55 protein-coding genes and 1 tRNA gene (1 of these 56 running past the window's edge) are annotated in these 56,951 nt (G+C 62.6%); 31 read left to right on the plus strand and 25 right to left on the minus strand.

Annotated features, from left to right (window positions below):
• On the minus strand, positions 1-431 hold a 431-nt coding region (locus VKS22_03795; GenBank protein HLW69725.1), incomplete at its 3' end, for a glutathione S-transferase family protein.
• A 139-nt stretch (positions 432-570) separates the two neighbouring features.
• Here VKS22_03795 and VKS22_03800 point away from each other — a divergent pair.
• Positions 571-1,569, plus strand: a complete 999-nt coding sequence (locus tag VKS22_03800; GenBank protein HLW69726.1) for a glutathione S-transferase family protein — start codon at positions 571-573, stop codon at positions 1,567-1,569.
• A gap of 97 nt (positions 1,570-1,666) precedes the next feature.
• Here the strand turns inward: VKS22_03800 and VKS22_03805 are convergent, their stop codons facing one another.
• From VKS22_03805 to VKS22_03815, 3 genes are read right to left on the minus strand one after another with little or no spacing between them, the layout of a single operon-like run.
• Positions 1,667-1,957 (minus strand): NIPSNAP family protein, encoded by a 291-nt coding sequence (locus VKS22_03805; protein ID HLW69727.1) that lies wholly within the window; start codon positions 1,955-1,957, stop codon positions 1,667-1,669.
• Positions 1,958-2,013: 56 nt separating this feature from the next.
• Positions 2,014-4,767: an MMPL family transporter gene (locus VKS22_03810; protein HLW69728.1), complete on the minus strand. Its 2,754-nt coding sequence runs from the start codon at positions 4,765-4,767 to the stop codon at positions 2,014-2,016.
• A gap of 54 nt (positions 4,768-4,821) precedes the next feature.
• A complete protein-coding gene (locus tag VKS22_03815) occupies positions 4,822-8,106 on the minus strand; it encodes an adenylate/guanylate cyclase domain-containing protein (protein HLW69729.1) in 3,285 nt (1,094 codons plus the stop codon).
• Positions 8,107-8,335: 229 nt separating this feature from the next.
• Between VKS22_03815 and VKS22_03820 the strand changes: the two genes are divergently transcribed.
• Genes VKS22_03820 through VKS22_03835 form a run of 4 tightly spaced genes read left to right on the plus strand, consistent with a single transcriptional unit; the run spans position 8,336 to position 11,249 of the window.
• Complete coding sequence (locus VKS22_03820) at positions 8,336-8,728, plus strand: hypothetical protein (protein HLW69730.1); 393 nt, start codon at positions 8,336-8,338, stop codon at positions 8,726-8,728.
• The gene (locus tag VKS22_03825) at positions 8,725-9,807 is read left to right on the plus strand and encodes an alpha/beta fold hydrolase (protein HLW69731.1); all 1,083 of its coding nucleotides are present in this window, start codon (positions 8,725-8,727) and stop codon (positions 9,805-9,807) included. Before VKS22_03820 ends, VKS22_03825 begins: the two co-directional genes overlap by 4 nt.
• Positions 9,804-10,415: a GNAT family N-acetyltransferase gene (locus tag VKS22_03830; GenBank protein ID HLW69732.1), complete on the plus strand. Its 612-nt coding sequence runs from the start codon at positions 9,804-9,806 to the stop codon at positions 10,413-10,415. The genes VKS22_03825 and VKS22_03830 overlap by 4 nt, the downstream gene beginning before the upstream one ends.
• Positions 10,416-10,424: 9 nt before the next feature.
• Complete coding sequence (locus VKS22_03835) at positions 10,425-11,249, plus strand: HAD hydrolase family protein (protein HLW69733.1); 825 nt, start codon at positions 10,425-10,427, stop codon at positions 11,247-11,249.
• On the opposite strand, the gene VKS22_03840 is transcribed toward VKS22_03835, so the two are convergent.
• From VKS22_03840 to VKS22_03850, 3 genes are all read right to left on the minus strand, one after another.
• Entirely contained in the window at positions 11,235-12,080 is an 846-nt protein-coding gene (locus VKS22_03840) for an alpha/beta hydrolase (GenBank protein ID HLW69734.1), read from the minus strand. The genes VKS22_03835 and VKS22_03840 overlap by 15 nt on opposite strands.
• Positions 12,081-12,119: 39 nt before the next feature.
• Positions 12,120-13,175, minus strand: a complete 1,056-nt coding sequence (locus VKS22_03845; protein HLW69735.1) for a 1-acyl-sn-glycerol-3-phosphate acyltransferase — start codon at positions 13,173-13,175, stop codon at positions 12,120-12,122.
• 81 nt (positions 13,176-13,256) lie between these two features.
• The gene (locus VKS22_03850) at positions 13,257-13,559 is read right to left on the minus strand and encodes a GYD domain-containing protein (protein HLW69736.1); all 303 of its coding nucleotides are present in this window, start codon (positions 13,557-13,559) and stop codon (positions 13,257-13,259) included.
• Between the two features lie 81 nt (positions 13,560-13,640).
• Here VKS22_03850 and VKS22_03855 point away from each other — a divergent pair, with 81 nt between their 5' ends.
• Complete coding sequence (locus VKS22_03855; GenBank protein HLW69737.1) at positions 13,641-14,657, plus strand: alcohol dehydrogenase catalytic domain-containing protein; 1,017 nt, start codon at positions 13,641-13,643, stop codon at positions 14,655-14,657.
• Positions 14,658-14,699: 42 nt separating this feature from the next.
• Here the strand turns inward: VKS22_03855 and VKS22_03860 are convergent, their stop codons facing one another.
• Together VKS22_03860 and VKS22_03865 are read right to left on the minus strand one after the other, a co-directional pair.
• A complete protein-coding gene (locus VKS22_03860) occupies positions 14,700-15,464 on the minus strand; it encodes an alpha/beta hydrolase (GenBank protein ID HLW69738.1) in 765 nt (254 codons plus the stop codon).
• Between the two features lie 77 nt (positions 15,465-15,541).
• Positions 15,542-16,123: a GNAT family N-acetyltransferase gene (locus tag VKS22_03865; GenBank protein HLW69739.1), complete on the minus strand. Its 582-nt coding sequence runs from the start codon at positions 16,121-16,123 to the stop codon at positions 15,542-15,544.
• 222 nt (positions 16,124-16,345) lie between these two features.
• Between VKS22_03865 and VKS22_03870 the strand changes: the two genes are divergently transcribed.
• Both VKS22_03870 and VKS22_03875 read left to right on the plus strand, forming a co-directional pair.
• Positions 16,346-17,851, plus strand: a complete 1,506-nt coding sequence (locus VKS22_03870; GenBank protein HLW69740.1) for a wax ester/triacylglycerol synthase domain-containing protein — start codon at positions 16,346-16,348, stop codon at positions 17,849-17,851.
• Positions 17,852-18,033: 182 nt separating this feature from the next.
• Positions 18,034-18,933 (plus strand): ion channel, encoded by a 900-nt coding sequence (locus VKS22_03875; GenBank protein HLW69741.1) that lies wholly within the window; start codon positions 18,034-18,036, stop codon positions 18,931-18,933.
• A gap of 247 nt (positions 18,934-19,180) precedes the next feature.
• On the opposite strand, the gene VKS22_03880 is transcribed toward VKS22_03875, so the two are convergent.
• The gene (locus VKS22_03880) at positions 19,181-19,864 is read right to left on the minus strand and encodes a hypothetical protein (protein ID HLW69742.1); all 684 of its coding nucleotides are present in this window, start codon (positions 19,862-19,864) and stop codon (positions 19,181-19,183) included.
• A 110-nt stretch (positions 19,865-19,974) separates the two neighbouring features.
• On the opposite strand from VKS22_03880, the gene VKS22_03885 reads away from it, so the two are divergent.
• The 3 genes from VKS22_03885 to VKS22_03895 are packed head-to-tail and all read left to right on the plus strand — an operon-like array spanning position 19,975 to position 22,530.
• Entirely contained in the window at positions 19,975-20,319 is a 345-nt protein-coding gene (locus VKS22_03885) for a hypothetical protein (protein HLW69743.1), read from the plus strand.
• On the plus strand, positions 20,316-21,365 hold the full coding sequence (locus tag VKS22_03890) for a PHB depolymerase family esterase (GenBank protein HLW69744.1): 1,050 nt from the start codon (positions 20,316-20,318) through the stop codon (positions 21,363-21,365). Before VKS22_03885 ends, VKS22_03890 begins: the two co-directional genes overlap by 4 nt.
• A gap of 10 nt (positions 21,366-21,375) precedes the next feature.
• A complete protein-coding gene (locus VKS22_03895) occupies positions 21,376-22,530 on the plus strand; it encodes an acyl-CoA dehydrogenase family protein (GenBank protein ID HLW69745.1) in 1,155 nt (384 codons plus the stop codon).
• Positions 22,531-22,543: 13 nt separating this feature from the next.
• Here the strand turns inward: VKS22_03895 and VKS22_03900 are convergent, their stop codons facing one another.
• Complete coding sequence (locus VKS22_03900; protein ID HLW69746.1) at positions 22,544-23,311, minus strand: methyltransferase domain-containing protein; 768 nt, start codon at positions 23,309-23,311, stop codon at positions 22,544-22,546.
• Positions 23,312-23,488: 177 nt separating this feature from the next.
• Between VKS22_03900 and VKS22_03905 the strand changes: the two genes are divergently transcribed.
• The 5 genes from VKS22_03905 (at position 23,489) to ahcY (ending at position 28,256) form a co-directional block, all read left to right on the plus strand.
• Complete coding sequence (locus tag VKS22_03905) at positions 23,489-24,049, plus strand: sigma-70 family RNA polymerase sigma factor (GenBank protein ID HLW69747.1); 561 nt, start codon at positions 23,489-23,491, stop codon at positions 24,047-24,049.
• Between the two features lie 23 nt (positions 24,050-24,072).
• Complete coding sequence (locus VKS22_03910; protein ID HLW69748.1) at positions 24,073-24,981, plus strand: anti-sigma factor; 909 nt, start codon at positions 24,073-24,075, stop codon at positions 24,979-24,981.
• Positions 24,982-25,195: 214 nt separating this feature from the next.
• Complete coding sequence (locus tag VKS22_03915; GenBank protein HLW69749.1) at positions 25,196-25,468, plus strand: HPr family phosphocarrier protein; 273 nt, start codon at positions 25,196-25,198, stop codon at positions 25,466-25,468.
• Between the two features lie 284 nt (positions 25,469-25,752).
• Positions 25,753-26,931 carry a methionine adenosyltransferase gene (gene metK, locus VKS22_03920; GenBank protein HLW69750.1) on the plus strand — a complete coding sequence of 393 codons (1,179 nt, stop codon included), beginning with the start codon at positions 25,753-25,755 and terminating at the stop codon, positions 26,929-26,931.
• Between the two features lie 50 nt (positions 26,932-26,981).
• Positions 26,982-28,256 (plus strand): adenosylhomocysteinase, encoded by a 1,275-nt coding sequence (gene ahcY, locus VKS22_03925; GenBank protein HLW69751.1) that lies wholly within the window; start codon positions 26,982-26,984, stop codon positions 28,254-28,256.
• Between the two features lie 71 nt (positions 28,257-28,327).
• Here ahcY and VKS22_03930 read toward each other — a convergent pair whose 3' ends face one another.
• Positions 28,328-29,029 (minus strand): TVP38/TMEM64 family protein, encoded by a 702-nt coding sequence (locus VKS22_03930; GenBank protein HLW69752.1) that lies wholly within the window; start codon positions 29,027-29,029, stop codon positions 28,328-28,330.
• Positions 29,030-29,111: 82 nt separating this feature from the next.
• Entirely contained in the window at positions 29,112-30,338 is a 1,227-nt protein-coding gene (locus VKS22_03935; GenBank protein HLW69753.1) for a CoA transferase, read from the minus strand.
• A 574-nt stretch (positions 30,339-30,912) separates the two neighbouring features.
• On the opposite strand from VKS22_03935, the gene VKS22_03940 reads away from it, so the two are divergent.
• Both VKS22_03940 and VKS22_03945 read left to right on the plus strand, forming a co-directional pair.
• Positions 30,913-32,139, plus strand: coding sequence for an AAA family ATPase (locus VKS22_03940; protein HLW69754.1), 1,227 nt, complete (start codon positions 30,913-30,915; stop codon positions 32,137-32,139).
• Between the two features lie 188 nt (positions 32,140-32,327).
• Positions 32,328-33,404: a hypothetical protein gene (locus VKS22_03945; protein HLW69755.1), complete on the plus strand. Its 1,077-nt coding sequence runs from the start codon at positions 32,328-32,330 to the stop codon at positions 33,402-33,404.
• Positions 33,405-33,610: 206 nt separating this feature from the next.
• On the opposite strand, the gene VKS22_03950 is transcribed toward VKS22_03945, so the two are convergent.
• Positions 33,611-34,336 (minus strand): DUF1122 family protein, encoded by a 726-nt coding sequence (locus VKS22_03950; protein HLW69756.1) that lies wholly within the window; start codon positions 34,334-34,336, stop codon positions 33,611-33,613.
• A 111-nt stretch (positions 34,337-34,447) separates the two neighbouring features.
• Between VKS22_03950 and VKS22_03955 the strand changes: the two genes are divergently transcribed.
• From VKS22_03955 to VKS22_03965, 3 genes are all read left to right on the plus strand, one after another.
• Positions 34,448-34,714, plus strand: a complete 267-nt coding sequence (locus VKS22_03955; protein ID HLW69757.1) for a hypothetical protein — start codon at positions 34,448-34,450, stop codon at positions 34,712-34,714.
• Between the two features lie 60 nt (positions 34,715-34,774).
• Positions 34,775-35,929 carry a fructose-1,6-bisphosphate aldolase/phosphatase gene (gene fbp / locus VKS22_03960; protein HLW69758.1) on the plus strand — a complete coding sequence of 385 codons (1,155 nt, stop codon included), beginning with the start codon at positions 34,775-34,777 and terminating at the stop codon, positions 35,927-35,929.
• 197 nt (positions 35,930-36,126) lie between these two features.
• The gene (locus tag VKS22_03965) at positions 36,127-36,477 is read left to right on the plus strand and encodes a hypothetical protein (protein HLW69759.1); all 351 of its coding nucleotides are present in this window, start codon (positions 36,127-36,129) and stop codon (positions 36,475-36,477) included.
• A 72-nt stretch (positions 36,478-36,549) separates the two neighbouring features.
• Here VKS22_03965 and VKS22_03970 read toward each other — a convergent pair whose 3' ends face one another.
• Positions 36,550-37,206, minus strand: a complete 657-nt coding sequence (locus tag VKS22_03970; protein HLW69760.1) for a phage protein Gp27 family protein — start codon at positions 37,204-37,206, stop codon at positions 36,550-36,552.
• Positions 37,207-37,617: 411 nt separating this feature from the next.
• Here VKS22_03970 and VKS22_03975 point away from each other — a divergent pair, with 411 nt between their 5' ends.
• Both VKS22_03975 and VKS22_03980 read left to right on the plus strand, forming a co-directional pair.
• Entirely contained in the window at positions 37,618-39,048 is a 1,431-nt protein-coding gene (locus VKS22_03975; GenBank protein ID HLW69761.1) for an amidohydrolase family protein, read from the plus strand.
• 225 nt (positions 39,049-39,273) lie between these two features.
• On the plus strand, positions 39,274-41,802 hold the full coding sequence (locus VKS22_03980) for a hypothetical protein (protein HLW69762.1): 2,529 nt from the start codon (positions 39,274-39,276) through the stop codon (positions 41,800-41,802).
• Between the two features lie 29 nt (positions 41,803-41,831).
• On the opposite strand, the gene VKS22_03985 is transcribed toward VKS22_03980, so the two are convergent.
• Positions 41,832-42,065 (minus strand): hypothetical protein, encoded by a 234-nt coding sequence (locus VKS22_03985; protein HLW69763.1) that lies wholly within the window; start codon positions 42,063-42,065, stop codon positions 41,832-41,834.
• Positions 42,066-42,544: 479 nt separating this feature from the next.
• Here VKS22_03985 and VKS22_03990 point away from each other — a divergent pair, with 479 nt between their 5' ends.
• Together VKS22_03990 and VKS22_03995 are read left to right on the plus strand one after the other, a co-directional pair.
• Complete coding sequence (locus tag VKS22_03990) at positions 42,545-43,063, plus strand: response regulator (protein HLW69764.1); 519 nt, start codon at positions 42,545-42,547, stop codon at positions 43,061-43,063.
• A gap of 13 nt (positions 43,064-43,076) precedes the next feature.
• On the plus strand, positions 43,077-44,228 hold the full coding sequence (locus VKS22_03995) for a response regulator (protein HLW69765.1): 1,152 nt from the start codon (positions 43,077-43,079) through the stop codon (positions 44,226-44,228).
• A 27-nt stretch (positions 44,229-44,255) separates the two neighbouring features.
• On the opposite strand, the gene VKS22_04000 is transcribed toward VKS22_03995, so the two are convergent.
• Both VKS22_04000 and VKS22_04005 read right to left on the minus strand, forming a co-directional pair.
• Positions 44,256-44,332, minus strand: a tRNA-Met gene (locus VKS22_04000).
• Positions 44,333-44,408: 76 nt separating this feature from the next.
• On the minus strand, positions 44,409-44,588 hold the full coding sequence (locus tag VKS22_04005; protein ID HLW69766.1) for a hypothetical protein: 180 nt from the start codon (positions 44,586-44,588) through the stop codon (positions 44,409-44,411).
• Between the two features lie 82 nt (positions 44,589-44,670).
• On the opposite strand from VKS22_04005, the gene VKS22_04010 reads away from it, so the two are divergent.
• Together VKS22_04010 and VKS22_04015 are read left to right on the plus strand one after the other, a co-directional pair.
• Positions 44,671-45,831: a thiolase family protein gene (locus tag VKS22_04010; GenBank protein HLW69767.1), complete on the plus strand. Its 1,161-nt coding sequence runs from the start codon at positions 44,671-44,673 to the stop codon at positions 45,829-45,831.
• Positions 45,828-46,229: a Zn-ribbon domain-containing OB-fold protein gene (locus tag VKS22_04015; GenBank protein HLW69768.1), complete on the plus strand. Its 402-nt coding sequence runs from the start codon at positions 45,828-45,830 to the stop codon at positions 46,227-46,229. Before VKS22_04010 ends, VKS22_04015 begins: the two co-directional genes overlap by 4 nt.
• Before the next feature lie 3 nt (positions 46,230-46,232).
• On the opposite strand, the gene VKS22_04020 is transcribed toward VKS22_04015, so the two are convergent.
• The 7 genes from VKS22_04020 to VKS22_04050 form a co-directional block, all read right to left on the minus strand.
• Positions 46,233-47,105 (minus strand): hypothetical protein, encoded by an 873-nt coding sequence (locus tag VKS22_04020; protein ID HLW69769.1) that lies wholly within the window; start codon positions 47,103-47,105, stop codon positions 46,233-46,235.
• Between the two features lie 35 nt (positions 47,106-47,140).
• Positions 47,141-48,802 (minus strand): sulfite exporter TauE/SafE family protein, encoded by a 1,662-nt coding sequence (locus tag VKS22_04025; protein HLW69770.1) that lies wholly within the window; start codon positions 48,800-48,802, stop codon positions 47,141-47,143.
• Entirely contained in the window at positions 48,789-50,138 is a 1,350-nt protein-coding gene (locus VKS22_04030; GenBank protein HLW69771.1) for a tetratricopeptide repeat protein, read from the minus strand. The genes VKS22_04025 and VKS22_04030 overlap by 14 nt, the downstream gene beginning before the upstream one ends.
• 96 nt (positions 50,139-50,234) lie before the next feature.
• Positions 50,235-51,785 carry a DUF4331 domain-containing protein gene (locus tag VKS22_04035; GenBank protein ID HLW69772.1) on the minus strand — a complete coding sequence of 517 codons (1,551 nt, stop codon included), beginning with the start codon at positions 51,783-51,785 and terminating at the stop codon, positions 50,235-50,237.
• Positions 51,786-51,978: 193 nt separating this feature from the next.
• Positions 51,979-52,197: a twin-arginine translocase TatA/TatE family subunit gene (locus VKS22_04040; protein HLW69773.1), complete on the minus strand. Its 219-nt coding sequence runs from the start codon at positions 52,195-52,197 to the stop codon at positions 51,979-51,981.
• A 124-nt stretch (positions 52,198-52,321) separates the two neighbouring features.
• On the minus strand, positions 52,322-53,179 hold the full coding sequence (locus VKS22_04045; GenBank protein HLW69774.1) for an SDR family NAD(P)-dependent oxidoreductase: 858 nt from the start codon (positions 53,177-53,179) through the stop codon (positions 52,322-52,324).
• A gap of 24 nt (positions 53,180-53,203) precedes the next feature.
• The gene (locus VKS22_04050) at positions 53,204-53,794 is read right to left on the minus strand and encodes a GNAT family N-acetyltransferase (protein ID HLW69775.1); all 591 of its coding nucleotides are present in this window, start codon (positions 53,792-53,794) and stop codon (positions 53,204-53,206) included.
• A 130-nt stretch (positions 53,795-53,924) separates the two neighbouring features.
• Between VKS22_04050 and VKS22_04055 the strand changes: the two genes are divergently transcribed.
• The 4 genes from VKS22_04055 to VKS22_04070 form a co-directional block, all read left to right on the plus strand.
• A complete protein-coding gene (locus VKS22_04055; protein ID HLW69776.1) occupies positions 53,925-54,551 on the plus strand; it encodes an ABC transporter substrate-binding protein in 627 nt (208 codons plus the stop codon).
• Positions 54,552-54,824: 273 nt separating this feature from the next.
• A complete protein-coding gene (locus VKS22_04060; GenBank protein ID HLW69777.1) occupies positions 54,825-55,772 on the plus strand; it encodes a glycosyltransferase family 9 protein in 948 nt (315 codons plus the stop codon).
• Between the two features lie 102 nt (positions 55,773-55,874).
• The gene (gene htpX / locus VKS22_04065; GenBank protein ID HLW69778.1) at positions 55,875-56,729 is read left to right on the plus strand and encodes a zinc metalloprotease HtpX; all 855 of its coding nucleotides are present in this window, start codon (positions 55,875-55,877) and stop codon (positions 56,727-56,729) included.
• A gap of 182 nt (positions 56,730-56,911) precedes the next feature.
• Positions 56,912-56,951, plus strand: the start of a protein-coding gene (locus VKS22_04070) for a DUF1844 domain-containing protein (protein HLW69779.1). It continues 419 nt past the right edge of the window; only the first 40 of its 459 coding nucleotides appear in the window; the start codon lies at positions 56,912-56,914; the stop codon falls past the right edge of the window.

A 56,951-nucleotide genomic window follows, 5' to 3' on the forward strand; every position in this document is an offset into this window, starting at 1 on the left:
AACTCCCGCTCAAAGATTGCCATCAGCTCGCCGCATTCGCGCCGCGCCGCGTCCTGCATCGCGGCGGCTTCGGCAGCTTCCTTGCGCAGCAGCCCGAAGAAGTAGCCGAAACCGATCGCGTCGAAGGTGCGATCGCACAAATCCTCGATCATCCGCGTCCGCGCGCGCTCGTAAGCGTCCTTCGGATAGACCGGCGGATCAGGATAAACCTGTTCGAGAAATTCACAGATGATCGTCGAGTCCGACAGGGTCTGTCCATTATCGAGGATCAGCACCGGCACCTCGGCGCGGCGGCTCGCGGCGCGCAGATCCTCTTTGCGATCGAGCGAGTAGCATCGCTCGCACGGCTCGTAGGGCACGCCCTTGAAATCGAGCACGATCTGCACTTTGCGCGCGTACGGACTGGTGGCGAAGGTGAAGAGTTTGAGCATCGGATCATCCTCTCGCAGATACGCTTCTTTTAGCGCAAAGCTCAAACGATTGCACGGTCGCCGATGGCGCGAAAGGACGACGAAGTGTCAACATCACACAGGTCGTAGGGAATACAATCACGCCAAAGAGGGCGCAATCATGGGAATGCTGGTCAATGGTAAGTGGCACACCGATGAAACCTTCCCCACCAGCGCGCAAGGGCAGTTTGTCAGACGTGACGCCTCGCTGCGCAACTGGGTGACGCCCGACGGCGCGCCCGGCCCCTCGGGTGTTGGCGGCTTCGCGGCCGAACCTGGCCGCTATCATCTGTACGTTTCGCTCGCCTGTCCGTGGGCCCAGCGGACGCTGATTTTTCGCCAGCTCAAGCGGCTGGGCGACGTGATTTCGGTCTCGGTCGTCGATCCCCTCATGGGCGCCGACGGCTGGGCCTTCACCGCGCCCGAGGGTTCGCTCACGCGGAACTCGACGCCGGATCAGATCAATCATGCACAGTTTCTATATGAGCTGTACGTGAAGGCCGACGCGCAATACTCAGGCCGCGTCACGGTGCCAATCCTGTGGGACAAGCGCCAAGCGACGATCGTGAATAACGAGTCGTCGGAAATAATTCGAATGCTCAACAGCGCGTTTGACCGTTGGGGCGACTCGACGCTCGATCTCTATCCACTTGCGCTGCGCGCGCAGATTGATCAGGTCAACGCGCTCGTCTACGCCAACGTCAACAACGGGGTTTATCGATGCGGCTTTGCGACCACGCAGGCTGCATACGAAGAGGCCTTCGACATTCTGTTTTCGACGCTCGATGAACTGGAGGCTCGCCTCGCGCGTCAACGCTATCTGATCGGCGATCGCATCACGGAAGCTGATTGGCGGCTCTTCACCACGTTAGTGCGCTTCGACGCGGTTTATCATTACCACTTCAAGTGCAATCTGCGCCGGCTCTCGGACTATCCCAACCTATGGGGCTACGCGCGCGAGCTCTATCAATGGCCCGGCGTGGCGGCGACCGTGGATCTGGCGCAGATCAAGCGGCATTACTACTCGAGCCACTCGAGTATCAATCCAACCCGGATCGTCCCGAAGGGACCACCGGTCGATCTCAGCATGCCACACGATCGCGGGCGCCGGTACGCGTAACCAACACTATCCCGGTGACCGATCTCACGATCGGACTCTTGACGCAGCTCGCGGACTCGCCTGCTCGCTACGCGCGGCAGTCGCGCTCCGCTAGTGTTCAGCCGATCGGCAGCTTGGTCAGGACCGCGAGGGTCTCGTCCTCGACGATCTCCTTGATGCGCGGGATGAATTTCTGAAAATCCGGATCCGACAGCGCCTTTTCGACTGCGTTGGCGTCGGGCAACTCCCAGAGATCGACGACGGTGTTGAGCCGCCCAATGATGCCGGCGTAACTGCCGTGCAGCTTCCAGCCGTGCTTCCCGAGCATCGGGATGATGTCATTAAGCAGCGCGATGAAATCCTGCAGCTTACCGTGATGAAGCTTGACTGACGCGGTCATGTAAACCATGGAGCTATCCTCCAAGCGTCGGTTACCACGCCCTCGAAATCGCTGTCAAATGCGCCTTATGTGCGAATACTCTCCTGCTCCAGGCGATCGCTGAGGGTTTTCGCAATATTCAGGAAGATCTTCGCGCCGATGCGTGGGTAGCGTTTCTGCATGCGGCCGAGGAAACGCTCATTCACCACTAAGACTTCGACATCCTCAGTCGCGACGATGTCGGCCGTTCGCTCCTGATGGCGAAGCAGGCCCATCTCACCAAAGACATCTCCACGATTGACTTGCCGCACGACCCGCGACTGACCATTGGCGTTGACCCGCACCTCGGCCCGGCCGCCGATAAGCACGAACATCGCGTCGCCCGCTTCACCTTGGCGGACAATGGCCTGTCCGAGCGGAAAGGTTTTGAGCTCGCCCATCAGTGCAACAATTTTAGCCTGAGAAGCCCGCAGCCCATCGAAGAGCCCGATAGTCTTGTGAGGGTCTTTGCCCAACTTCAGGTAGAGAAGATCCCACAGAGTAATGATCCGTGTAGTAGCCAGCAGGGCCGGGAGCAGCACCAGATCATTCACGAGCGCAGTGAGCACTGTCAGGGCGGTAAGGAATCCAAAAGTCTGGATAGGCACGAAGTTCGAAAACAAGAACACCATGAAACCCAAGCCCAACGCTGTCGATGCGTAGATGATGGGCTTGCCGACCGTGGCGATCGTGCGCGCGATCGCCTTGTCCTGATCGTCGGTTGCGCGGGTTTCATCGCTGAGACGAGCGAGGTAGCGGATGGCGTCCTCGACCGCGATGCCGATCGCGATCGAGGCAATCACGCTGGTGCCAACGTTGAGCGGGATACCGGTAATGCCCATCACGCCAAAGAGCAGCAGGATCGCCAGAACATTGGGCAGTAGCGAAAGGAAGCCAACCTTGATCGATAGGAATAGGAGCCAAAGGACCACGAAAATCACGGCTATGGCAAAGGCGAGACTGATGATTTGGCCGCGCACAATGTCGTCGGTAGCGCCGTTGAGCAGAATCAGACTGCCGGTCGGGCGCACGCTCACTTCGGGGGGGAAATGCTCTTTGCCGTAACGCCTGATCGCCCGCGCGACCTGCATGATATCGCTCGAACTGTTGAGACGCGTGCGCACCAGAATCCGGGCGACTGTAGAATCCGGGCTGAGTACCGCGGCAAATGCACTCGCGGAGCCTTGCTGCTGGTTCAGGTACACCAACTGGGCGATTCCCGGGAACCGCTCGGGATGCTGCCAAAAGCCGGTCGATGGGTTGCCGATTGCGCCGCCGGCGGTCCCCGCTCCGGCCGCATTGTTTTGAATCGCCCGGTCGAGCAGTTCGCCGTAATCAACTATCGATAGCGTCTGGTCGACGCCCGGCATGACCGCCAAATAGTTTTGCAGCCCTTTGATCCGCTGAAAGAGCTCGAAAGTCATCGCGCCGCCCTTCTTGCCGCTCTCTACTATCACATCGAAATTCTGCGTGCCGCCGATTTTCTCGCCGATGATCTCATTCGCCTGCCGCACGGGTGAAGATTTTCTAAAATATTCGATGAAGTTCAAATCGGCGCGAATACGCGCTATCCCCCACAGGCAGGGAAAGACCAGCAACCCCGCCGCGATCATTATCGGAACGCGGTACTGACGATCAAAATTCCCAACCCGCACCAGCCAGGCGCTCAGCCGATTCGATTCCCTGAGGGCGATCGTGTGGCGTCGAAGAGGCAGGAGGACAAGGATCGCAGGCATCAGCGTGAGCATCACCGTAGTGAGACAGACGAAACCAATCGCGGCGTAGAGTCCGAGCGCCTGGATAGTCGCGATACGGCTGACGAGCAGGGTGGCGAAGCCGACGACGGTGGTAAAAGCGGCAACCGTGACCGGAACCGTGACGCGGGCCAGCGTCCGCAGGGCAATTTGCTCCGCACTTCCGCCCTTGTATACCTCGTCTTCATACTGCGCGATGACGTAAATCGAATAGGTACTGCCGATGACGATCAGCAGGGTCGGCAACACCAGGGTGCCGATCGTGATCGCGGCGCCGGTGAGCACCATGATGCCGAGCGTCCAGACGACTCCGCAGACGACTGACATCACGGGCAAAAGCACGCCGCGGAGGTTGCGGAAGCAGAGGCCCAGGATCACGATGATCACGGCCAGGCTGAGCGGGGTGAAAGTCCGCAGGTCCCGGCGCATCAGCCGCAATGAGTTGACCGTGATGTGCTCCGAGCCGGTGAGGTACAACCGCTCGGGGCCGCGTTCATGAGCAATGATCTCCTCGAGGCGGCCGTCCAACCGGCTCTGCGCGGCTTCATCGTTGCCGATCTCATCCTTGAAAAAGATCAGAATGGCTGCGCCTTTGCCGTCGCGTGAGACCACGTTCAAATAGATCGGCGTGCTTGCGACTTTACGTCGCAGCGCGTCAAGGGCGGCCGGGTCCGTTGGGATCTGTGGAATGAGCCGAGGAGGATTACCGAGATCAGCTATCGGATCGGGCACGTTGGTCAGACTTTGGACGCGTCCGACGCCGTCGAGTTGCTCGACCTCCGCGGTAATGCGTTTTATCTTTGCCAGCGTGGCGGGGGTGTAGACGTTATCGGCGACTAGCCCGATGACATCCATGTCTTCGCTGCCGAAACGCGCGCGCACTGCTTCGTAGTACTTCTTCTCAGGATCATTCCGGTCGTACAGATTATCGACGGAACTGTCGAAGCGGACATGCCGCGCGTGATAGCCGAGGAAGGCCGTGATCAGCAACGCCAGCAGCACGATAAGCCTGGGCCATTGCACGACCAGTTGATTAAATCGCGTCATACTTCATTCCTGATAGCTGGAGCGATCGCGGCACATATCGGCTCGGCGCCGCATTCAACTACCAAGCGCCTCGAGCAGGGCCTTGGCTTCTTTGAGATCGAGGGTGTCGAAGCCTTCGGTGAACCAGTTGTAGATCTCCGCGAGCATCGTGCGCGCTTCCTCGCGACGACCCTGACTCTCGAGCAGCCGCGCAAGGCTTGTCGCGGCGCGCAGCTCGAGTGATTTGGCGCTCTGGTTGCGCGCAACCTCAATCGCCCGCTGAAAGCAACCCTGAGCTTCCTCGGTGGTGGATTGGTCTCTTCTCAACAGCAGCTCGCCTTTCAGCCGATGAATCTCAGCCTCATGCTCGCGTTCTTCATTTTTGTTTGCGACAGCCTGCGCTTCCGTCAAAGCGTTGAACCCATCGTCGAGACGACCCGTTTCCACGAATGCCTCGGCCAACAAGCACAAAAAAGACGGCCGCCAGAGTTCAAACCTGGTCGCGCGAAGCGCGGCCAAGCCTTCCTGGATCTGCGCAATCCCTTCCTCGTAGCGCCCCTGTAAGGCGATAGCCCCGCCGCGCAGAGTGGTCGCCCGAGGTAACCACTCGCTGAACCCGCGTTCGGCAGCTAGGGCAATCAGGCTCTCCGCGCTCTCTTGAGCGGAGCTTGCCTCCCGCCGAAATAAGTGCACCTCACCGATAAAGCGTTCGGCAAGAACTAGACTCTGCGGATCGGACAGCCTTCGAGCCAACGCGAGCGCCTCGTTACCACTCCTGAGCGCATGGTCGGGGTAGCCGAGCTGCCACAGCGTCAGGGCCATGCCGGACAGGCAATACACTGCAGCGTCAAACCCGAGATAGCGGAGCGCGAGCGTCTGATGGTGCTCAGGATCATAGATCGCGATCGCACTTTCGAGATGCTCCCTGGCGGGAATGAAATCGCCCGTCCAAAGGAAGGTATGTCCTAGAGCAATCTGCGCGTAGAGGAGTAACTCGGGATCGTGAGCGCTCTGCGCCAGCCGCAGAAGCCCTTCGGCAACTTGATGCGCCCTGTGTAACTCGCCTCGCACCAAATACATGACCCACAATCCAAACAGGGCGGGAGAAAGCTCCAGGGAATCGCCCAGTCGCGTACAAAGCTCCCGTGCGCGAGTGTAAGCGCGCTCGGTTTCCGCCGCGGCAAAGCCTTTAACCGCGGTTAAGGCAGGGCCGATCGCCAACTGAAGCTCGAGCTCCCGGCGATGCCGCTCGACGTTCTCGGGCAATGCGCTAAGCAATTCGAGGGCGTGGAGGTAATGGCGCGCGGCTTCCACCGTCGCGCTGCGCTCGACTGCCCGCGCACCCGCAAGCTGAAAATATTTCACTGCCTTGTCGTTTTCACTCGCTTCTGCCCAGTGGCGCCCGAGTACTTCTGGATGTTCTTCCCGGAGCTCGGCAAATCGTTCATCGATCGTCTGTGCCACCAGCCGATGGAGCTCTTTGCGGCGGCTCTTGAGCAGCGCTTCGTAAGCGGCGTCGCGGATCAACGCGTGCTTAAACTGGTAGATCGAATCCGGTGCGATCCCGCGCACGTAGAGCAGTTCCGCGTCGGTCAGACTGCGCAACGCGCCTTGCAGGTCAGCTTCCGCCATCGGATGGACTGCATGTAACAACTCGTAGGAAAAGTCGCTCCCGATGACGGCTCCGACCTGGATGACTTCTTTGGCCGCGCCGAGTCGATCGAGTCGCGCCATCAGCGAGTCGTGCAGGGTTGCCGGGATCTGACGACTCGCGCTGTCGCCGCCGCTTTCGAGCACCGCCCGCGTCAGCTCCTCGACGAACAGCGGCACCCCGCCGGTGCGTTCGACTACCGTCGCGATGGTCGCGTCGGACAGGGCTTTTTGCGCCGCCACTTCACCGACCATCGTGCGCACATCGCCCGCGCCCAGCCGGTTGAGCGTGATCTGCGTATGATGCGCTCGCGGGGGCCAGGACGGCCGAAACTCAGGCCGTGCGGTGTACAGGAGCAGCAGCCGCGCGGTCGCACCCTGTTCGGCGAGGAGCTGGATCAACTCCAGCGTGGAAGGGTCGACCCAGTGCAAATCCTCAATCGCGATTACAAGTGGGTGAGCTTTGGCAAATCCGAAGGCCCAGCCGACGAGCGTCGCAAGGAGGCGTTTGCGCTGTTGATCTGGCGTCATCGACAGTGGCGGATACCTGTCGTTGATCGGCAGCTCTAGGAGCGGTGCGATCAGTGGCGCCGCTACTTGTGGGTCGAGTCCGGCCGCTGCGAGCGAACCTTCCAGGGCAGTGAGCCGCTGTTCCGCGCTCTGGCTGGTCTCCCAATGGAAGCTCGAACGTCCGAGCGCATAGAAGGGCGTATTCTGAAAAAACGGCGCGGTCGCGCATTCGAGCCAGGTATAGGACGTTGCGGCAAGCTCTTCGCGAAAGCGTCGCAACAGACGCGACTTGCCGATCCCGGCCTCGCCGACGATGCTGACGACTTGGCCCTCGCCCTCGCAGATCCGTTTCCAGCGGCTGAGCAGCAGGCGCAACTCTTCTTCGCGCCCCACGAAAGGAGTCAGTCCGCCCGCCGCTGCGGCAGCCTCGAAGCGTCCGCGCATCCCGCTCGGCCGGACCACGCGATAAAGCTGGACCGGCCGTGCGATGCCCTTGAGCTCCTGCGCGCCGCGCTCCTCGACCACGAAAAGCCCCGAAATCAGCCGATGGGTCTCGCCGGTCACGACCACGCTGTCGGGCGCGGCCGTCGCCTGCACGCGCGCCGCGATATTGGCGGTATCGCCGAAGGCGTCGACCGCCTGACCAGTGCCCACGCCGACCACCACGCGACCGGAATCGATACCGATCCTCACCGCCAACTTGACGTGAGCGGGCTGCTCATTGAGTTGCGCGATCGTGTCGAGGATCGTGAGGCCTGCTCGGGCCGCACGCTCAGCGTCATTCTCGTGCGCCGCCGGGTAGCCGAAGAAGGCCATGATGCCGTCGCCGACGTAGCGCACGACCTCGCCGCCAAAGCGCGTGATCGCCTCGGCCGCCGCGCGCTGATAGCCCGCCACGGTCGCGCGCCACTCCTCGGGGTCGAGCTGCGCTGTAAGCGTGACCGAGTCGACCAGGTCGCAGAACAGAATCGTCAGGTGCCGCCGCTCACCGGCGGCGTCGGGCGCTCTAGCTCTCGGTGTCTCAGCGGCTGAAGCGTTGCCCGCGTTCAGGGCAGCGCCGCACTCGCCGCAAAACTTTTCGGCTGGCTCGTTCTCGGAGTGACAGGAGGGGCATCGAACGCTCAAGGCTGTGCCGCATTGCGCACAGAACTTTCGTCTTTCACGATTTTCTGCCGCGCATTTCGAGCAGCGCATCCGCATGTTACCAACTCGTCGAGCCGAGCCCTGGGATTTTTCAAATCGGCGGTGTCGAGGCCCTCGGTGAACTAGTAGTAGATTTCGGCAAGCATAGCACGCGCTTCGTCACGGCGGCTCTGATTAGCGAGGCATCATAGTCCTGATGTAAGCACGGCGGATGGCGCTGCGGGTTTGACATCGTCGTGGAGCGCGACTAGCTCTCAGGTATACAGAAAGATCAGGAGAACGAACGTTGGCCAAAGAATCAGCCACTAGTTCCGATCCGTTTTCAGCGTGGCGTGAATGGGTGGAAAAGTCCGAGCGCCAGTTGAACAGTTTTTTCAACGAAATGATGGGTTCCGATCGTTACGGCCGCTTTCTCCGTCAGTTCAGCGATTTGCAAATCGACACGCAAAAAAATATGAACGACGCCATGACGCGCTTTTTCACGTCGCTCAATCTGCCGACGCGTGACGATGTGCTCGCATTGAACCAGCGTCTTGGCGCGATCGAAGAAAGGCTGCGCGTGATCGAGGCCGGGATCGGCGCGACGGCGCCCGCGGACGCCGCACCGCGAACTAACAGTTCCGGACCGCGGCCGCCGCGCACCAGGCGACCGCCTGGCCCTCGCGGAGACGCACGATGAGCGCAAGCGCGCCCGCCACGGCGCCCCCGATCGCCGAGGTCGTGCGCAACGAAGTCGAGCGCACCATCCAGCGTAGTATCAAAGGGCTTGAATTTCTCCGCTCCAGCGATATGCCCGTCGGCCTCACGCCGAAAGACGTCATCCATCGGCGCGGCACCCTGGAGCTGCATCACTACCGGCCGCTCGCCGACGAAATTTATCGCGTCCCGTTGGTGATGGTGATGTCGCTGGTCAGCCGCTCCTACATCTTTGATCTCGCGCCCGGGCAGAGCCTGATCGAGTTTCTGTTGAAGAAGGGCTACGACGTTTATTCGATCGACTGGGGCGTACCCCGACCCGAGGACAAGCGGCTGCGGCTCGAAGACTACTGCCTCGACTTTATCCCCGATTGCGTCCGGCAGATTGCCCGCGACAGCGGCGAACCCGACGTCTCAATGATCGGTTACTGCATGGGCGGGATGCTGGCGTTGATCTACGCGGCGCTGCATGCCGACGGCCCGCTCAAAAATCTGATCTGCGCCGCGACGCCGGTCAATTATGAGGGCATGGGACTATTTCGCACTTGGAGCGACCGGCGCTACTTCGACGTCGACAAGCTGGTCGATACTTTGGGCAACGTGCCCGGCGAGTTCATCTACAATTCGTTCCAGATGCTCAAGCCGATGCAGCGGATCGCCGGCCAGATCAAGCTGTGGGACAACATGTGGAACGACGAGTATGTGAAATCCTACCGGCTGATTGATCGCTGGGGCGCCGACCAGATCCCGTTCCCGGGCGAGTGCTTCCGTCAGACCACCAAGGAACTCTCGTGGGACAACAAACTCTACAAGAACGAGCTGATCCTCAACGGTCAGCGGGTCGATCTGCGCAATGTCCGCGTGCCTTGCCTGACGATCATGGCGCAACATGACGATATCGCGCCCTACGAGGCGACCCGCGTGCTGACCGAAGCGATCGGCAGCACCGACAAACAGGACCTGCTATTGAAGGGCGGCCATGTCAGCCTGATGGCGGGACGCAATGCCAGCGGCCGGCTCTGGCCCGCTTTGGATCGATGGCTGGCGGAGCGCTCGCTATGACCACGAAGGGGAAGGCCAAAGTTTCGCGCGACTACCCGCGCACGGTGAATCTCAAAGACGGCCCGGTGACGCTGCGTTATCTGACAGCGAACGATCGCGAGGCGGCGTTAACCTTTGCCCGCGCTCTGCCCGCGCATGATCTGCTGTTCTTGCGCCGCGACATCACCCGGCCCGAGGTAATTGACCTGTGGCTCGACGGTATCGCACGCGGGCGCATGGTCAGCGTCCTCGCCGAACGGGAGGGCGCCGTCCAAGGTTACGCTACGGTGGACCGCGGCGAGCTCTCGTGGTCGCCGCATGTGGCCGAATTGCGGGTGCTGGTGGGGGCCGCGATGCGCGGTAAGGGGCTCGGCCAGATTCTCACGCAGGAGGCCTTCGCGCTCGCGCTCAGCCTCGGCCTCGAAAAGATCATCGCGCAGATGACGGTGGATCAGCAGGGTGCGCGCCGGGTCTTCGAGGGCATGGGTTTCCAGCCCGAGGCGCTGCTGCGCGAGCACGTCAAGGATCGCGACGGCCGCAAGTATGATCTGTTGATCCTCTCGCACGATGTCGCGAAGTTCCAGGCCCAGATGGAAGCCTACGGCATCACGCGGGCCTTCGACAAATAGGCGCCGACAGTGGCATACAAGGCGCTCGCGGTCGATCTGGATGGCACGCTGCTCCATTCCGACGAGCGCCTGACGCCGCGCAGTGTCGCAGCGCTCAAGTCGGCGGAGGCGGCCGGGCTCCGGGTCATCATTGCAACCGCCCGCTGGTATCAGCTCGCCGAGCGCGTGGCGCGCGAAATCGCGACTCACGAGCCGCTCATCGCCTGCGCCGGCGCCCAGGTGCGGCGGCCCGACGCTGATCGCGATCTGCTCGATCTGCGGATGCCCGAGGAGTTCGCCCAGCAGCTTTACGCCATTCTGGATCCGCGCCGTTGCGTCGCCTGCATCGCGCTCGATCAGGACGTGCTGCTCAAGATGGAAGGCCAGCCCAGCCCGGGACTGTTTCCGCCCGAGGCGATCGTCGTGCCGCAACTCGCAGGACAGACCCGAGTCGCCCCGCGTATCGCATTGATTCAAGGCACCGAGGCGGCGGCGGAAGTGCTCGCGCAACTGCGCGAGCCGTGGCAAGATCGCGTGCGCTTCGTCGAGTCCTTTTCCAGCCGTCGCAAGAGCATGTTGACCCTGACAGCAGCCGGCGCCGACAAGGGCGCAGCGCTGGCGCTGGCTTGCGCGGAGATGGGAATTTCACCGGCGGAGGTGCTCGCCTTCGGCGACGCCGAAGCCGACCTCGAGATGTTTCGCGTCGCCGGCGGCTCAGTCGCGATGGGCCAGGCGAGCAATCACGTAAAGTCGTGCGCCACTGCGGTCACGCTCAGCAACGACGACGACGGCGTCGCGATCGCGATTGAACGGCTGCTCGCCTCCGGTGAATTGCCGGCATTAATTCTCGGTTAGATTGGCGGCGGTCTCTTCCGTCGTGCCGTTCTTCAGCCAGTCTGTAATGCGTTTGTGGATGCCGATCGGATCGACCGCGGCGAAGCTGTGGCCCGCATTCGGGACCATCACGACTTCGGCGTGCGGGATGCGCTCCTGGAAGATCGGAACGTTCTCGGGCAGCGTCAGCACGTCCTTATCACCGTGCACGATCAGCACGGGACACTTGATCTGGTTGAGGCGGTCAGAGGCGTCAAAATCCGTCACGCCGGCGCGCGTGCGTTCGAGCGTCGCGCGCGGAGTCGGCTCGCCCATCTTGAACCCGGCGGCCATGAAGCTGCGTAACTCCGGATGTTCGACGATGAAATCCTCCGGAAAGAGTAGCGGCATGATGAGGTCGAGCGCCGGATCGGGATTTTCCGCCGTGGCGAGGTCGAGACCCGCCATCAATTGATCGACCAGCGCGTCGGGCGGCCGCGCGGCGAGCGGACCGCCCGGCGTGGTGCATCCGAGCACCACTTTTTCGACCTGCTCCGGATGACGCAGCGTGAGTTCCTGCGCGATCATGCCGCCCATCGAGATGCCGAAGACCTTCGCTCGCGCGATGCCGAGCGCTGCGAGCAGATTGCTGGCGTCTTCGGCCATCTGCGCAATGGTGTAACCGTCGGCGGGCTGAGCGGATTTGCCGGTGCCGCGGTTATCGAAATAGATGCATTTGAAGCCTGCCAGTAGCGGTAGAATCGGCAGCCAAGCGGCCCCCGGCGCGCCGAAACCCATGATCAGCAGCAGCGGTTCGCCCTCCCCGTAGGTTTCGTAATTGAGCTCGATGGCGCCGGCTTGAATGATTGGCATGCTCAAAAGTTCTCCTTACTGAACTGACGCAAAAATAAATCAGGCGGCGCGATCCCCCGCCGTTTGAGTTTCGGTCACTGACTTTCGCGCTTCTTTGATCGGTTGCGACTTCGACGCACGCTGCTCGCGCTCGATGTCGTCGCGCATCTGCACCATTGTTTGATGCAGGGTGTGGGTTGCATCGGCGACCGTCGTGCCGGGCGCGAAACGAATCGGCTTGCCGATCCGCGCCAGCGCCGGGCCCGGGGTTATCTCCTTGGTGCCCTTCGGCCGCATCGCACGCAGCCCATCCATCCAGACCGGCACCACCGGCACGTCCTTGGCCAGCGCGAGGATCGAAACGCCGTGGCGGAACTTACCCATCTTGCCGGTCGTCGTGCGCGTGCCTTCGGGGAAAATTCCGAGCGACCAGCCGCGATCGAGCAACTCCTCCGCGTAGCTCAGCGCCGCGCGTCCGCCGCCGCGCTGCACCGGAAAAGCGTTCATGCTCAGCGCGAAATACCAAGGTTGCTTCTTAATTCCCTTGCGCCCCTTGATGAACCAGCGATCGGCCGCGCCGCCCCACGCGATGCGCCGCTGGTAACGCTTGGGCAGCGCACTGAAGAGGACGAACAGATCCATGTGGCTCGAATGGTTGCCGATGAAGATCGCCGGGCCGTTGAGTTCGCTCAGGTTTTCGCGCCCCTCAATGGTGAGCGGCTTGAGGTACTTCCGCACGGTGCTCGTGATCGTGTTGTAACGCAGCACGCGGCGCACCGCCCGGGCCCAGAGACTAGTCTGCCAGCGAAATGGCCCGGTCGTTTCAGTGGTCTGCGTGAGCAGCCGCGAAAACAGGTCGAGGTCCATCGCCGGATAGATGGTGGTGCTGACCCGGCCCGCGCTCACGCGCTCGACCGCCAGGCGAAAGGCTTCCAGATTGTTGCCGGCCTCGACCACGGTCAGAAAGCTCAGATTGCCCGGCAGCGCGTAGCGATGAATTATCTTGGCGTCGAGCGCTTCGATCTCACGCCGGACCTCATCGAGACGATCGGGATGTTGGTAAAGATTATGTAGGCCTTCCGCGTTGGGCCGGCTCAGCATGACGTACAGTGGCATGACGCTTACCCCTCCACTCCAGCAGCGAGTCACGAAAACGGCGATCACTACAAAATGACGGCTCTCGCTACTTTGAGATATTCACTTGCGGGCGCTGGTGTCTTTGACCATCTCCGCGAAGGCGTCGATCGTCATCGCGGGCAGCGTGGTCAACTGGATCGTGCCGCGCGAGCCGAGCTCCACCGAAATGCGGGCGATCACCTCGTTGCTCGGCGCCTCGACGATATTAATGAAATCGTACCCGCCGAGCACCGCGTACTGCGTGACCACGCGCGCGCCCATCTTCTCGATTTCCTGGTTGACTTCTTTGAGCCGTTCCGGGCGCTCCTTGAGAGTTTTGCGCCCTTCATCGGTCAAATTGCTGAGCATCACGTATATCGCCACGCTTGCACCTCCTGGTCTCCGGGCCGGATGATAGCGCCGACGGGTATAGGTGTAAACTAAAAATAACGGGAGACAATGAAGATGAAAGCAGCGGTCTGGAACGATAAGGGCAGCCTCGATGTGGTCGAGCGGCCGGCGCCCGAGCCCAAGCCCGGCTGGGTGCGTCTGCGGGTCGCCGCCGCGGGCATCTGCGGCACCGATCTGCATTTCTATCGCGGCTCGTTTCCGTCGCCCAAGGGACTGCTGCCCGGGCATGAGATTGGCGGCGTGGTCGATCGCGCCGGCGACGGCGTCGAGCTGGCCGCAGGCCTCGCGGTGGCGGCCGAGCCGCTGGTCAGCTGCGGCGTCTGCTACCACTGCCAGAGCGGCGACTACAACCGTTGCGCCAAACGGATGCTGATCGGCGTGCAGGGCCGCGGCGGCTGCGCCGACTTCGTCACCGTGCCTGCAACCTGCGTCTATCCGCTGCCCGATGGCGTCTCACCGGCGGCGGGCGCGCTGGCCGAGCCGCTCGCGGTATGCGTTCGCGGCACGCGCCGCGGCCGCATCGAGTCCGGCGCGCGCGTGGTAATTATCGGGGCCGGAACGATCGGGCTGATGAGCATTCTTACGGCGCGCGCCGCGGGTGCGAGCACGATCTTCATTCTCGCGCGTCATCCGCATCAGACGGCTGCCGCCCGCGCGCTCGGCGCCGACGGGGTTTTTGACAGCATTGACGCCGTCCGCCAGCAGCTCGGCGAGACTCCCGTCGATTGCGTGATCGAGACCGTCGGCGGGCGCGCCGCGACCCTTAGCGACGCGGTGCTCCTCGTGCGGCCGGGCGGCGTGGTTTCGATGCTGGGCGTGTTCGAGGGTCCGGCAACGATTCCTGCCCTCGATTTCTCGACCAAGGAGATTACCCTGGTCGGTTCAAATTGCTACGGCCGTCACGGCGCGCGGACCGACTTTGCGATCGCGCTCGAGCTCTTGCACAATCATGCCAGCACTCTGACCGCGCTCGTCACGCATCGCTTTCCGCTCGACAAGATTAACGAAGCCTTCAGCGCCGCCGCCGACAAGCACAGCGGCTCGATCAAGGTGCATATTGTCCCGGCCTGACGCCCGCGGCGTTGCAGGCCGGAGCTGCATCTGGATGTCTCGTTAAGCGTGAGCCCGCGAGTCCCGCGCTAGGAAGCGGCCCAACGCGTGATACACCGCCGGATGAAAGACCAGGCCGAGGTGGCCGGTGTTGACTTCGAGAATTTCGCCCTCAGTGATCTGGGATTCTTTCGAAACGAAGGAATCGTCGCGGCCATAGATCGAAAGGATCTGGGTGCTGGGACTGAGCGGGCGGATCAGGTTCGCAGCAAACGGACACCCGCATTTCGGAAAGTCGCAGTCGGGATCCATCGCGTGGCGAATCGTCGTGCTTAAGCGCATCAATGTTCGAGCGGGCGGTCCAACCGGGGTGGTGACCGGCTTGCCGGCTTCGACCGAAGCCATCATCGAGGTGACGGGGGCACCCAGCATTACCAGATGGGAAACTCGCTCTTGAAAATGGCTGGCGAGCGCCCATGCGAGACCGCCGCCGCGGCTGTGCCCGATCAGCGCTATTGAGCTGGAATTACCGTCCAATTGGCTCGTAATATGGTCCAGAACCTGGCGGGTCACCCGCTCAGGACAACCGGCATTGATATTCAGGCTAGACTCAATCGGCATGTAGCCCGCGCATCTCAGCCATTTGTGCAGCACCTGCAGATAGAAATCGTTGCCGAGAAAGCCTGGGATCACAACGACGGGCTTACCGTCGCCGCGCGCTCGACCTATGCCGTAGAAGACCGGATCCACAAGCAGACCGGCGATATCGATCACCGTGAGCATTTCGTGGGTTAAGGCTGTTATCATTCCGTCATCAAGTCCGTTCATCTGCGTTGCCCTTTCTCCGAACCGTCGTCAGACGCCCGATTCGCAAAAGGGGCGGCACCGATCGAATCAAATCTGAATTAAGCGGCTTGATCGGTAAAACCGTCGAGGTCGTAGGTCAGCACCAGGATGTCCCGCAGGCGCCCGCGCCGATCCTGTACCCAATCGTGCAGCGCCGCTTCGACGCGGAAACCCAGCCGCTCGAACGCGGTGCGCGCGCCATGCTGATCCGGCGTCAACATCCCGCAGAGTTTTCTGAGACCCAGCGCCTGCCCGAGGCTGAATGCCTCCGCCACCAACGAGCGCCCAAGGCCGATTCCGCGAAACTGCCGCGCCGCGTTAACCCGCAGTTCGCCGACGCAACGCGTCCACTGCGCCTGCTCGCGATGGACGCTGGCATAGCCCGCCACCTCGCCGTTTACCTCCGCCAGCAAGGTACTCGTGTTGCCTGACGAGATGTTCGCGATCCACTGCGCAATGATTGCCGGATCCGTGATGTCGGTGCGGAGGTACAACAGATCGTCCTCATTGAGCTTACCGGCGAATCCGCTAATCGCAACCTTATCCGCGTCGGTCGGCTCCATCATGCGGATGGTAAATTCCTTGCCGTCGGTCGCGCGGACTTTTTTGGGGTATGGTGTCCCGATTTCTGAGGAAGCCACAATCTCGTCCTCCTTTGCTTGCCCGCTCGCAGCGCCAGAGCGCTCCTATTTGCGCCCGCCGCCAGCACGCGCCGATATTCTCAGAAGCGCACCGGTCAAGACAAGAGTCGAATCAGTCGCCCGAAAGCCCGAAGCATCGCTTGACCTGCTCTCAGCCGATGGCGCATCCTGCCCTCAGGTACCGTTCTGTATGGAACATACTCCTAAGAGGGGGCAATGGCTATGCCGGCAGATCAACCGAGTTATCGGCTTACCGACCACGACGCGTCCTTTCTCTATCAGGAATCCGCCGTCAGCCAGATGCATGGCGGCTTGATCTTTTTTCTCAAGGGCGAGCTGTCTTTCGACAAACTCTTTCATCATATGCGCGGGCGCTTGCACGTGACGCCGCGCTTCCGCCAGCGGCTGGTTTTTCCGCCGTTCAATATCGCCCATCCGACGCTGGAAGATGATCCCGATTTTCAACTCGAAAATCATGTCCAGCGTCGTGCGCTGTCGCCGGACCTCGATGAGGCCGGGGCGGTCCAGGAAATCCTGCGCTACAACAACAGCCGCCTGCTCGATCGCGCGCGCCCGCTATGGTGCATAACCCTCTTCGAGGGTTTACCCGGACACTCGATGGTCTTATGGGAAATGCATCACGCGATCGTAGACGGCGTCTCGGGCTTCGACCTGCTCAACAAGACGCTCGATTTCACGCCCCATCCCGCGATTAGCGAACCCAGCGAACCGTGGAAGCCTGCAAAACTGCCGACGCCCACCGAGGCTTATCTGCGTGCCCTGCGCGATACCGTCGTCAAGCAAGTCGACACGGCGACGCGGAATGTCCGCGAACTCATCGAGGATCCGCTCGCTGTAGCGCGACGCACGCTGGCCGCGCAGGCTGATTCCGATCGCGTGCTGAACGAAACCGCGCAGACCACCGCCGTCCCCACGCCATGGAACGCCGGTCCGGTTACCGAAGAGCGCAAGGCCGCCTGGCTGAATCTGCCCTTCGCCGAGTTCCGCGCAATCCGCGCGGCCTTCGGCGGCACGATCAACGATGTCGTCCTGGCCGTCCTTGCTGAAGGCGCGGCCCGCTATTTGAAAGATCACGGATGGCAGACGCCGGGCAAATTGCGCATTGGATGCCCGGTCAATGTCCGTCGTCCAGGCGAGGAGATCACGCTCGAAAATCGCGTCTCGATCATGATGCCGATGACGCCGGCCGAACCGACCGACGTAGTTGCACGGCTCCGCGCGCTGACGCTTGAGACCAAGCGCATCAAAGATTCGGGCGCGCCCTACGCCATCGAGCACATGATGACCGCCAGCACTGTGCCGCCCGCGATGCTCGCCGCCCTCGGTCAGGCCGGCGCTCAACAGATGGAAGCGATGGCGCAATACGTCCGCGCCATCAATTGGAAGCCCAGCCCCACCGGCCCGAACGCGCCCGTAACCGGTATCAACTTCATGGCGACCAATGTCCCGGGCCCCCAGACTACCTGGTACCTCGCAGGCTGCGAGGTCGCCGGCTACGTCGCCGCGGTCTCGCTCGCCGGCAACCTGGGACTGGGGGTCGTCATCACCAGCTACAACCAGCGCATCTTCATTACGCTGGTCGCGGAGCCGCGCCTGCTACCCGATGTCGAGTGTCTGCGCGATTTCGTTGCCGAGTCCTTCGCGGAGCTCCGCGAGCGCGTGCCGCAAACGGTGCGCGACCTGCAGGGCCATCAAGCCGCCGCTTGAGTCGGCGTCTCCGCCCGGCTCACGCCGCCGCAGCGGCCCGAGATGTTCTCGCCCTACGCCTTGCGTGAGGGCTTCCGGGCGATACGCGCGACTCACGACAATCGCGCTAAACCAACGCCACAACGAAAAGAGCGCGAAGGCCGCTGCCCCTTCGTCAGCTTCGCGCAGGGAGCTTTATCGCAATGGCAATCAGGCTACAGCGTGACAGCGTCGTGCCCGTTGACAGTTTCAGTCCGCGAGATAGCGTCGGCCGCTCCACGTTTTTCAGCGAGTTCTATCATCATCTGCTGACCTCTTCATGGCCGTTGCTGCTGATCCAAATTGCCGCCGCATTCTTCACCATGAACGCGCTCTTCGCACTGGGCTACTATCTCGGCGGCGGAGTCGAACATGCGCGCCCCGGCTCATTCAGCGACGTTTTTTTCTTCAGCGTCGAGACCATGGCGACCATCGGTTATGGGCAAATGGCGCCCGTCACGCTGCTCGCCCGCATCTTGATGAGCTTTGAGGCATTGACCGGATTGACCGGGCTCGCGCTCGTCACCGGACTGATGTTCGCGAAGTTCTCGCGTCCCACCGCCCGCGTCAGATTCAGTCGCAGCGCGGTCATCTCGGTACGCGACGGCGTGACCAGCCTGATGTTCCGCATGGCTAATGTCCGCGCGAATCAAATCGTCGAGGCCCAGGTTCATGTGATTCTTGCGCGGGCCGAGGTCACCGCCGAAGGCGAGGAGACCTGGCGCTTTTATGATCTCGAACTGAGCCGAGACCGCAACTCAACCTTTCGTCACTCCTGGACCGTGATTCATCCGATTCGGCCCGGCAGTCCGCTCTTTGGTGCGTCCCCGCAGGCGCTGGCCGCAGCCTTCGCAGAGATCGTCGTCTCCATGACCGGCATCGACGGCGCGTTCATGCAGACGGTTTATGCGCACCATACCTATAAGGCCTCAGACATCATCTGGGGCGCGCGGCTCGCCGACACCCTGATGCGCAGGCCGGCCGGTGATTTTGCTTTCGACTACGGCAAGTTCGACGCAGTGATCGAGACCGCAATGCCCGTGTGGGACGCGCCGCAAAACTAGCTGTCGGTCAGCAACTGCGGCGCGCCCCCTCAGAATAAAGTTCCACTTCACTGGCACTAAGTCACTTTTGTCATTCTGAGCGTAGGCTCACCAGGCGGAGTGAGGCTTGGCGAACGAGGCCGAGCAGGCGAGTCCGCGAGCTGCGTTAAGAATCGCCGCAGCGAAAGCCTGCCCTGAGTCTGTCGAAGGGAATCCCGGATTTTTCGGTCCTCAAATGAACCGGTTTATTTTGAGCAGAGCTTCCCAGCTATTTCGCCGCCAGAAAACGGCCGAGCGCGCGATAGACTTCCGCGTTGTACACCAGCCCCGCGTGACCACCGCCGACTTCGACAGTTTCCCCGGCATCGGTTCGGGCGGCTTGCTGCGGCACAACCCGATCGTCGCGACTGACCACCTGCAGCAGAGCCGTCGCCGGATTCAGCGTTCCCTGAACGTCCGCGATGAACGCGCATCCGCACGCCGGCAGGTCGCAGTCGGGATCGAGCAGGCGGCGGGCAAATGTGCTCGCCCGCGCCAGAATTTCACCCATCTGCGAGCCCGGAGCCGGGTTCGCGCCGCTCCTGACTGCATCACGGAAGACGCCGATTGGGGAGCCCAAGACCGCGAGATGTGAGACCCGACCTTGCATTGATGCCGCGATCGCCCAGGCAATAAGACCGCCTCGACTGTGCCCGATGAGCGCAATCGGCGCCACCGTCCCCGCCATCCGCTGGACGATTTCCGCCTCCACCTGTTCACGCAGCCGCCGCGGACAACCGACGTTGATTGCCAGCGTCGAGCGCACAGGCGCATAGCCGAGGCGTCGCAGCCACAGGCGCAGCGGTTCCAGGTAGAGGTCGCCGCCGAATAGCCCCGGCAGCACGACGACCAGTCGCCCATCGCCGCGCGGCACGTCCACTCCCCAAAAGACCGGATCGAACAGCACTGCCACTGTCACGCGCTCCTCGCTGGAATTTGAACGCTCTTCGCAGACGAACGCAACCCGCGCGTTCAGCCTTCGCGTGGCTTGCACCGCATCCCACTGGCGGTCACCATCGAGCAATGCGTATCGCGACGCCTGCCACATTGCTGCTGCTCGCGTTATCTGGATGCACACTCTTTCACCACGAAGAACCGCCGCAGCAGCGCTTTCTCGACGCCCTGAGTCGGGGCAATAATGCCGAGGCCGGCCAGATTTGGCTCAACATGAATCCCGACGATCGTCTGAATCTCGCGCATGGCGCGGGCCTCAAGTCCTCGGCTGCGCTTCAGGATATTCGTAACCAGCTTCAACAAAAGACCGAGGAGGCTGCGGACAGCGACACGCCCACACCTGCTGATCCCGCCGCTCAAGCCATCACCTTGCCGTCTCCGCTGACGTCCGAACCTTCTCGGGGCGAGCCATGATCGCTAAATCAAGTTGTCCGTTCGCGGTAATCTTCCTCCTCACGAGCCTTCTTGGGCTTGGATGCACGCGCGCCGCGGCCCCAACCTGCACCGCCTTCGGGGATCCGCCGGCGCACGTCTTCAGTCCGATTGTTCCCGTCTGCCGGTTGGGCCGGCGGATTGGTCCTTGGAACGATAGCGACGGCACGCCGCGCTACGCTTGCATCTACGAACCGCCCCAGTCCACGGTCAAACCCCTGCCATTAGTGGTGTACCTGCATCCCTCGTTGTTTCCCGCCGACAACGTCGAAATCATGACCAATCTGCTCGAGCAGCGCGGCAGCGCGAACCTCAGTGACGATCCGGCGCGGCCGGGCTTCATCCTGCTCGCACCCGAGGGGCGCAATACTCACCATTATTATCCGCCGCCGGACAGCGCCGGCCCGGGCTGGGACAATTGGTACCGTCAGTTCAGTCCCGATGGTGACGTGACGGCCGGCGGTGTCCGCTACCCCGAAAATGTTGACGCCGCCGCGATCGACCACTTCATCGCCGCAGAGGCCGCTACCGGCAAGATTGATCCGAACCGCATCTTTCTCACCGGATGGTCGAACGGGGCCGCTATGGCCTATGCGTACGGTTTGAGCCGACCGAAAATCGCCGCCATCGCCGTCTACTCAGCCCCCGATCCTTACCAGATGAACCCCGACGGCTGTTTTCAGAAGCCAGTAACGACCCCGCCTGCGAGTAATACTGAGGTCCAGATCTTCAATACCCAGTCGCCCGCTTATCAGGTGCATAACGCCTGCGACATCGCGGGGCTGTGCCCCAACGCGCTATTCTTTGCGGGGCAACTGCGCACTCTCGGCGTCGACGCGACCGATACGATAATCGACGGCGCGCAGCATGCTGTCGCCAGTTGCGACGCTTCATGCGGGACCGACCCCAACGGCGATCTGGACAACCTCAACGCGATGTCGCGCGGCCTGCTCAACCACGGCCGCTGGCCCTCCAAGTGGACTGCCGCGATGCTGGATTTTTTCCGCCGGCATCCCCTCAAGCAATAAGAGCGTGACCATGGATTTCGCCTTCAACCCCGATCAGGAACTGTTGCGCCGCACGCTCGCCGATTTCGCCGCGCGCGAACTCGCCCCGCATTACCTCTCGCGCGATCAGGATCGCGATCTCCCGCGCGAAGTCGTCGCCAAGCTCGGCGCGATGGGCCTGTTGGCGCCGATGGTCGAGCCTGCGCATGGCGGCCAAGGCCTCGACTACGTCTCGACCGGCATCGCCTTCGAGGAGATCGGCCGCGCCGACATCAACGCCGGCTACATCCTGCTGCTCTCAGGCCTGGTTGGCGCGATCATCTCGTCGCGCGGCGACGAGCGCCAGAAACGCGAGTTTTTACCGGCGATCTGCGACGGCAGTGTGGTCACGGCACTCGCCGTGACCGAGCCCAGCGGCGGTTCCGACGCGGCGCACGTCAAGCTCGCGGCGCGGCGCGACGGCGACGCTTACATCATCGCAGGCGAGAAGACCTCGATCTCGCTGGGCTCCTGGGCCGACACCGCCCTCATCCTGGCCCGCACCGGCGCCTACGATCAGGGCGCGCATGGCGTCAGCGCGTTTTATGTCGATCTGCACTCGGCCGGCGTCGGCCGCAATCGTTTCCGCGACCTCGGTTCGCGCGCGATCGGCCGCGCCCAGCTTTTCTTCGACGGCGTGCGCGTGCCTGCCACCGCGCGCATCAGCGGCGAAGGCGCAGGGTTCGTCCAGGTGATGCAGGGTTTCGACTTCAGCCGCGCGCTGATCGGCCTGATGTGTCTCGCCGCAGCACAACAGAGCGTCGACGAGACCTGCAAATACGTCGCCGAGCGCGAAGCCTTCGGCGGCAGTCTCGCCCGCTTCGAGGGGGTTTCCTTTCCGCTCGCCGAGGCCGCGATCCAGCTCCGCGCTGCGCGGCTGCTCTGCTACGAGGCACTCTGGCTCAAGGATCGCGGCGAACCTCACGGCTGGGTCGCGGCGGGCGCGAAATGGTGGGCGCCCGAACTTGCCGCGCAGGTGCTTCATCAATGCCTGCTGCTGCACGGCCATCTCGGCTTCAGCCTCGACCTGCCTCATCAGCAGCGGATGCGCGATGTCATCGGACTCGAAATCGGCGACGGCACCGCTCAGGTCATGAAATTGCTCGTGGCGCGCGCACTGATTGGCAGCGCTGCGAAGCCGTACTGAAAGCGCCCGCCGTTCATGCCCGAACGTGAGCAGCGAAGCGCAAGCGGATATAGTCGGCTGTCCAGCGCCCTTGCTCGTCGCACAGCACCGGCCGCACCAGCGCGATCACTTCGTCGCGCGCCGCCGCTCGCTCCGCCGGGGGCAACAGCTTGAAGAGCGGCTCGCCGAACGTCTCCAGCCAGCCCTCCATCGCGGTCGGCAGCGGCGTCGGACGCGGTATCAGTTCGATATAGTCAACGGCGAAACCGTTACGTTCGAGCCGTCCGCGATAGTCGTCAACCGTCGGAAAGTACCACGGGATAACGCTTTCCGTGCGCACCCCGCGCTGTTTCAGCACCGCGAGCATGGCCACCGTGATCGCGGCGACGCAGCCGTGCCCGCCCATCTCGGCAACGAAGCGGCCGCCGTCCTTGAGCGCACGGCGCACCCCGGCAATCACCGCGTCGGGATCAACCTTCATCCAGTGAATCGCGGCGTTCGAGAAGACCGCGTCGAACTCCGCCGCGAAGCTCAGGCTGAAGCCGTCCATCACCATCGCCTCGAGTCCGCGCCGCCGCGCCGCGGCGATCATCTCCGTCGACGCGTCGATTCCGATCACCGTCGCTCCCGCGGCGGCGATCTTTTCCGTCAGGACCCCATCGCCACAGCCAAGATCGAGGATGCGCTCGCCCGCGCGCGGCGCCAGCAGCTCAAGCACCGGCTGGCCTAGTGCCGGCACGAAGTACGCGTTGCGGGCATAACGATCGGCGTTCCATTTTTGTGCAGGTTCTGCGATTGACATTTCTGGACCTTGGTAGATTGTGATCGGATACTTTCGACGATATTGATTTTCGATTATCTTCGGCAAGGCATGCCGTGCAAAAAGCTCGAATTCTCCGGTCCTCTTCACCGAGTTACTGACCTTCGGCTTCTGCTTAATCTGAACCTCTGACCGGCGCGTAGCTTGAAGTAGAACCGGGTGCAAAAGACCGCCGCCACTTCGCTATCCGATCCGGCGCTGGTTCAAGCGATCGCCGCCGGCGATCAGGGGGCTTTGCGCATTCTAAATCAGCGCTACGGTCACGCCCTCGTGGCAGTCGCCGACCGCATTCTGATCGATAAGGCTGACGCAGAGGAGATCGCCGCGGACGTCCTGTGGCAGGTATGGCGTCAGGCGGTCACCTTCGACCCGGTCCGCGGTTCAGTCGGCGCCTGGCTGATGACTTTGGTGAGGAGCCGTGCGATCGACCGCTTGCGCGCGCGCAACGTCCGCCAGAAGCCGCTGACCGGCTCCGGCGAACTGACGGCAAGCGACGACGCCTCGCTCCCGATTCAAGACGCGGAGAGACGCAAGTTTGTTATGACGGCGCTAAGCAAACTCGGCGAAAACGAACGCGCAGTGCTTGAGCTCGCCTACTATTCGGATTTGTCGCAATCAGCGATCGCCGAAAGAACCGGCCTGCCGTTGGGCACCATTAAGAGCCGCATCCGCGGCGCACTCATCAAACTCAAGGAGGAGTTGAAAGGCTTCGGCAGCTAGACGATCCGCAACTATAAGTTCCGATGGATCACGATCAGGTAAAAGAACTGCTGCCGCTCGAGGCGCTCGGCCTGCTCGACGGCGACGAAGCGCGCGCGCTGACCGCGCATCTCGCCACCGTCTGCGACGAGTGTGAGGCCGAGTTGCGCACCCTGCGCGAAGCGCTCGCCGCGATGGCCCTCGCGGAAGCCGGCCAGGCTACCGCCGCACCCGGCCAGTCCCCCGTCGATCGCGTCTGGAGCCGACTCGAGTCGCGTCTCGGCCCCACCCTATCGGCTGCGTCGAGCAGCATGGATCCGAGTCGCCAGCCGGTACGTTCTGCGGCCCGTGAAGTCGATGCGGGCGGGCGCCGCGGCGTCGCGCGCGGATGGCGCGTTGCCGCCGTACTCGGCGCGGCCGCGGCCCTCCTGATGGTGGTCGTCGCGGGCAACTTCGCCAATCAACTCAGTTCCTCACAACACGACTCTGCGATTCAGCTCGCAGCACTTGACGAGCGCTTACGCGGCTTGAGCGAAAAGCTCATCTCCCGCGATCGCGAGCTGATCAGCCTCCGTCAGGAAGCCGCGGCCAACCGCCAGATGATCCATGCGGTGCTCGCGCCCGATCTGCGTACGATCAAGCTCGGGCCGCTGCCGCCCGCACCCGACGCCGCCGGCCTTGTCGCGATCAGCACCTCGCGCAGACAGTCCCTGCTTCAGGTCGCCGGGCTGCCGCCCGCGCCGCCAGATAAAACCTACGAATTCTGGTGGATCGGCGCGAAGAGCGGACCAGTTCGCGCCGCGCTCTTCACCGCGGGCCCCAATGGCGGCGCTACCGTCGTACCCTCGATGCCGCCGCCGGGTGAGGTTATTCTCGCCGGCGCCGTCACGCTCGAACCGGCCGGCGGTACCGATAAACCTACCGGCGCGATGTACCTCAAGGGTGCACCCTAGCGCTAGTGTCGTGTAACGTAAGTAACTTCTAATCATACGGCTGCAAACGTCTTTTATTTTCGACCGCCCCTTCGGGATTCCGCATGTAGATAAATAGGTTACATGACACTAGCCGTCGATGCGCCGAGGCGCCGGCGGTCGCATGAGTGTCCGCTCTGCGCGCGGCGGCCCGCCGCGTTTACCTGCTTCGCCCAACCCTTTATCCTGAAGCGGCATGCCCGCAGCCGAAGCAACTCTCGAGATTAAAAACCGGCTTGGGCTCCATCTGCGCGCCGCGTCGAGCCTGACCCAAGCGCTCAAACCTTTCAGCGCGAGCGTGACTGTGTCGAAGGGCGCCCACCAGGCCAACGCGCGCAGCGTTACCAGCCTGATCATGCTCGGCGCCGGAATCGGTTCCAGATTGAAGGTAAAGGCCGAGGGCGACGACGCCGCCGCTGCGCTCGAGGCCATTAAGCGCCTGTTCGAGGCCCGTTTTGGCGAAGATTGACTACACTAGTGGAGCGCGGTTGCCGCGCGGAACGAGCAAGCGAGTCTGCGAGCTGTGTTAAGATTCTTACGTCAACCCTCCCGCTCACCTTGACGCCTCCGTGAATCGTTGCTTATATGTAACCCCACCCTGATTTCGAGCGCCGACCTAGCCGGTCCGTCGATCGCGGAACGACGCTCGCCGCTGCGGTAAAAGATAATTGACCGATTTTTGCCCGCGTTGCTTCGCCAATCACCAAAGGGTTTTTGCCACGCCCGACTCCAAGGAGTTTTGCCTTCATGCCGTTGAATGATTTCCTGTTCACTTCCGAGTCGGTTGCCGAGGGGCATCCGGACAAGATGTGCGACCAGATCTCTGACGCCATTCTGGACGCGCTCCTCGCCGAAGACCCGACCTCGCGCGTCGCGCTGGAGACCCTGACCAAAACCGGGCTCATCGTGCTGGCCGGAGAAATCACCTCAAAATCCAATCCGGATTTCATAAAAATCGCCCGCCGCACCGCAGTTGAGATCGGCTACGACAACCTCGAGGTCGGATTCGACGGCAATATGTGCGCAGTGCTGACGGCGATCGAGCCGCAATCGCCCGACATCTCTCAGGGCGTCACCGAGGGCGAGGGGTTGCACAAGGAACAGGGAGCGGGCGATCAGGGCCTGATGTTCGGCTATGCCTGCGACGAAACCCAGGAGCTGATGCCGCTGCCGATCCAGTTGGCGCATCGCCTGATGGAGAATCTGGCTAAGCTGCGGCGCGAGAAAAAACTCGATTTTCTGCGCCCCGACGGCAAAAGCCAGGTCACCGTGCGCTACGCCAACGGCCGTCCGGCGGGCGTCTCCGCGGTCGTGGTCTCCACACAGCACAGCCCGGCAGTCAGCCATGCAACGATTCGCGAGGCGATCATCGAAGAGCTAATCAAAAAAACCATCCCGGCCGAATATCTCGACAAGTCGACCGCCTATCACGTCAATCCGACCGGCAGCTTCGTCGTCGGCGGACCCCACGGCGATTGCGGCCTCACCGGACGCAAGATCATCGTTGACAGCTACGGCGGCTATGGCCGCCACGGCGGCGGCGCCTTTTCAGGCAAGGATCCCACCAAGGTCGATCGCTCGGCCTGCTACATGGCGCGCTATGTGGCCAAGAACGTGGTCGCGGCCGGGCTCGCGAAACGCTGCGAAATCCAGGTTGCCTACGCGATCGGCGTCGCCGAACCGGTCTCGATCCTGATCGATACCTTCGACACCGGCACCGTGCCCGATCACAAGCTTTCGACCGCCCTGCGCGAGCTCTTCGATTTCCGTCCCGCCGCGATTATCAAGACGCTCAATTTGCGCCGGCCGATCTATCAGGCGACCGCCGCCTACGGTCATTTCGGCCGCGCCGCGGCTAACGGCTTTTTCCCCTGGGAGCGCGTCGACCGGGTGGACGCGCTGCGCAGCGCTTTTGGCGCCCAGAATCATTAAGTTCATCGCCGCGCCGATCGATTTTCGCGCTATCAGCAGGAGGTCTTCCGATGCCTGATTCTTCCCATCAGGGGCACGATGTCCGCGATCTGGCCCTGGCCGCCGCCGGCCGCAAACGCATCGAATGGGCTGACAATCAGATGCCCGTGTTACGGCTAATCCGCGAGCGTTTCGCTAGGGAACAACCGCTTAAGGGTCATCGCATGGGTGCCTGCCTGCATGTCACCTGCGAGACCGCCAATCTGCTGCGCGCGCTCAAAGCCGGCGGCGCGGAGGTTATCTGCTGCGCGAGCAATCCGCTCTCGACTCAGGACGACGTCGCGGCCGCGCTGGTCGCCGAATATGGCATCCCGTGCTACGCGATTCACGACGAAGATCGCGACACCTACTACAATCATCTGCGCGCCGTCCTCACGAGCCGCCCCACCATCACGATGGACGACGGCGCCGATCTCGTGAGCCTCCTGCATACCGAGTTCAAGGACGCGGCCAGTAACGTTCGCGCCAGCATGGAGGAGACCACCACCGGCGTCATTCGGCTGCGCGCGATGCAAAAAGACGGCGCGCTAAAAATCCCGGTCGTCGCCGTCAACGATGCCCAGACCAAGCATCTATTCGATAATCGCTACGGCACCGGCCAATCGACCCTCGACGGCATCATCCGCGCGACCGGCGTGCTGATCGCCGGCTCGGTTTTCGTTGTCGCCGGGTATGGCTATTGCGGACGCGGCATCGCGTCGCGCGCGCGCGGACTGGGCGCCGACGTCATCGTCACCGAAGTTGATCCGGTGCGCGCGATCGAAGCCGCGATGGACGGGCTGCGCGTGATGCCGATGGTCGACGCGGCCAAAGTAGGCGACATCTTCGTCAGCGCGACCGGCGATCACTCGGTCCTCAACGCCACGCACTTCAACCTGATGAAGCACGGCGCGATCCTCTGCAACTCCGGCCACTTTGACGTCGAGATCGACCTCGCCTATCTCAACGACTCCGCCGCCAAGGTCGAACGCAACGTCACCCACAATGTGGACGCCTACCATCTCAAGAGCGGCCGCGTCATCTATATTCTCGGTCAAGGCCGGCTGGTGAATCTGGCCTGCGCCGAGGGTCATCCCGCGCAGGTCATGGACATGAGCTTCGCCACCCAGGCGATGGCCTCGCATTGGGTCGCGACCAGCAAGCCGCTGCCGATCGCCGTGCACAACGTGCCGATAGCAATCGAGGAAGAAGTGGCGGCCCTGAAGCTCGCCGCGATGGGCATCAAGATTGACACGCTCACCGACGAGCAGAAGAAGTACCTGTCGAGCTGGCAAACCGGCACCTGAGCCCAGCGCGTTGCCGGCGCGGCGTCGAGCTTAATGTGGCGCGGTATTCAGGCAGCGATTGAGCGTCGCCTTCAGGCTGCGATCGTCACGCGCTTGCGGCGGCGAAAGACCTCGCCCGCGGCAAAGCAGAGCAGGATCAGCGCCACGGCGATCGCAAAACGCGGTGACATCGGATGCCACAGCGCGTCACCGAGAAACGCAAAGAGAATCGTTCCCGGAATCATCCCGATCGCACTAGCCCAAAAGTAGTCGCGAAAGGCGATCGGCGACGCGCCTGCAAGCAGATTCAACGCGTTGTAGGGGATTACCGGCACAATCCGCAAATACAAAATCACATAGAAGCCATTGCGAACCAGGCGATCCATCAGGTGGCGAAAGCGCTCGCCGATGAAGCCTTGGACGAACGATTTGCCCAGAAAGCGTCCGGCGGCGAACGCGATCAGCGCGCCCAGATTCGCTCCCACCAGCGACCAGACCGCGCCCCATAAAGCGCCGAACGCGAGTCCGGCCGCGATCGTCATCACCGCGCCGGGCAAGAGAAATGACGGTCCCACTGCGTAGAGGATGACGTAGGCGATCGGACCCCACGCGCCCCACGACAGCACTTCGGTCTTCATCAGCCGCGGGTTTTCAAACCACTCACCGTGCGCCACGAGCAAATAAATCGATCCGCCCAGCAATACCGCCAGCATCGCGATGCGCAACGCATTCACCATCAGCGAACTGCCTTGCGGCTTGCCCGCGGGCGCTGGGATAGGACCAACCGCAGCCATCAGAGGATGATCGCAATGATAGGGAGCGGCTCGCTGTCGGACAAGGAGTTTTCCGCGTCAGGCGAAGCGGCGTCGAGGATCGTTATTTCTTCTCGGAGTGCAGCACGCCGGATGAGTGTAACTGCGCGACCTTGGCGTCAGACAACCCGAGATGCTTCTTCAGCACCTCGCCGCCGTGCTGACCAAGGAGGGGCGCGATCATAGTCGGCAGTTCGGGGAACTCGGAGAACTTGAGCGGAAAGCCCGGGATAGTCACCTCGCCGAGGATCGGATCGCTGACCTTGCGGACCATTTCGCGGGCCTTGAAATACGGATGATCGAGCGCGTCAACGATCGACATCACCGGCGCCGAGGGCACGCGATGCTCTTCGAAAATCTTGAGCACCGCGGCGTCTGAGGGCTGCGCCTGCATCCAGCCCTCGATGATCGTGATCAGTTCCTTCTGATTCTTGCCGCGATCGGCCGCCGTTGCGAAGCGCACATCGTCGATCAGATCCGGCCGCTCGATCGCCCGCGCCATCGCGGGCCACTGCCGATCGAGTACAAGAATGACGATATACCCTTCCGGTCCTTTGAAGGCCCCGCACGGGCAGATCAACGCATGATGCGACCCCATGCGCTTGGGCACGAACGCGCCGTCGGTCAGGTCATAGGCCTGCAGGTTGACCTCATGCATGTGGAAGAGCGCATCGACCATCGAGATATCGATATGCTGGCCGACGCCGGTCTTTTCACGATAGTAAAGCGCGTAGCCGAGCGCGGAGAAGGCATGCACGCCGCTCCCCTGATCGGCGATCCCCATCCCGACAAACATCGGCGGACCGTCGGCCGCGCCGGTCATGTGCATCAGCCCGGAAAAGGCCTGCGCGATAAAGTCGTAGCCCACGCGATGCTTCAGCGGACCGGTTTTGCCGAACGCGGAGATCGACGCCATGATGAGGCGCGGATTGATCTGCTTGAGCGAGGCATAATCCAGCCCGCGCTTCTCCATCACCCCGGGGCCGTAGTTCTCGGTGACGATATCGACCTTGGCGGCGAGCGCGCGCAGCAGCTCCATCGCTTCGGGCTTCGCGAAATCGAGACAGAGGCTCTGCTTGCCGCGATTCTGCTGGACGAAGTAGCCGCTGCGGCCATGCTTGATCGCGGGCAGCAGGCGCGCCGGATCGCCCATCGGCGCCTGCTCGATCTTGATAATCTGCGCCCCCATCTCGGCCATCAGCCGCGTAATCGTCGGGCCGGCCAGATACTGCGTGAAATCCAGCACCGTTACGTCGGCCAGCATCAAGGGTTTTTTCGTCGTCTCGTTCATCGTTTCGCAGCTCCGATTTTCGCTCGGCTCCGACCTTCGTAACATCGGCGCCTTGCGCTCGACAAGCACGCGCATGCAGCTATTTTCGTCGCCGCGGCCGCAGCTCTCGCCGAGCCGGCTAGGGCGCTGGAGGCCTGCATCCCCGCACGACCGCACGCCCCGCGCGCGATTGGTAATCTGCGCGACGCGTCATTACTATCCGGCCCATGTGGAGGATGTGGCCGCACTTAAGACGGCTGTGGGCCGGGGCCGGTGCAGTGCTGGTTGGCCTGGTAGTCAGTTATCTCTACAATTTGTGGAGCAGGCAGGCGGTTCCGGATCTGCGCAGTCTCTATTTTTTCCTGCATGCTTATTGGGTCTGGGCGGGCGGTGGATTGCTTGCGCTCACAACAGTTTCAGTCCTGGCCGAGCGCGCGCACCGACGGTATGAGGCGCGGGCGCCGCGGCCGCTGCGAGCCCAGCGTCGGTCCCTGCGAGAGCGGCTGAGACGCACTCCTACAGCCCCAGCACCGCCGCCCCCAACGACTGCCTCAACGATGGTTGGCCGCGAGCTTGAGCTGGTGCGGCTGGGTGATTGGTTCGCGCAGGTCAGGACTGGACGCGGCGAGTGGTATTTGTCTCGGGTGAGCCGGGGATCGGCAAGACCACACTGGTGCGGGCTTTTCTTGATTCGCTGGCTGGCAGCGCAGTGCGAGTCGGCCGCGGGCAGTGTATCGAGCAGTACGGCGCGGGCGAGCCCTACATGCCGCTTCTCGAAGCGCTGACCCGGCTCTGCCGCGACCCCGGCGGCGGAAAGCTGGTCGAGATTCTCTATCAACTCGCACCCGCGTGGCTGGCGCAGATGCCGACCCTGGTCAGCGCCGAGGACCGCGCCAGATTGCAGAGCCTCGCGCAGGGCACGACGCAGCAGCGGATGCTGCGTGAGATGGCCGAGGCCCTCGAAGTGGTCGCGGCGGAAACGCCGCTAGTGCTCTTGTTTGAGGATCTGCATTGGAGCGATCCGTCGACGCTGGATTTGATTGCCGCGATCGCGCGGCGCAGCGAAGCAGTCCGACTCATGGTTATCGGCACCTACCGACCGGTCGAGATGCTCGCCGGGGAGCATCCTCTGCGTACGATGAAGGAGGAGCTTGCGATACATCAGCATTCTATCGAGCTGCGATTACCACTGCTGTCCGAGATGGACGTGGCCGCGTACGTCGCGCAACGATTCAGCGCCCGCAAAGAGAACATCGCTCCTGCGGTCTATGCCCGCAGCGAAGGCAATCCCCTGTTCATGGTCAACGTGGTTGACTACCTGATCGAACAGGACTCCCTCGCCGATGCCGACAAGATAGAAGCGCCGCGCAATATCCGCCAGATGATCGAGCGCAACCTGCTGCGGCTCTCGCCGGACGAGCAACGCGTACTCGAAGCGGCGAGCGTCGCCGGGACCGAATTCTCGGCCGCCGCGGTCGCCGCCGCGCTGGACGCGCCCCTTCGCGAAATCGAGAGTCGCTGCGCGCAGCTCTCAAAACGCGAGCAATTCGTGACGCGGCGCGGCGCGGTGACCTGGCCCGACGGCGCCGCGGCGGCGGCCTTCCACTTCGATCACGCCCTCTATCAGAACGTTCTGTACGCCAGTCTCACTGAAGGCGCGCGCGCCGATTACCATCGGCGAATCGCCGAACGAGTTGAGCGCGCCTATGGCGAGCAGGCCGTTGAAGTAGCCGCGGAGTTGGCCCATCACTACACGTCTCCCCAGAGCGGCATTTTCCCATTGGCAGCGAGCGGGACAAAGAGCAATCGAGCGCTCCGCTAACACTGAAGCGATTGGTCATCTCACGAAGGCGCTCGAGATGCTCGCCCTGTTGCCGGTGGATTCGGAGCGGCAACAGCAGGAGTCTCACCGTACAGATTATTCTGGGTCGCGCCTTTATCGCCGCCAAAGGTTATGCCGCTCCGGAAGTGCAACGAACGTTTGCGCGTGCGCGAGAACTCTGCGACCTCTTGGGCGATACGACCCACCTTTTCGCCGCATGGTATGGCCAGTGGTGGTTTCTCTTTGTCGCGGCGCAACTCGAACCCGCCAGGATTCAAGCCCGAGAGCTGCTCGATTACGCCAGGCGGCAGGCGGACCCGATTCTTCTGCTTACCGCTCATCGCGCGCTGGGCTACACACTCTATGATTTGGGTGAATTCGCAAGTGCTTGTCAGGAATTCGAGGAAGGCATGGGGATCTATCGCAAGCAATTGCATGCCCAGGCCGCTCGGTATGGAGGCACGGATCCGGGAGTGGGATGCTTGTGCTTTCTGGCGATGGCTCTATGGTACCGCGGTTATCCGGATCAGGCGTTGGCCCGGATCACGGACGCGGTAAGCCTTGCCGAAGAACTGGCGCATCCGCTCAGCCTGAGCGGCAGCCTGAACTTTGCCGCGCGGGTGGCGCAGTTCCGGCGTGAGGTGCAAGTTTGCCGCGCTCGTGCCGAGGCGAGCATCCTCGCCTCGACCAAGCTGGGGTTTAGTTATTGGTTGGCCGAAGCGACCGTGCTCAGAGGCTGGGCCCTGGCGGCAGAAGGTCAGAACGAACTCGGGCTCAACCAGATGCGCGAAGGGATGGGCGCCTACGCCGCGACCGGCGGAATGCTATGGCGCCTTTACTATTTGGCGCTTGCGGCTGAAAGCTGTGGTGTGGTTGGACGATTTGAGGATGGACTTACGCAACTTGCCGAAGCAATCGGCCTTGTGCAAACCACCGACGAGCATGAACATGAGGCGGAACTTTATCGGTTAAGAGCCGAGTTGAGCCTGAAGCGGACCGCAGTCGCTGACCTTTCCAAACCTGTTTTCAACGAAACGGGCGAACGGGATTTTCGCCGCGCCATCGCGATCGCGGTCAATCAGCAGGCAAAGTCGCTGGAGTTGCGCGCAACTACCAGTCTCGCGCGATTGCTACGCGACACTGGTCGTCGTGATGAGGCGCGCACGATGCTCGCGGCAATCTACGACTGGTTCACCGAGGGCTTCGATACCGCCGATCTAAAAGATGCAAAAGCACTTTTAGATCGGCTGGACTCGGAATCTTGACCCAGCTCCAGGGGGCGGCGGAGTCTGCTACTCGCGGCCAAGATCAAAACTCGCCTGCTCGCTACGCGCAGCAGCCGCGCTCCACTAGGAACCCGGGCACAAGCCCTATTTGTCATCCTGAGCTGGCAAGCACCGCGCGCCGTGTCGAAGGATCAACACGAAGCGCCTCTGAAGAATTTCACTTGTGCAGAGGTTCCCTAGTGCTCTTAGCGCTGCGGCCGGCCTGAGCCTCGTCGCAGCTCACCGAGGAGTTTTTGCGCCCGCGCCTGAGCGATCCGAATGACCGCCGCATCCTTAGAGTCGCGGGGTAGCGGACGCTTGACGAACTCTGCCAGTTCCATCAGATGCGTCCGCAACGCCGCCCGCGCCGCGGCGGGGCTGGGCGATTTGTTCGCCTGCAGTTTGCGCGGACCCTCATGCCCGCCCTCCGAGATGTACCAGTCTTTGAAAGCGCCGCGGAAACCCGCATGAAACATCAGGCTGCCCAGATGAGTTGCCGCCGGAGGCGCCCGCAACAGCAGCTCGGCATGGGTCGCGCTCTGTCCGGGGCTCTCGTACTCGATCATCAAGTGACCGCCAGGCGGGATCAGCGTGCCGAGCAGATCGATGAATGCGGCTTCGAGCCCCGTCGCCCGGGCGTCGAAAGTTGCGCCGTCATCGAATTCGACCGTGGGATAGATGCGCAGCTCGAACCACGGACGCACCAGCCGCCCGCCGCCGCTGACAATTCCCATCGCGAGCGGCGTGCGCGACGGGGTTGCGCGCGCGTCGCCTAGCGCCACGGACAGATAGAGCCAGCCAGCGCGCGGCCGCACGGGTTTGAGCTCGGTTACTATCAGGCGATGATCGCGGCCGTCGCTCGCGCGAATTGCGGCGCCGTCGATCTGCGCGGCAATCTGCCCCGCCGCCGACTCGATCAACATTCTCTCCATAGGAAATTAAGCGTCGATTTGACTGTTTGAGGACGTTAGAACGTCCGCGCATTACGGAGCTTTCCGTCTGGTCTTTCACTTGCCACGTGGCTAGTATAAGGAATTCTCAAGATGTCCGAATCTCTGACCAGCTCCCCGACTTTTCCTGCGGCGACCTGCGACAGCTGCGGCAAAACCGTGCTGACTCACCTCAGCTTCGATGAAGCCGGCCAGCCCCGGCGCTGCTGCGTCAACTGCGACGGCCCAATCACGTCGGCGCTGGCGTGGCTCTCGACCAGCGAACTCGAAACCCAGGGCTATCAGGTTGGTCCCGCGCGCGTCCGGCCCAGTGGCGGATGCGGCTCGGGTCAGTGCGGACGTTCTGCTCAACGACATTAACGCGCCGCTAATCGCGGCAACAACGGACCCGAAGGAATTTCGAGTCGGAGACATGCGCGAGTGAAGACAACCATCTCAGTGATCAAAGCTGACGTCGGTTCCATCGGCGGCCACATTAAACCAAGCGCCAAGCTCAAGGCGGGCGTCGAAGCCTTTGCCCGCGAGCGCGGCAAGAAGCTCCTGATGGATCTCTATGTCAGTTCGACCGGCGATGACGTCGCCCTCCTGATGTCGCATGATCGCGGCGTCAACGATTCGAAGATCCACGAACTCGCCTGGGACGCCTTCATGCACGGCACCAAGATCGCGCGCGAGCAGGGGCTCTACGGCGCCGGCCAGGATCTCCTCAAGGACGCCTTTTCCGGCAACGTCCGCGGCCTCGGCCCGGCCTCCTGCGAGATGGAATTCGAGGAGCGCCCCAACGAGCCCTTCGTCTTCTTCGCCGCCGACAAGACCGATCCCGGCGCCTACAATCTGCCCTTCTACCTGGCCTTCGCTGATCCGATGCACTGCGCGGGCCTGCTGCTTTCACCCAAGATGGCCAAGGGCTTCACCTACACCATCATGGACGTGAACCACACCGAGGGCGATCGCGTAATTGAGCTCAACGCGCCCGACGAACTCTACGATATCGCCTGTCTGCTGCGCGACAACGAGCGCTTCGTCATCGAATCAATCCGCAGCCGCGCCAGCGGCGATATCGGTTGCGTGGTTTCGACCTCGCGTCTGCACAATATCGCCGGCACTTATACCGGCAAGGATGATCCGGTCGCGCTGGTCCGCACCCAAGGCAACTTCCCGGCCACCGGCGAAGTCCTGTCGCCCTTCCGGATCGGCCATTACGTCGCGGGCACGATGCGCGGCAGCCATCATGGTCCGCTGATGCCGGTCAAACTCAATTCGACCATCAGTTTCTTCGACGGCCCGGCCATCGTCAGCGCCGCAGCGTTTTGCGTGCACGAGGGCAAGTTCACCGAACCGGTCGATGTCTTTGATCATCCGTTCTGGGACTGGGTGCGTAACAATGTCTCCGCCAAGGCCGCCGAGATTCGCAACCAAGGCTTTTCCGGCCCCGCGATGCTCCCTTATAGCGAGCTCGAATACGGCGGCGTCGTCGAGAAGATGGGTCAGCTCGACTCGCGCTTCATCGTCCGCAAGGACGATCACGCGGCGACCGGCAACGGCAACGGCGGCCGCAAGAAAAAAGCCGCTTGAGCCACCGCCACGCACTCAACGCTCTCTGCGCAAGGGCCGGTCCTGGACCGGCCCTCCTTTTTACCGCTCCGATTTCTTCTAAATCCACCAGCAGCCGTCCGTAACTCGCCTGGCGTCGCGCAAATTGGTTTTTCTCAAGCTGCGACTTAGTGTAAAAATAAATTGTAAGCTTCGACTGGAGACTCGGAGAGACGGCTATGGCTGGCGACAAACGCTCACAGGGGCTGGTTAAGTTCTGGTGGGTCCTGGCCGCGACGCTGGGTGCGGCAGCCGGCGCCGCCGCAGAGTCACTCTGGGGCCCTGCCAATACGCTCGGAGCGATTGCCGGAATCGGGCTGTCGCTGGCGCTCGCGGTGGGTTATCTCGAGCGGCCAATCCAGCCCGGAGCCACGACACCGCGATGGCCGCGCCCGCGCTGGCGGCAGCCGGCGCCGCGCCGCCGCCCCGAAAGCGCGAAAAGCTCCACCCCACGCGCGAAGCTGCATGCCGTCAATGGCCGCAAGCGCGGTGCCCCGCCCGTCTCCGGGACGCCCGACGCCCGCCGCTGAGCGAGCATCTGCGCCCGCGCCGCGAGCGCTCGCCGCCCGCGCAACGCCTCGCGAGCTTCCTCACTCCTCCCCTCAGCCGGCCGCCGCCTCTTCCCCACTCTCCGGCGCCAGCGGATCGATCCCCAGCAGCACGTTGCGCATCGCGTGCGCCGTCGCCCGCGTCAGCCCGCCCGTGCGTTCCAGCGCGCCGACCTGCGCGGCCGCTTCACTCTGCTGCCGCTCCAGCCGCTGCTGCATCTCCGTGAGCCAGCGCCGCTGACTGATCGTTGCCCGCCCGAGGTCGTTGATCGTCCGCGCGATGCGCGCCAGATCCGGCGTCTCCAGCGGCCGCGCGCATTCCACCAGCACGTCAAACAACCGCTGCTGCACCAGCCGCGACAGCGCCTCGGTCATGCGCCCCTCGTCGCCCTCGGCGCACTCCGCGATCACTCGCGCCTGCTCGCTGGCGCTCATCAGCGCGTCCAGTTGTTTGCGGTACCTTCTTCTGTAGCGCCCCAGCGCCGTGCGCGAAATCTGATAACCCTTCGTGGCGAGCCACGCGCTGAGTTCCGACAAACTCCAGTACGATTCGTCTGCCAGCCGTTGCTCCAGCTCCCGGCGCAACGCCAGCGGCAAGCGCACCAGCACGCTCGAACGCGACCCCAACAGCACCTGCCCCTCGCGTGCCTTGGCCAATTGCGCTTTGCCGTCCGCCGCGCCGGCCGCCTCGCGCCCGCTTTGCTTACTCATGCTTCTTCCCGCCCGTCGCGGACTCCGCCTCCGATAAAATTTTGGCCGCCCCTCCTCTGCACAGCCCGCGCCCGTGCGCCTTCGTCCAAGGCGCGATCCCGCCGCGCGCGACGCGCCGGCGCCTCGGCTCAATCTGCGCCCCGCGCGCGCCCTTGCCTAGGGTGAAATCTTTCCCTATCGCGGCTGGCCTCAGGCGCGCCGGGATCTCGCGTCGCCAGCGGAGCGCTCCCGCGCTGAGCGAACACAGGGGACGGCCGAGTCTGCGAGGCGCGGCCAGAGTAAAGAGTCTGCGAGCTGCGTTCAAGGAAAGGAATCCCGCTTCCGCTACCTGATGGCATGCACGCCAACGTCACCCACTGTCTGACGCCCGGTTTCTCGCAGTTTCATCCTGCACATGGTAGACCTCCGGATATGCTCGATCTCCTGATTCGTGGCGCCGACGTCGTCACGCCCGACGGCGTGGGCCGCTGGACGATCGGCATCGCCGGCGAAAAAATCGTGCTCGCCGGGACCGAGCCCGCGCCGCCGCCCGCGGCCGTGCGCACGATCGACGCGATCGGCAAAATCGCCGTGCCCGGCGGCATCGAGCCGCACGCCCATCTGGCCAGCGTGGTTGGAATGCATCCGGATGAGCGCCTGCTCACGCTCGGCCCCGAGGACGATACGCGCGGGATGGCCTTTGGCGGCGTGACGACGCATCTGGATTTCGTTTTCGTTCACCCGAGGACCGATATTCCCACCGCGCTGGCGCGCCGCCGCACGCGCTGGGAGGGCCGCTCTTACGTCGATTACAGCTTTCATATCGCGCTCGGCGGCGCGCTGCCGCTCGGCGTCTTCGAGCAGATGGCGGAGGCGATCCAGGAGGGTTTCCCGAGCTTTAAAGTCTTCACCAACGAAGTTCTGCCGCCGCATCCGGCGCGGATGCCGTTCAAGCTCGACTTCGGCCGCATCGGCCATGCGATGGAACGGGTGGCGCGCCACGGCGGCATCATGGTCGTGCATGCCGAGGATGAGGATCTGGTTCAATTCAACTATGAGAAATTCCGCGCCGCCGGCCGGACGCACGGCGTCAATCTTCATCTGGTGCACAGCAAGCTTTCGGAGCAACTCGCCTTCGCCCGCACGATTGCGATGGCGCGCGCGACCGGCAGCGCGGTTTATTTCGTCCATACCTCGGCGCGCGAAGGCGTCGAGGCGGTGGCCGAGGCGCGCGGCCACAATCTGCCGATTTATGCGGAAACCCTCCATCACTACGCCTGTTTCTCCGCCGCCGATTATCGCCAGCCGCGCGGCTTCTGCTACCACACCTATCCTTCGCTCAAGTTCCCCGACGATCAGGAGGCGCTGTGGGAAGGGCTCCTGCGTGACGGCGTCTCCACCGTCGCCACCGACGAATTTCCCACCGCCCTCGAAGTCAAGCTGCGCGGCGATCAGATTGACGATGTCACCGGAGGCAACCTCGGCGCCGAGGCGCGGATGGGTATCGTCTATACGGAGGGTGTCGTCAAGCGCGGGATGTCGCTCCGGCGCTATGCCGACGTGACTTCGAGCAACGCCGCGCGCATCCTCGGCCTCTATCCGCGCAAGGGCGCGATCGCGCCCGGCAGCGACGCCGACCTCTGTCTGATCGATCCGCAAGTGCACAAGCGCCTGAGCCGCGCGGACTTCCACGTCAGCGACTACAGTCCGTGGGAGGGCTGGGAGGTTCGCGGCTGGCCCGTGATGACGATTCTGCGCGGCCGGCCGATCGTCGAACACGGACAGTTGCTCGGCGCGCTCGGCGACGGTCAACTCGTGCCGCGCAAGATCGATCCGGTTATCCTGCGCCGCCCCGCCGGCTGATTCGTCGGGCGGGAGCCCGATTTCCAGATTTGCCTTGCCCTCACGATGTCCGATCGTATTCGCCTATCGGGTACGCCTAGCGTTGCCCGGATTAGGCAATTATTCGCTAACTGTTTGTTAACGCACGCACCGTTGCGAAACCTCCCATGTACAGAAAATCATTGCCCCGTATGGCGCAAGCGCCGTAGCGGGCGTATGACATTATGTATGCGCATTCAGAGGGGGATGCGGGACACGGTCGACCCGTACGCGATCAGCGGCGAGATCGCCGACCGCATCGCACTGGCCGAGACGCCCGAATCCTCTGCAGTGCGCGAATTTGTCATGACCCGCGCGGCCGAGGGCGCGTGGAGCGCGATTAACCAGCAGTTAGCCGCCGCGCACGGCGCGCTCATCTGGTTAAGCGGACCGTCCGGCGTCGGCAAGACCCATTTTCTCAATTACGTGACGGCCTTGAACGCGCGCGCCGGGGCTTTGGCGATGCCCGCAGGCCGCCGCCTGACGCTCGCACTCAGTTTAACGGCCGAGACCGCGGCAGAGCTCGATCGCGCGATCGCGCATCGTATCGGGAAAGCGCTGACCGGGGCCCCGTCCGATGCCGCCCTCTGGCGCAACCTGCGCGGCGCCGAGGGCTTGCGCGTTGTCCTTGATCAAGCCAAGCGTCAGGGCGTCGAAGCGGTTACCATCGCGATCGATTTTGACCTGCTCGACCCTGCGGTGGCGGCTTCGAGCCTCACCACGATGGCGGGTCTGGCGGGCGCCTTGGCGCGGCCGCGCTTTACGCTTATCGCGGCCGGACGCGCCGCTTCGTCAGTGGCCGAGGCTCGGGCTTTCGCGCTCGGCGCGCAGGCCGACGAGTTTGCCGCAGTCGCGATCGGCCGCGCCCGCCGTTTGGACGAGGCCGTGAGCGGCGATCTCCGCGACGCCTACGGCGCAGTTCAGCCCGAAGAGCAGGCTCTCGAAAGTCTCTTTCCATTCCATCCCGCGGCGGCCCAGATGCTCGTCGCGCTCGGCGGCAGTGCCGATGCGATCGCGCCGGCGGCGCGGCTCGCGCGCGAGGTGCTGCTGGAGGCGCGCGCCGCCGCGTCCCCGCACGCGCTCATATGGCCGACGCATCTGATGAGGGTCGCGGGCGTGCGCAGCGCCGTCGAGACCCGCCTGGGCGAGCGTGGAAGCGCAGCCCACGCGCTCGCGCTGGCCGCCGCCCGTGCAATCGACGCACCGCGCCGGGCGCTGGCCGCCGAAATCGTCGAGCTCTTGACGCTCAATCACGTGATGTTCCCGCGCGAGCCGCTCACGCTCGCGCAACTCGCTGCGCGCCTCACGTTGGCGGACCAGCACAACGAAGTGAAGCGAGCACAGGGGGCGGCCGAGTCTGCGAGGCGCGGCCAAAATCAAGATGCGGCCGAGTCCTGTCTTCGGCTGAACGTCGCAGACTCCGCCACCCGCCGGAGGCGCGGCCAAAATCAAAACGCAGATCAGCTCGCAGCAATCAAAGAAGTTGCGGCCGAACTCGACAATCGCAGCGCTGGTGTAATCGTTTTCGATTCCGCGGACGCGACGCTGCGCCTTAACGAAGGCGTCGCCGCGGCTCCCGAAGTTGCCCGCTTCAATGGCGCGCTGGCATCGATGCGGAGGTTCGACGCCACTCTGATGCCGGCTGCCGAGCTCGAGGAAATGCAAGCCGCCCGCGAGCGTCTGGGTTCGGCGATGGCGGCGGCGCTTGAGAGCGCCACCGGCAACCGCGACCGACTGCGCCAGGCGGCGCGCCACTCCGGCGCCACCCTGACCGGCGAACAGGAACAGACTTTCGCCGATTTCATCGCAATCGCCGAGGCCGGTCCGGCCGCGCTGATCGCCGCCGCGGCGATTGCCGAGAAACGCGCTGAGCTGACGCGAATCTTCGATGATTACGATTTGCTGGCGGTGCTCGCCGCCGCCACCCCGCGCCTGCGCGTAATGCGCGAGTATCTCGAGGCGATGGGGCTCCATCGCGAACTCGAAGATGATCCGCATCGCGACCCGGCCCTCGCCAAACTTGAAGCCGAATGCAAATTGCTGCTGATTGGCGCCGCCGCCGCGGTCCGCGCCCGCGCCGCGAGCGGCCTTGACGCCCTCGAGTCGCGCTTCCAGCGCTTCAAATGGACTTATGTGCCGTTCTATCGCGCCGCCCACGAGGCCTGGCGCGCGGAACTCGCGGCGGCGACAACCATTGCCGAGGATGCTGAGCGGCATCTGGCCGTACTGGCGCGACTTAACGGGATTCGCGCGCTCGGCCCGCCGCTAGGGCTTGAACTGGCGATTGAGTTCGCGCGTCTCGCGAGCGGCGTCGCGCGCTGCACACAGGACGGCGCGCTGTCGCCGGAAATCGCGCCTGTCTGCTCGCGATGCAATTACGTCATCGGTACGCCGTCGCCGCGGCCGCCATTGGTTGAATTGTTCGGCCGGGTCCGACGCGCGCTCGAGGCCCGGCTCGCCGCGCTCTCGCAGAGCGCGATTGCGCGACTTATCGCAGAACACGATGAAGGCGGCCGCCTCGAAGGCTTTCTCAGAATCACGCAGGCCGCGCAAACCGAGGCATTGATTAGCGTGCTCGACGACGAGCTTGCAGGCTATCTGGCGCGTCTGCTCGACGAGAACCCGGCGGCAGATTCAGCCTCGCGTGTGCGCGTGGTTCAGCCACTGCGCGTGGCGCGAGCCGACAGCCGCGGCCCGCGCTCGCATAAGGGGCAGCCGCGCAGCCGTCTCGATTAGTCGCCAGTATTGTGGTCGGGGCGCGAGGCTCACGCTCGCGGTGGTGTCACTTTCGCCGGAGTGCCGGGCGGAAACGCACTCGCCCTCCGCGGGCGCGGTTTGAAATTGACGCGATCCAGCAGACGAAAGTACTGGTTGCGCAGATTCTCGCACATCCACAGAAGCGCGAGCCCAACCGTGATGCCGATCGCCGTGAACAGTTCAATCAGCCAATGCCCGAACCGCAGTTGCTCGACCCGAAATGGCTCCTGACTCTCATTCATTTGCTCTGAAGTCACAATTCAAGGCTATGGCGTAGGGGCCTCGACTGCAAGAGCCCGCACTCGGCGGGTCCGCAGATGCGACATCGGGGCGAATTAATCAGGCTCGATGCACCGCCGGTGTCAATGAAGGTTCGCAATTTCAGCCGACGAGATCTTCAATTGGATAAGGTCTTGGCGATCGGCAGTTTCTTGGCGTCGCTTCCAACTTTTGGCGCTGCGGTCGAGAGGCTGAATGTAAACAAGAATTCCTTTTCACGGGTCGTCGCACGCGATTTTTGCTTTATCGATGAAGGTTTCGGCACAACCGCGGTATTGCGAGCGCCAATCCGAAGAAACTGAGACCGGCTGGTACAGGCATCGAGCTTGCTCCGACTCGCGTCGCTCGATGTGTTCGGCGTTTGCAACCAGACGCTGCGGCCTCGGTTACTGCGGCTATTCGCCGGACCAGATGGCTTGAGACGCGCATCGACTGGCGATCTATGTCTGAGCAGATAATCAGAGCCTTACTGATCGAGGATGATGCGGCCAAGGCCCGATTCGTGCGCGAGACGATGGCCCGCGCGGAGGGCTTCGAGCTCGAATCGATTGATCAACTGGGCGAGGGCCTGATCCGCCTGCAGCAGCCGGGGGTAGACGTCGTACTGCTCGATCTCGCGCTGGCGGACGCGCCTGGTCTGGAGGCGCTACGCTCGGTGAATGAGGCCGCGTCGCGGATTCCGATTGTGGCGCTCAGCGCGTCGGACGACCGCGCTCAGGAGCGCGACGCGGTGAAGTTCGGCGCCGAGGACGATCTGGTGATGGGCGCGTTCACTTCCGACCTGCCCGCGCGCTCGATTCGTCACGCGATCGATCGCCGGCAGGCGCGCGATGCAATCGCCCAAACGCGCGATTCCGCGTTGGAATCCGCTCGTCTGCGCGGGGATTCGGCGCGGTTGTGCCAGGTGATTACTAATCTGGTCGGCAACGCGGTGGGGTACCCTCTGCGAGATTTCGACTAGCGCGGCTGAGACCATGGTCGCCCTGACTACCGCCGCCGCCGGAAATCATCCGTATGACATCATTCTGATCGAAATGCAGAATCCCTCGATTGACGGCTTCACGCTGGCCCGCGCGATCAAGGCCGACGGCCGCCTCGCCCGGACGCGGCTTATAGGTACGTACGCGCTCGGCGCGCGTCCCGATGAAAACTCGATACGACCCGCCGGGATTCGCGGCCTGTTGGTCAAACCGATCAAACAGACGCAGCTCTTTAACACTTTGAATGTGACTATGGCTGCGATTGAGGAAGCCGCCAGCGGAAACGAGGCCAGCGGCTCCGGGCGCACGCGCCGGCGCCGCGTCAGCGAACTCAAGAGCACGTTGCCCGACGAGCTGCGCGCGCGCATCCGTATCCTGCTGGTCGAGGACAACGCGGTGAACCAGCAGGTCCAACTACGGATGCTCGAGCGGATCGGTTTTGCCGCGACGCCGGTGAACCACGGCGGCGAGGCGCTCGCCGCGCTCGCAGAACGCGCCTACTCGATCATCCTGATGGACTGCCAGATGCCCGAGATGGATGGGTACACGGCGACGCGCGAGATCCGTCGCCGTGAGGGCAACGGCCGCCACAGCATAATCATCGGGGTCACTGCACATGCACTCGCGGGCGATCGCGCAGAATGCCTTGCCGCGGGCATGGACGATTACGTCTCGAAACCGATCGTTCCCGAAGACCTTGCGGCCACCCTCGATAAGTGGGCCAGATTCCTCAGCGCCGGCGTCTCCCCGTCAACCCCAGCCGCCGGTATGGCGAGAATCCTGACAATGGAAGTTCTGGATCCGGAGAAACTCGCGGAATTGCGCGAGTGCCAGCGGCCCGGCGAAACCGACTTCGTCAATAATCTGCTCAACGTCTTTGTCTGCGATCTGAGCGTGCGCCTGCAGACCATCCGGGCGGCGCTCGACCGCGGCGACCTCAAGGCCGTGCGCGACGCCGCGCATTCCTTGAAGGGGGCGTCCCGTGAACTAGGCGCGCGCCGTCTGGCCGCAGTCTGCGATCAGGTTGAGCGCAGCGCGGGAGCCGACGGGCGTGCCGCTATTCAGCCTCTGTTAAAGGACCTCGATCGCGAAGCTAATTCTCTGCGGGACGCGCTGGAAGCGCAATTAACCGCCGCTTCGGCGTAGACCTCAGCACGAAAAGCTGAACTGGATTGGTTGCGGGGAGAGGATTTGAACCTCTGACCTCCGGGTTATGAGCCCGGCGAGCTACCAGACTGCTCCACCCCGCCCGCGCATAGTAACGATCGCGTCACACACGGGTCAACACAGTCCGGATTGGCAGAAGGATGATGCGGCAGTGCGCCGCTAATCCGCCAGCACGCGGATATTGCACTCGCGATGATGCTTCCCGAACTCATGCAACTCGCGCTCGATCGCGTTCGCATTCGGCGGTAGTTCGGTGAGCATCAGCTTGCGCGCCGCCGCCGGATCGATCCCATCGGCCTCGACCGAGAGGTTGTGATCGTCGCACATGATGAAGGCCATTTGTCAGCGCTCTCCTTTGTCTGCCCGCCGGTTTGTGCTACCTCGATAACGAATCTCGCGAATTCTCAGGAGCTTACGGATCATGAGCCTCAAGGGGAAGGCCGCAGCGATCGGCATCGCCGAACTGAAACCGTGGAAAGAGCCGCCTGCCGGCGTTACGCCGCTCAAGCTGATGTTCCAGCTTACCGCCGAGGTTTTGGCCGACGCGGGACTCGAAAAGCGCGACCTCGACGGACTGCTGGTCGGGATGCCCTTTGCCGATCCCGGGATGATCTACCCGGCCAGCCTCGCTGAGGTCTTGGGGATCAACCCGCGGATGCTGAACGTCGTCGATATCGGCGGGGCGAGTGCCGCGGGCATGATCTGGCGGGCCGCGGCCGCGATCGACGCCGGGATGTGCAGCGCCGTGCTCTGCATCGTTGCCGACCTCAACAAAATGGGCGACCAGAAGGTTCCGGTGATCTCGGTCCAGCGCGAATTCGAGGCCCCTTACGGCAATATCGGCGCGAACTGCGGCTACGCGATGATCGCCAATCGTCATATGCATGAATACGGCACGACGCCGTCGCAGATGGCGAAGGTCGCCGTGGATCAACGGAAAAGCGCCGTCAAGAATCCGCTCGCGGCTTTCGGTGACAAACTCATCACGATCGACGACGTGCTCAACTCGCGGATGATCGTCGATCCGCTCCATCTGTTCGAGATCGTCAGTCCGTGCAGCGGCGGCTCGGCCGTGATTATCGCCTCGCCGGAGGTCGCCAAACGCGCGAAGCGTCCGCCGATCTGGCTGCTCGGCGCCGGCGAGTACGCCAATCACGCCTCGATCACCTACGCTCCTTCGCTTACGGATTCGCCGATCAAGCCGGCCGCCGACGCCGCTTTCAAGATGGCCGGGGTCGAACGCAAGGACATCGACCTGGTGTGTCCCTACGATTGCTACACGATCACGGTGCTGGTGACGCTCGAGGATGCGGGCTTCTGCAAAAAGGGTCAGGGCGGCCCGTTCGCGATGGAGCATGATCTTTCGTTTGCCGGCGATTTTCCGTGCAACACGCACGGCGGCCAGCTTTCCTTCGGCCAGCCCGGGCTCGGCGGCGGGATGAGCCATGTGACCGAGGCCATCCGCCAACTGATGGGCCGCGGCGAAGGGCGGCAAGTCAAGGACGCAACGCTCGCTTACGTCAACGGCAACGGCGGCATCATGAGCGAGCAGGCCAGCCTCATCCTGGAGCGCCGATCATGAGCGCCTACGAGAAGCCGCTGCCGAAGCCGACGGCCACCAGCCGTCCGTTCTGGGACGCCGCCAAACGGCATGAGTTGCAGCTTCAGCGATGCGGCGGTTGCCGCGCCTTCATCTACTATCCCCGCGATCGCTGTCCGCATTGCCTGTCGGAGCAGCTCGAATGGCAGCCCGTCAGCGGCAAGGGGAAGGTGTATAGCTACACGACGGTGCGTCGCGCCTCGACCCGCTCGTTCTCCGACAAACCTTACGTGCTGGCGATTGTCGAACTCGACGAGGGTGTCCGCATGACGAGTAATATCGAAGCGCCGTCGGAGAGCGTCAAGATCGGGATGCCGGTGACGGTCTTTTTCGACGACGTCACGCCCGATCGTACACTGATCAAGTTCAAGCCAGCCTAGCGCTCACTGCGGCGTCCACATAGGCGCCGCACCGAAGAGGTGATCGACAACGCCCAGGTGATAAGCGAGAAACAGACCAAAACCCAGACTGAAAAACCCGGATGCGTTGATCAGGCCATGATGCAGCCACGCCATCCGCTGCGCGGCGAACATAAACGGCGCGGCAATCGCAGTAGTAATCAGCCCCATACTCACAATCGTCCCTAGACAGAAAATCGCGAGATAGAGTGTCGCCCACAGCGGCTGCGGGATTGCACTCAATACGAGCAAAGCGATCGCCGCGCTGCCCGCGAGGCCATGAACCAGACCGATTCCGAAGGAACGTAGCAACGGCCGTCGCACTGCGAGAACTGGGCGATCGAGTGCAGGATCCTCAAGGCTGTGACCGTGGTTCGATCGATCAGCGTCCAGTGTCGCGTCGCTGGAATCATGTCCATTGGGATCTGGATGATAGTGACTATGTCGATGGAGTTCGCCCTCGTCGATGTGGCTATGGGAATGTACGTCCATGGGCCGGGCGCCGGCGACCGCGGCTCCCCCGATGCGGCGCGCAACCTGGCGAACCGCACCTGCCGCGGCGCCGAGCCCGAGAAGAATCAAAACGATTGCCACTGCGAACTCCATCGCAAGGCCAATCCGCGTCGGGATCGCAATCTTGAAGACGATAATCGCAGCCCCCACCGCCAGCACGGTCAGAGTGTGGCCGAGGCCCCATATGAGGCCAATTCCCGTCGCCGTAGCCAGACGCCGCTCGCGACTTACGATCGTCGTCACCGCGATTACATGATCCGGATCGGTGGCGTGGCGCATTCCCAGAATCAGGCCCAACAACATCACGCTCAGCGGCGCAAGCGATCCTGCTATTCCAAAATTCATTTCAGTCCTTTTCGACGGTCTTCCGCTCGTGCCTTTTAGCTTCTAACGTGCAGGACTCCGGCCACGATCAGCGACTGGAGCGTCAAACCTACTCCGACGATCGTGATGACTGCTGATGAGGCCAATGGCAGCCAGCGCTCCGTCAACGGACCGCGGCCGCCAAAGCGGCTCATGAAGCGGCCGGCGTAAACCATCGCAAGGCCAAAAGTGATCAATACCGCGGCCAAGCCGGCGCTGAATGCGACAATCAGAAACAGCCCGAAGGCTACGCGATGAAACGCGAGCGCGGCGAGCAACACCACTAGCGCGGCCGGACATGGCACGATTCCGCCGGTGACTCCGAGTACAAATAGACTCTTGACGGAGAGCTTCTGTGATTCAAGCGCGAGTTCTAGTGTGCGAGGCTCATGCACATGCTGATGTCCGTGATGGTGACTATGGCCCTGATCGTGCGAACGGCTATGATCAGAATTATGCGAGTGAGTACTGCTCACATGTCCGCCCCACCAGGTGTGGCGATGCTCCAAACTCGGAGCATGATCGTGATCGGCCTCCGCATCAACACGATGCTCGTGTCCGTAACTGTGATCCGCGTGGTGACTATCGGTGGGTTCCGTAAGGTAGCGCCGCAGGAAGAGCGTCAAGCCCAGCCCTGCAACCAGCAAGCCCGACGCCGCGCCCAGCCACGGGTAGAGCTGCTCGGGCATGATCCACTGCGACGCGTACAGGGTGATGATCCCCAACGCATAGACCGATATCGTATGCGACGCAGTTACGATGCCGCCGAGAAAAACCGCGTGACGTGCGCCGCCGCGGGATCCGACCAGGTAGGCCGCCACCAGCGTTTTGCCGTGTCCCGGTTCGAGCGCGTGGAAACCCCCGAGTACCGCGGCAATCAGCGCCGCCATCAGAAGGAACGTGACATCTACCCGATTCGACTCGATCAAATCGGTAAAGGCGCTACGCGGGGTGCCCACCTTGTTGGCTGCGAGCTTGAGCCCGCCCGGCTCAGCTCCAGTGTCGAGCCAGCCCGCGTTACTTCCGCGATCCGCCAATTGCTCCGTTCCCGCCGGCGTCGCCGCGAAAGTCAAATCGGCGCTCAACACCTGCGGAGGGCTGTGCAGCATGTCAGTCGGATAGTTCGTGAGTTCAAGGCTGCGATCCTGCGAAGGGACTGAACTATGGTCTATGCGTGTGCCCGGTCCGCGGACTGCGACTATTTCTTTCCAGCCGGCATGATCGGGAAAGTTGCTATCCTGGTAGTGCAGTGCGAATGAGCCATCGACCAACCGATGATCCAAATGCGCCCAATAGACAAAACCCATTTTCATGGTCGGCAAGCCGCCGGCGCCTGGCGGAAAAAGCGCCTGCCGCGAAACGGTTTCAAGCACGAGCGGCGCACCGCCGACAGTCAGCGTCAACCCCTGCTTAAGGTTAGCGGACTGCGTCTTCAAATATCGCGCGACACCGGGATCGTCCACGCGCGGCACTATTCCACTTCGTTGCATCTCCTGGAAGGTCGGAATCTCCGCCATATCGATTATGTAATCGATTTGGACACGATCTGGGTCGGTGACAATCTTCGTGTAATGATTGACGCTGAAATTACCCATCGGATGGGCGAGGCTGAGTCGCGGCCAGGCGAGCAATACGAGCAGGATCGCGCTCGCGGCGCCGACCGCGCTAGCGCGAACCACTGGTTGCCTTTGCCGCATACTGCACCGTCGGGTCGCCGCCCAATGCCGCGTACTCGCGACTGGCGACGTTGTCGAGAATCGGCTGGAAGTGCGCATTGATCGTCATGGCCCGATCTAAATTCGCGCGCGCCTCGGTTTTATGCGCGAGCGCCGCGGATATCATTCCCGCGTGAAAATAGAGTCGCGCGTCGGTGGTGTTGAACCTTAATGCCGCGATTATGTGCGGGAGCGCCGCGTCCGCCTTACCGTCGCGATAGAGCGACCATGCCAGCGCGTCCTCGCCGTAGATATCGCGCCGGATCTGGTACTCGCCCACTGCCAGCGCGACGGCCTGCTGATGCTGCACGTCATGGTCCGCGTAGTAGTCAACCAGCACACGATTGTAGAGCACTTGATTAAGCTTGTTCAGACGCGCGATGAATTCGACCAGGTCATGTTGTTGTTTGGCGTCGCTGACGCGGCCCATCTCGGTGTAGACGTCGCCGAGGGCTGCGACGTATTGCGGCAGCGGAATGACGGCGATCGCGCGGCGATAGAAATCCGCAGCCTCATCCAGCTTACCTCGCGCCGCGCGGACCTGGCCGAGGATTGCCAGGGCGCGGTAGTAGTTCGGATAGGTCTTGAGCGAAGCGGCGCCTTGGGCGTCCGCATCATTCAGTTTGCCCATGCGGAAATAATCTTCCGCGAGCATCGCCTGCGCCCAGGCGATTCCCTCGAGAGGTTCGCCGGCCGCGATGCCGTCCGCGATTGCATGCCGCATATCTGCGATCGCGGTCTGGTCGTCGCCGCGCATCGTTTCGAGCCCCGAACGCCGGCTATACGAATAGAGGTCGGCTTTGAGTGCGATCATCTGCCCATAGGATCGCGCCGCCGGAGCGTATTCGCCGGTCTCGAGTTGCGCATCACCGAGGACGCCGTAGGCGTAGGAATCGTTCGGATCAAGCTTGATTGCGGTGTTGGCCGCCGTCGTCGCACCAGCAAAATCGTGCAGGGCATAAAGCACGAACGCCAGATGGCGATGAGCGGGCGCGAGCCGCGGTTGAAGCTTGATCGCCTCTCGCAGTGAATTGCCGGACAGATTGAAGTAAGTAATGTCTCCGGTCTGACGGCCCTTCTGACTATAGAGGTCGCCCAGTCGGTAATAGAGTTCCGCATCGGGATGTCGCTTCAGAACCGTTTGCAGAATCGTGATATCGCGGTCAATTTGCGCTGCTGGAGTCGGCGCTTGGGACTGCGTGCGTGCACTGCCCGAACTGAGAAGCGCCACGAGCAGGAACGCCAACACAATCTTGGGAATACTCAGACTGCTGAAACGATTGTTGGAGCTGGGTGTCATGGCTTTTTTGACAATGGTTATAGCTAATTGACTTGGTCGGCTAAGGCGGGACAACCGGAGCGGCTACGGCCGCCCGACTGCCCCGCGGTTAATGATTTAGGTGCCCGCCGGTCCACCATTAACCGGTACGCCGTTGCTACCCGGCACCGGACCGTTGGGAGAACCTGGGATTGGGGTCAACAGGTACGGGAACGCCACGTTGAAGAAGGTTTCGTCAAGGTATGCGCCGTCCGTAAACGGCAGGTTACCCGAGGGCGCCTGGCTCGGGGTGCCGAAGCCAAAGCCGCCTGGATTGATCAAGGCGCCCATAGCGACCTGCAGCGTGATGTCCACGACGTCGTCGCCGGGCCGCCGGCCGTTGGGATAGCCCGAGTCATCACCGCCGAGAGCGCCGAGCCGGCTCTGCAAGCCAAACGGTGTGACGGCAAACGCGGTATTGAGGCGCATCTCTTCAGAGGCTACGACATTGGGCGGCTGGTTTAGCCCGGACAGGCCCGTCAGAAAAACAGCCTCGAGATCCGCGCGCGGAAAGAGGGTCGGCGCCGTGACTGACGGGAAGAGGGCTTGGATCAGCGCCGGCGCGGTGGGATTTGTTACATAGGTCAGGAATTGTGGGTCGTCGATCGGCTGACTCGAATTCCACTTATCCTTGTCGGGGAGTCCGATAACCAGTTCGTTGACCAGAGGATTACCCAAACGCGAAACTTCGACAAATTTCTTGCTTAGCGTTTGCGTCAGCGTAGTAGCGCCTTTTTTGACCTTGGCCAGCACCGTCCGTTTTTCGGGCAAGCTCGCAGTAGTCCAGCCGCCGATGATCGGTTGCGTCGAGCTTTGCACGATGCAGGACGCCGGCACTTCGAGCTCGATCGAGGTGACGTTCTTGCCCGCCAGCGCGTCACTTGCTTCATTCGGCGCACCGGTCGGATTGCTGATATTGATCAGGTCAAAGGTCTCGCCGAGATTCACGACGAACGGATCCTTGCGTTGCCCCACGAACATCCTGCCCGGGGTACTGCAGTTCGGAATATTGACGTTGTATATGTACTGATCGGCGTAGGTCTCGTACGCGGCAGGCGAGCCAAAGGTCTTGTTGCCGATATTATCTGTCGGCTTGGTAAAGACCGTCGTACCGCCGACCACATTGGTCAGGAATGCGGTTTTGGGCTTTTTCTTGCCGTTATACGTGATCAACTGCACCGTGTAGGTCTCGACCACATTCGAGTTCGCGCTGTTGCCTGCGCTGATGCCGCCGATGTTGACCAGCGGCACCTCCACGTTCACGCCATTAATCGGCAGAGAAAGATTTTGAATCGTGTTGGTGAACTGGAAGCGAAAAGTGTATTCGGGGAGCGCGTCGCCGTCATTATCGATATTGATATCGTAGAGCGCCTCGGGATCCATGGTGTAATAATTCGGTCCGGCGAAGGGATCCTCGAGCGGCTGATAGTTGGCGATGATGTCTACCAGACCCTGACCGGCCTTGGCGGTCTCATAGCTGTTGAACATGTAAAAATCGGTGCCGTCGGTCTTCGGCATCGTCGTGATGAGCGGGGCCTCGCGATGGCTCGAGGCGGGAGCTCGGGCCGGCGCGCCTCCCACCGCCAAGCCTGTTAGTGCAATCAAACCCAAGACCTTGCCAATTCTCATAATCGACCCTCCTGATTTTGTGCGGCTGCCCTGATGCGGCAGCATCCCGGCCAGCTGATGACGAACCCCCGTGTTCGCCATCCCGCCGTTCGAGTCAGATACGCACGAGGCGTGGGATTGGATTTGCGGACTGCGGCACCCGGCGACGCAGTTTCAGGCCCCTGCAGCCGGGAAGCTGAGGCAGGCGGGAGACTCAGGAGGGATTGACGGGCTTATCGATCGCGGGAGGCTCAGCGTTGGCGGTCGGCTTGGTTTGCGCAGGCGGCTGAGTTTCAGGATTCATCTCGCGCTTGAAGTCGCGAATTGCGCGCCCCAGCGCCGATCCGACATCCCCCAGCTTGCTCGGACCGAAGATCACCAGAACTATCACCAGCAGCAACAGCAGATGCGACGGTGAGATTAAGTCTCCCATGCTCGTTTGACTCCGGATCAGTTCAGATTATTCCCGCGAAAGCCTTCGCGACGCTCAGCCTGAGGCTACCCCTAAGCGTGCGCGATTGCCATGGATTGACCGCTCTGAGGGAGATACCGCGGTATCATTCCGGCTTGGCGCGATCTCCGCGCCAGTCCATTATGCGCCGACCGATCGCCAATGCGCCGTCGGTAATACCAGGGAACAGCGCCGCAATCTTCTCACCGATTACGGCGCCCGGCGGAACGTCAACCTCAGTGAGGCCGAGGACGACCGCGGCGATCACCGCCCAGGTCACCCATTGCGCTGGCATCGCGAAGAATCCCGGTGCTCCGCTGAGCGAATCGCCGCCCGCGGTCCCCTGCGTCATCGGCGTGTCGATTAGACCCGGCATGACGAGTGAAACCTTGACGCCGCTGCCATAAAGCTCGACCCGCAGGGCTTCGGTCAGGCCCACTACCGCGAATTTTGACGCGCAGTAACCGCCGATCGGCGGCGTCCCGCGCCGCCCCGCGAGTGAAGCGATATTCACGATATTGCCCGTCCGGGCCGCGCGCATCGACGGGATTACCGCCTGCATCATATGCAGCGTTCCGAAGAGGTTTACGCTCATCATGCGTTCGAGCGATGCGGCCTCCATCGATTCGACCGGGCCCATCTCCATGATGCCAGCGGAGTTGATCAGCAGGTCGAGGTGGCCGAAGTGCGCGATCGCATGATCGACCGCATCACGGCATGGCTTGCGCTTCGTGACATCTGCGACGAGAACCAATGGCTGTGCGTGGCCCGCGGCGCCGATTTCATTCGCCAGCTCTTCGAGCAGCGGCCGACGCCGCGCCACGATTGCGACTTGTGCGCCGAGCGCGGCGAGACTCTGGCCGAGCTCGCGCCCGATGCCGCTCGAGGCCCCGGTGACCAACACCGTCCGGCCGCGAAAATAGCTCCCAACCAAAGCCTTGCGCAAAGTCTGAAAAGCGCTCACACGGGCCTCGGAAAAAATTCGCTGCTAGGCGTGCAAGCTGTTGCCGACACCCTCGACATCGTGACTCATGACAAGGAGATCATGCGGCCGCCCGTTGCGATCGGCCACCCAAGCCTGCAATAGCGCCTCGACCTGAAAGCCCAGCCGTTCGAAGGCCGCGCGCGCGCCGGCCTGGTCCGGGGTGAGCATCGCGGCCATCTTTTTGACCCCGCGCGCGCGCCCGATCTGGAAGACTTCCTCAGCCAGCCGCCGGCCCAGCCCGGCGCCGCGATACTTCGGGCCGAGGAGAACCCGAATTTCGCCGACGCGGCGCGTCCATTGCTTCTGATCGTGATGCAGGCTGGCGTAACCCGCGACCTCGCCATCGATCTCGGCGATCACCGTAACGGTGGCGCCGCTTTCGAGGTTGCGGATCCAATCATCGAGAGCGTCAGCGAGGGTAATGTCGGTGCGCAAAAACAACAGGTCATTGGGCGGCAGCGCGCGGGAAAATCTCAAGAGCACGGCTTTATCCACAGGCTCCATCAGGCGCAATGTCACGGCGCGGCCATCGGGCAGGGTCAATTGCTGTGGGCGATAGTCGGAGTTGAGGCCGCCGTGATTGCTCTTGGTCATTCAGTTCTTGAGCCGTCCGCAGCGTCGTGGATTCCGCGCGCGTCGGTCGAACGGACGCTGACAATAGCAATTTATTGCGGCCGCGTGAAATGATAGTTCGCAAGGCATAGCCGAGTAAGGAGTCTGCGACGTGCGCATAGCAAAACGATACAAAACCGCATCGCGGTTAGCGCTTCTGGTGACGATGCTGGCGGCCACGCGAGCCTTTGCCGGTGCGGAGCCTGCGCCCGTGAGGGAAGTGCGCGCGACGATCGCGCAGGCCTCGCCGGTCTTCGCGAATCAGGCGCTGCCGCCGGCGGAGCACGATCGGCAACTGCGCGCGATCGCGGAGCAGCACTTCGATTTTGCTTACATGTCAAAGTCCGCCTTGGGGACGCATTGGAAAGCGCTCACGCCGGCGCAGCGGACGGCGTTTGTGCCGCTGTTCGAGAGCTACGTGCTGGCGACCTATCTGACGACATTGCAGCAGAACACCGTCGAGGCGGCCTCGCATGGACTCAAGGACGAGGTCACTTACGACGATCCGACCACCGCGGCGGTGCACGGCGACGTTCATCTGGCGATGGTGCAGGAGCCGCTGCACGTGGACTACATGTTATGCAAAACCCCGGCGGGCTGGCGGCTTTTCGATATTGTTGTGGATAACGTCAGCACGCTGGGAAACTATCGCGAGCAATTCAACAAGATCATCAACGCCGACGGCTATGATCAACTGGTGCAGGGGTTGAAGGCCAAGCATCTGCCGGAAGTGAAATGAAGCAACAGTGCGGTTGTCTGTAACGCGATAGTTGTAAGCGATCGCGGTCTCAAAAGCTTTTAGCCATGGCGCATAATATGGGGAGGAGTTTAAATGTCAAGTACGGTGACGGGCGGATGCGCCTGTGGCGCAGTTCGCTATGAATTATTCGGGTGACCCGGGTTTTCATGGGCAACTGTCATTGCCGTGATTGTCAAAAGGACTACCGGCGGTGCTTATGGTCGCCGGCATTGGAGTGCCGAAAGCTGCGCTCAAGGTCACGGGCATAGTGAAGTGCATGGCTGCGGTGCGAAGGGGGCCGGGACGCGCGTACTGATAATTTTTCCGGGTGCGCTGGGCGACCTGATTTGCCTGATTCCGACGATCCGCGTGATTGCGTCGCGCCACGCGAGTGCTCAGATCGAGCTGATGGCGCGGCATGAGCTGGCGCGGTTCGTGGTCGAGCGGAGCGACCTCGCGCGGGCCCATTCGATCGATCGCGCGGAAGTGGCGCAACTGTTTGCGACGGGCGCGGAAGTCCCGACGGATGCGGAGAAGTTCTTTGGCGGCTTCGCGCGGATTTACTCATTTTTCGCAGCGGAAGATGCGCGCTTTCGCCGCAGGCTTTCGGCAATCGCGAAAGAGGTGAGCTTCCATCCGTTCGCGCCGCCGGGTGACGATCATGTCGCGAGGGGCTACCTGCGCTCGATTGCGGCGGCGGGCGCGCCCATGGATGCGTCGCTTGAGCCGACGCCGTACGATCGGATTGCGGCGGCGGCCCATTTGGAGCGGCTGGCGCTGGAACCGGATAGATTTATTCTGGTATTGCCGGGCAGCGGGAGCCGGTGGAAAAACTGGCCGGCCGAAAAATTCGCGGAGTTGGCGGAGCGCCTCTCGACGCGCATGTGCAGTCTGGTGATATTGGGGCCGGCCGAAAGCGGGCTGAAAAGCGCCTTTCACGATCGGCAGATCGCGACGCTCGATGCGCTCGAACTGGGTGAAGTGGCGGGTCTCGCAGAGTCGGCCCGCGCTTTTGTCGGCAACGATTCCGGCATCGCGCATCTGGCGGCTGCGGTGGGCGCGCCGGGTGTGGTGCTGTTCGGACTGACGCAGCCCGCCCGCTGGCGTCCTTTGGGCGCGGCGCGAGCGGTCTGGCGGGAACCGATCGCGAGTATAACCATCGACGAGGTAACCGCGGAATTGACGGAAATCATCGCGAAACCTCGGCCGGGCAGGCTGTGAGGGCGCCGGAATCATGATTAAATTAAGGTAGAAAGGTTCCTCAGAACGGCAGTTCTACCGCGCGCCTCAACTGCGGCGCGCCGGTAGCGAGGCGAAACGACGATGAAGATGCTCAAGACCACATTGCTGTTGGCGGCGCTGACCGGCCTGATTATGGCGATTGGCGGCCTGATGGGCGGGCGCGGCGGTCTCGCGATCGCGTTTGTATTTGCGATCGGGATGAATTTTTTCAGCTACTGGTTCTCGGACAAGATGGTGCTGCGGGCGTATGGCGCGCAACCGCTTGATGCCGCGAGCGCGCCGGAACTCTATGCGATCGTCAACGAACTGGCCCAATCGGCCAATATCCCGACTCCGCGTTTGTACATGATCGACAGCGACACGCCTAACGCCTTCGCCACGGGGCGCAATCCGCGCCACGCCGCGGTCGCGGTGACGCGCGGCATCATGCGCATCTGCAACCGCGAGGAGTTAAAGGGCGTGCTCGGGCATGAATTGTCGCACGTGCTCAATCGCGACATTCTGATCAGTTCGATCGCGGCGACGCTGGCAGGCGTCGTCATGATGATCGGCAGCATGGCGCGCTGGGGCGCGATGTTCGGCGGTTTGGGGGGGCGCGACGAGGGCGAGCGCGGCGGAATAATTGAGTTGCTGGTGATGGCGCTGCTGGCGCCATTCGCCGCGACGCTGATACAGCTCGCGATCTCGCGCACGCGCGAGTATCAGGCCGATGAAAGCGGCGCGCATCTGACGCATAATCCGCTGCTGCTGGCGAGCGCGCTGCGGAAGCTCGAGGTTTCCAACGAGCGGCTCCCGATGGCGGACGCGACGCCGGCGACGGCTCATCTGTTTATCGTGAATCCACTGAATGGCGGCATGATGTCGCGACTTTTCTCGACTCATCCGCCGATCGAAGAACGGATCAAGCGGCTCGAGGAGATGGCGCGTCATGGTTGAGCGTGGTGCGAGAGAATTTTAAGTTACGCCTTTCATTCTGCGAATTGAAAAATCCGGGATTCTTCGCTGCGGCAGCCTTCGCTCAGAATGACAAACGTAGCTTCATGCTCGTGAAAGTAGCAAGTTCATTCCAGGAGAGTTCGCGATCGGTGAACTAATCCGGCAAAGCTTTGGGTAGAGCGATGGAAGAAGAGGAAAAGAGCAAAGGCTTCAAGATCGATG

This window comes from Candidatus Binataceae bacterium, from assembly GCA_035308025.1.
Classification (GTDB): Bacteria; Desulfobacterota; Binatia; order Binatales; family Binataceae; genus JAJPHI01.

Excerpts from the sequence above, each read along its gene's own strand:
- VKS22_03800 (HLW69726.1), top strand. The coding sequence starts at position 571 with ATGGGAATGCTGGTCAATGGTAAGTGGCACACCGATGAAACCTTCCCC.
- VKS22_03805 (HLW69727.1), bottom strand. The coding sequence starts at position 1,957 with ATGGTTTACATGACCGCGTCAGTCAAGCTTCATCACGGTAAGCTGCAG.
- VKS22_03810 (HLW69728.1), bottom strand. The coding sequence starts at position 4,767 with ATGACGCGATTTAATCAACTGGTCGTGCAATGGCCCAGGCTTATCGTG.
- VKS22_03815 (HLW69729.1), bottom strand. The coding sequence starts at position 8,106 with ATGCGGATGCGCTGCTCGAAATGCGCGGCAGAAAATCGTGAAAGACGA.
- VKS22_03825 (HLW69731.1), top strand. The coding sequence starts at position 8,725 with ATGAGCGCAAGCGCGCCCGCCACGGCGCCCCCGATCGCCGAGGTCGTG.
- VKS22_03830 (HLW69732.1), top strand. The coding sequence starts at position 9,804 with ATGACCACGAAGGGGAAGGCCAAAGTTTCGCGCGACTACCCGCGCACG.
- VKS22_03840 (HLW69734.1), bottom strand. The coding sequence starts at position 12,080 with ATGCCAATCATTCAAGCCGGCGCCATCGAGCTCAATTACGAAACCTAC.
- VKS22_03845 (HLW69735.1), bottom strand. The coding sequence starts at position 13,175 with ATGCCACTGTACGTCATGCTGAGCCGGCCCAACGCGGAAGGCCTACAT.
- VKS22_03855 (HLW69737.1), top strand. The coding sequence starts at position 13,641 with ATGAAAGCAGCGGTCTGGAACGATAAGGGCAGCCTCGATGTGGTCGAG.
- VKS22_03860 (HLW69738.1), bottom strand. The coding sequence starts at position 15,464 with ATGAACGGACTTGATGACGGAATGATAACAGCCTTAACCCACGAAATG.
- VKS22_03870 (HLW69740.1), top strand. The coding sequence starts at position 16,346 with ATGCCGGCAGATCAACCGAGTTATCGGCTTACCGACCACGACGCGTCC.
- VKS22_03875 (HLW69741.1), top strand. The coding sequence starts at position 18,034 with ATGGCAATCAGGCTACAGCGTGACAGCGTCGTGCCCGTTGACAGTTTC.
- VKS22_03885 (HLW69743.1), top strand. The coding sequence starts at position 19,975 with ATGCGTATCGCGACGCCTGCCACATTGCTGCTGCTCGCGTTATCTGGA.
- VKS22_03890 (HLW69744.1), top strand. The coding sequence starts at position 20,316 with ATGATCGCTAAATCAAGTTGTCCGTTCGCGGTAATCTTCCTCCTCACG.
- VKS22_03895 (HLW69745.1), top strand. The coding sequence starts at position 21,376 with ATGGATTTCGCCTTCAACCCCGATCAGGAACTGTTGCGCCGCACGCTC.
- VKS22_03900 (HLW69746.1), bottom strand. The coding sequence starts at position 23,311 with ATGTCAATCGCAGAACCTGCACAAAAATGGAACGCCGATCGTTATGCC.
- VKS22_03910 (HLW69748.1), top strand. The coding sequence starts at position 24,073 with ATGGATCACGATCAGGTAAAAGAACTGCTGCCGCTCGAGGCGCTCGGC.
- VKS22_03915 (HLW69749.1), top strand. The coding sequence starts at position 25,196 with ATGCCCGCAGCCGAAGCAACTCTCGAGATTAAAAACCGGCTTGGGCTC.
- ahcY (HLW69751.1), top strand. The coding sequence starts at position 26,982 with ATGCCTGATTCTTCCCATCAGGGGCACGATGTCCGCGATCTGGCCCTG.
- VKS22_03930 (HLW69752.1), bottom strand. The coding sequence starts at position 29,029 with ATGGCTGCGGTTGGTCCTATCCCAGCGCCCGCGGGCAAGCCGCAAGGC.
- VKS22_03935 (HLW69753.1), bottom strand. The coding sequence starts at position 30,338 with ATGAACGAGACGACGAAAAAACCCTTGATGCTGGCCGACGTAACGGTG.
- VKS22_03950 (HLW69756.1), bottom strand. The coding sequence starts at position 34,336 with ATGGAGAGAATGTTGATCGAGTCGGCGGCGGGGCAGATTGCCGCGCAG.
- VKS22_03955 (HLW69757.1), top strand. The coding sequence starts at position 34,448 with ATGTCCGAATCTCTGACCAGCTCCCCGACTTTTCCTGCGGCGACCTGC.
- VKS22_03965 (HLW69759.1), top strand. The coding sequence starts at position 36,127 with ATGGCTGGCGACAAACGCTCACAGGGGCTGGTTAAGTTCTGGTGGGTC.
- VKS22_03970 (HLW69760.1), bottom strand. The coding sequence starts at position 37,206 with ATGAGTAAGCAAAGCGGGCGCGAGGCGGCCGGCGCGGCGGACGGCAAA.
- VKS22_03975 (HLW69761.1), top strand. The coding sequence starts at position 37,618 with ATGCTCGATCTCCTGATTCGTGGCGCCGACGTCGTCACGCCCGACGGC.
- VKS22_03980 (HLW69762.1), top strand. The coding sequence starts at position 39,274 with ATGCGGGACACGGTCGACCCGTACGCGATCAGCGGCGAGATCGCCGAC.
- VKS22_03985 (HLW69763.1), bottom strand. The coding sequence starts at position 42,065 with ATGAATGAGAGTCAGGAGCCATTTCGGGTCGAGCAACTGCGGTTCGGG.
- VKS22_03990 (HLW69764.1), top strand. The coding sequence starts at position 42,545 with ATGTCTGAGCAGATAATCAGAGCCTTACTGATCGAGGATGATGCGGCC.
- VKS22_03995 (HLW69765.1), top strand. The coding sequence starts at position 43,077 with ATGGTCGCCCTGACTACCGCCGCCGCCGGAAATCATCCGTATGACATC.
- VKS22_04005 (HLW69766.1), bottom strand. The coding sequence starts at position 44,588 with ATGGCCTTCATCATGTGCGACGATCACAACCTCTCGGTCGAGGCCGAT.
- VKS22_04010 (HLW69767.1), top strand. The coding sequence starts at position 44,671 with ATGAGCCTCAAGGGGAAGGCCGCAGCGATCGGCATCGCCGAACTGAAA.
- VKS22_04015 (HLW69768.1), top strand. The coding sequence starts at position 45,828 with ATGAGCGCCTACGAGAAGCCGCTGCCGAAGCCGACGGCCACCAGCCGT.
- VKS22_04020 (HLW69769.1), bottom strand. The coding sequence starts at position 47,105 with ATGAATTTTGGAATAGCAGGATCGCTTGCGCCGCTGAGCGTGATGTTG.
- VKS22_04030 (HLW69771.1), bottom strand. The coding sequence starts at position 50,138 with ATGACACCCAGCTCCAACAATCGTTTCAGCAGTCTGAGTATTCCCAAG.
- VKS22_04035 (HLW69772.1), bottom strand. The coding sequence starts at position 51,785 with ATGAGAATTGGCAAGGTCTTGGGTTTGATTGCACTAACAGGCTTGGCG.
- VKS22_04040 (HLW69773.1), bottom strand. The coding sequence starts at position 52,197 with ATGGGAGACTTAATCTCACCGTCGCATCTGCTGTTGCTGCTGGTGATA.
- VKS22_04050 (HLW69775.1), bottom strand. The coding sequence starts at position 53,794 with ATGACCAAGAGCAATCACGGCGGCCTCAACTCCGACTATCGCCCACAG.
- htpX (HLW69778.1), top strand. The coding sequence starts at position 55,875 with ATGAAGATGCTCAAGACCACATTGCTGTTGGCGGCGCTGACCGGCCTG.